Below are 57,023 nucleotides of genomic sequence, written 5' to 3' on the forward strand. Positions count from 1 at the left end.
GTGGGCGTGGGCGCGCGCGGCGGTCGGGGTCGGCATTCTCGGCCTGGTGGCGTGGCGGCTGGGCGCCGGTCCGTTCGTGGCCGCGGTGCGCGCCGTGGACGGGGTAGCGCTGGTCGCGGCCGTGAGCCTCGGCGCGGTCACGACCGTGTGCTGCGCGTGGCGGTGGCGGGCCATCGCCGCCGGCCTCGGCGTGACGTTGCCGTGGGCCGGCGCGGTCGCCGCGTACTACCGGTCGCAGTTCCTCAACGCGACGCTGCCCGGCGGGGTGGTCGGCGACGTGCACCGGGCGGTGCGCCACGGCCGCGACATCGGCGACGTGCGCCTCGGTGTGCGGGCTGTGGTGCTGGAACGGCTCGCCGCCCAGCCGGTGCACGTGGCCGTCGGCGTGGTCGTGCTGACCACGTTCCCGTCGCCGGTGCGCGGGTATATGCCGTGGGTGGCCGGCGGCGTCGTGGTCGCCGCGGCGGTCGCCGTCGCGTGGGGGTGGCGGCGCCCGACCCGGATCCCACGGTCGGCCTGGGCGCGGGCGCTGGCGGCGTCCACCGTGGTCGTGCTCGGGCACCTCGCCACCTTCGTCATCGCCGCCCGCGCGGTCGGGGCCACGGCACCGTTGACCCAGTTGCTGCCGCTCACGCTGCTGGCACTGCTCGCGATGGGCGTGCCGCTCAACATCGCCGGGTGGGGGCCCCGCGAGGGTGTGGCCGCGTGGGCGTTCGGGGCCGCCGGGCTCACCGCCGCGCAGGGCGTGGCGACGTCCGTGACGTACGGGGTCCTGACGCTGGTGGCGAGCCTGCCCGGGGCCGTCGTGCTGGCGGCGTGGTCGGTCAGGCGGGGAGGTGCGCGTGGGTGAACGTCCGTACGTGCTGCTCAGCTGCGGCATGTCCATCGACGGCTATCTGGACGACGCGTCCGAGCGGCGGCTGCTGCTGTCCAACGAGGCCGACTTCGACCGCGTGGACGGGGTGCGCGCCGGCTGCGACGCGATCCTCGTCGGCGCCACCACGATCCGCCGGGACAACCCGCGCCTGCTGGTGCGCTCGGCCGCCCGCCGCCGCGAGCGCACCGCGCGCGGCCTGCCCCCGTCGCCGATCAAGGTGACCGTGACCGGCCGGGCGTGCCTGGACCCCTGCGCGGCGTTCTTCGCCACGGGCGACGCCGAGAAGATCGTCTACTGCGCGTCCGGCGCGCTCCCGCTCGCCCGCGACCGGCTCGGCGAGGTGGCGACGGTGCTCGACGGCGGTCAGCCCGTCGACCTGCGCCGCCTGACCGAGGACCTGCACAAACGCGGCGTCGACCGGCTCATGGTCGAGGGCGGCGGGATGGTGCACACCCAGTTCCTGGCCGAGGACCTGGCCGACGAGCTGCACCTGGTGGTGGCGCCGCTGTTCGTGGGCGACTCCCGGGCCTGCCGCTTCGTCGGCGACGGCGCCTTCCCGTGGAACGCGGACCGGCGCGCGACGCTGGCCGACGTACGCCAGATCGGCGACGTGGTCCTGCTGCGGTACGCGCTGTCCGAGCGTTTCGGTGCCCAGTGAGAAGAGGAGCCCCGATGGATGACGCCACGGTCCGCAGCCAGGTCCGGATCCCGCTACGGCTGCCCGACGGGTACGCGACGACGGCCGACGTGTTCTCCTTCGCCGGCCTGGCCGACGCGGGCGAGCACGTCGCGTTCGGGCTCGGCGACTGGGCGGGCGCGCGGGCCCGCGCCGCCGCCGGCGGCCCGGCCCCGCTCGTGCGCCCGCACAGCGAGTGCCTCACCGGGGACGCGTTCGGCAGCCAGCGCTGCGACTGCGGCCCGCAGCTGCGCGAGGCGCTCGAGCGGATCGGGGCGACCGGCGGCTTCGTGCTGTACCTGCGCCAGGAGGGCCGGGGCATCGGCCTGTACGCCAAGCTGGAGGCGTACGCGTTGCAGGACGCGGGCCTGGACACCTACGAGGCGAACGTGGCGCTCGGTCACGGCGAGGACGAGCGCGACTACACGGTCGCGGCGCAGATGCTCCGTGCGCTCGGCGCCGACCGGGTGGCCCTGCTGACCAACAACCCCGACAAGGCCTCCCAGCTGGCCCGGCTCGGCGTGACGGTGGTGGAGAGCGTGCCGACCGGCGTGCACCTGTCCCCGGCCAACGGCCGTTATCTCGCCGCGAAGGTCCGCCGCTTCGCCCACACCCTGCACATCCCGGCGGCCCGCTGACGTGGCCCGCCGGCTAGTCCTGGACCAGGTCGTGGGCGACCCGCGTGCCGTGACGGCGGGCCGTGGCGAAGGCCCTGGACCATGCCCTGGGCGTGGTGCCGTAGATGTACTGACTGAACCATCCGCATTCGCACCGGGCCTGGAGGTACGGCCGTGGCTGGCGGTCGCCCGCAGGCGGATCGAACCGCCACACCTCAACAAGATCGTTGTTGTCGTGCACGATCGGCTGACTGGCACGGTGCTCCCACCAGGACACCGGCACAATGCTGAGGAACCCGAGAACCGCGAGGCCATCCGGCGTCTTGATCAGTCCTTGGGGCGCGCATGATCGAGACACTCGAACCCGCTGTCGTGGCCCGCCGGCTAGTCCTGGAACAGCTCCGGCACGACGTGCGAGCCGTGGCGGTGGGCGATCGCGAAGGCCTTCGACCGCGCGCCGGGCGTTGTCTCGTAGATGTGCTGGCCGCTCCATCCGCACTCGCACCGCGCCTCGAAATACGGCTTTCGCCGGCGGTCGCCCGCCGACGGCTCGACCCGCCACACCTCGACAAGATCGTCGGGGTCGTGCGTGATCGGCCGGTTGGCGCGGTGCTGCCACCAGAACAGCGCCACGATGCCGACGATGAAGAGGCCGGCGATGACCGTGAGGTAGGTCACGACGCCGACCTCTACGGCGGATGTCAGCTCGCCACGGCCCGGCTCGTACCCGCGCCGGCTGTGCGTGGCGATCAGCGCGAAGAAAACGGCGACGAGCCAGCCGATGACCATCCACGTCCGAACGGACGCCTGCTGTCGGCTCCCGCTGCGCCGTTGAGCGGCCATCGTGCCGAGCCAGGCGGCGGTGCACAGTGCCGCAATCGCGCCAGCAAACACCGGCTTCGTGTCCGTCGTTTCGACCGCCCGGCGCAGGCGCACGACATCGACGGCGATAATCCAGCTGATTGCGGCGACCGCACACCCGAGCAGGAGAACGAGGCGCCAAGGGAACGTGCGCTCCGAAGCGCCGCGGCTGCCCATCCGCCCGACCTCCCGTCGTCAGGACGTCACACGCTACCAGCGAAAACTCCATGATCGGATGCCTTGATCAGGTCTTGAGGCGCACATGATCGAGACACTCGGCCCCGGCGGCGCGCCGCCGACCGCCCGACCAACTGGGCGCGCGCGGACGGTGGTCGTGTCGGCTATCGCTGGAGTGATCGCGTTCGCGGCGCTCGTCGCGCCGCCGGACCTGCGCGACCTGTCGCCGCTGGTGTTGCTGCGGATTCCGGCGGAGGGCCTCGTCGGCGCCGGCCTGATCCTGGTGAGCGGGACGGCCGCGCGGCGCGGGCTCGCGGGCGCGTGCGGGACGCTGCTCGGCGCGCTGTTCGTGGTGCGGGTCCTGAACACCGGGTTCCTCGCGGCGTTCGGCCGGCCGTTCGACCCGCTCGGGGACTGGTCGTTCCTCGGGCCGGCGGTGGAGTTCCTGGCCCGGTCGGTGGGTCGGCCCGCCGCTGTCGCGGTCGCGATCGTCGCCGGCCTGCTCGCCCTGGCCCTGCCGGTGCTGCTCGCGTGGGCGGCGACGCGCCTGGCCCGCCACGCGACGGCGTACCGTGGGCGCGTCGGCCGGGCGCTCGCGGTGCTGGCGGTGTTGTGGCTGGCGTGCGCCGCGTTCGGGGTGCGGGTCGGGCCCGACCTGCCTGTCGCGTCGACCGAGGTCGCAGGCCTGGTCGGCGACCAGGCCGCGCGCGTGCGGGCGGGCCTGGCCGACCGGGCGGCGTTCGCCGCCGAGTCCAGGGTGGACGCCTACCGCGACGTGCCGGGCGCCGATCTGCTGACCGCGCTGCGGGGCAAGGACGTGATCGTGGCGTTCGTGGAGAGCTACGGCCGGGTGGCGCTCGACGACCCGGCGGTCACGAACGCGCTGGACGCGGGGACGGCGCGGCTGCGCGCGGCCGGGTTCGGGGCGCGCAGCGGGTACGTCACGTCGCCGACGTCCGGGGGCGGCAGCTGGCTGGCCCACGCGACCCTGCAATCGGGGCTGTGGGTCAACAACCAGCGCCGGTACGCCGACCTGATGGACACCGACCGGCTGACCCTGTCCGGCGCGTTCCGCCGCGCCGGCTGGCGCACGGTCGCCGTCGCGCCGGCCAACGGCGACTGGCCGGAGTCGGGGTTCTACGGCTTCGACCGGGTCTACAACAGCGGCGACCTGGGTTACGCGGGGCCCCGGTTCGCCTTCGACTCGATTCCGGACCAGTTCACGCTCGCGGCGTTCCACCGCGCCGAACGGGCGGCGACCGGTCGTCGACCGGTGATGGCCGAACTCGACCTGATCTCCAGCCACGCCCCGTGGTCGCCGGTGCCGCCGGTGCTGGACTGGGCGGCGCTCGGGGACGGTGCGGCGTACGCGGCGGCGGACGGGTCGCACGACATCCCGGAGTCGGTGCTGAGCCGCGACGGCGCCCGGGTGCGCGCCGACTACGCGCGCTCCGTCGCGTACTCGATGAATTGTCTGGTCGACTACGCGGCGCGGTACGGCGGACAGGACCTCGTCATGGTGTTGCTCGGCGACCATCAGCCGGCGCCGGTCGTGGCCGGCGACGGCGCCTCCCGCGACGCGCCGATCACCATCGTGGCCCGCGACCCCGCCGTGCTCGACCGGATCGCCCGCTGGGGCTGGGACGACGGCCTGCGACCCGGCCCGGGCGCGCCGGTGTGGCGCATGGACACGGTGCGCGACCGCGTCCTCGCGACCTTCCAATAGGGTGGGAAAATGCTCCCGTCCTACGAGATAACGCCAGGTAGCGGCGTCGCTCAGGCACAATTCGGCGAGGCGCACCGCGCGAGGCTGGGCGAGCCGGTCTCGTTCGAGCGGGTTCCGGGCTCGGGCCTCATCGACGCCTACGGTGACGTCACCCTGATGCTCTCCTACGGCGACGACGACCGCCTCACGGAGATCGAACCGGGCGGTGCGGACGCCGTCCTGAACGGAGTGCAGCTGCTGGACCGGCCACTCGGTGAGGTCCTCGACGACCTGCGGTCGGCGGGCCTCGCGCCCGAGTTCGTCGGTGACTGTGCTTTCGAGATCCGGGGTCTCGGGCTCTACCTGATCAGCCCGGCCCCGGAGGAAACGGACGTGCCCACGGAGAGCGGGTCGATCCGGCCGCTGACCGCAGCGTGACGGAGCAGGCCGCCCGCGCATTCAAGATCTCTGTTTCGTGTACCTGGGCTGCGGTTCTGTACACGAAACCGAGATCTTAGCGATGAAGGACTGCACGTTGGTGCGGAAGATAGCGATCTTGCTGCCGGCTAGCGGATCAGGCGGGCGTAGATGTCGCCGGAGCGGCCCAGGGGGCGGAAGTGCTCGTCGAGCAGGCGGGCCAGGGCTTCGGCGTCGAGCCACGAATCGCTCGCCAGCCGCATGGTCTCGACGGGGGAGTAGTTGTACTCGTACTCGCCGAGGCTGTTGACCAGGCTCAGCGCGGTGAGCGCCGCATCGTGGGCGGGGGGCAGGTACTCGAAGGACAGCGCGCGTAGCGGTCGGGTCAGGCCGCGCAGCACGTCCACCTCGAAACCCTCCACATCGATCTTGCAGAAGGCCGGCTCGCCGTGCGCCGCGATCAGGTCGTCGAGCGTCACCACCTCGACTTCGACCGCACTGTCCCAGCGCACGCGGGCGAAGCTCTTCTCGGTGGTCACCGATGCGATCCACGCCGGGGACATCGACGACACCGTCGGCGTCGCGGACGACAGCGCGAGCTGGGCGCGGCCGGGTTGGGCGCCCACGGCGACGGGTAGGAGGCGCACGCCCGCGTCGCGGCCGTGCAGCAGGCGCAGGACGCGCAGGCAGTCCGGCTGCGGCTCGACCGCGATCACCGTCGCGCCGAGCGACCGCCAGACGCGCACCCGGCTGCCGACGTGCGCGCCGATGTCGAAGCCCACGTCGCCCGGCTTGAGGAACCGACCGTAGAACCGGCGCAGCCGCCGGTGCCGGCCGGGGATGCCGCGGTACATCACGAGCGAACGCGCGATGCCCCACACCCGCCGTAGCATGTGGACGACCCTACCGCGTGGCCGCGGCGATCTGATCCATTTGGACTACGGGGGCCGCGTAGCGGCCCCGGATAGCCTATCTATCCAGTCGGAATTAGGAGGCGCGCGATGTTGACCCGTACGCGTGTGGCGCTGGCCACGGCGATCACCCTCGGCGCCCCATGGATCCAGACGGGGACGCGCCACGCGACGAACGGCCCCGCCGCGACTGCGGTGGGGCCGTTCGGCAGGGGTGCGGGCTACTCCGCGACGCGGAAGCCGCTCACCAGTGTGCGCAGGTCCGTCGCCATGGTGGCGAGAACGGTGGCCGAGCGCTCGGTGGCCGTCGCGCCGTCGGTGGTGGCCCGGGCGGCCTCGGTGAGGTCGTTGGCCGCGCCCGCGATGTCGGCCGCGCCGTTGGCGGCGCGGGTGCCGTTCTGACCCATCGAGCCGCTCGTCTCCAGCTGCTTCTCCACCGCCTGGGCGATGGTGAACTGGGCGTCGTTGACCTCGCCGATCACCGAGGTGATCTTGCCGATGGCCTCGACGACCTCGGCCGCCGAGCCCTGGATGGCGTCGATCTTCGTGCCGATCTCCTCGGTGGCGCTGGCGGTCGCCTTGGCGAGGTCCTTGACCTCGGCGGCCACCACGGCGAAGCCCTTGCCGGCGTCGCCCGCGCGGCTCGCCTCGATCGTCGCGTTGAGCGCCAGCAGGTTCGTCTGCTCGGCGATCGAGTTGATCAGGTTGACGACCTGCGTGATCTCGGCCGACGCCTGGTTGAGGCGGTCGATCGTGTCGCCCGTCGCGGCGGCGGTCTCCCGGCCGCTCTCGGCGATGCGCAGCGCGTGCGCCGTGTTCGAGGAGATGTCCTGGATCGACGCGGCCATCTCCTCGGTGCCGCCGGCGACCTGCTGCACCCGGTCGGCGACCTGGTCGATGCTGGTCGCGACCCGCTCGGCCTGCGTCGCGGCGTACTCGGCGTTGGTGTTCATGTCGCGGCTCACGGTGGACAGGTCCTCGGCGGCGGACGCGAGGTTCGAGGCGTTCTCGCCGATGGCCGAGACGAGGCCGCCGACGTGGCTGATGGCCGCGTTGTAGGCGGTGCCCATCTGGGCGATCTCGTCCTTGCCGGTGACCGCGACGCGCGAGGTCAGGTCACCGTCCGCGACGCGGGCCAGCGCGCCGCCGATCTGCGCCAGCCGGCGGGTGAACAGGCGGCTGATGTAGAGGGCGAAGCACACGCCGGCGACGAGCGCCACGATGGTGAGGCCGATGACCAGCTCGTCGAGGCCGTGGACGTCGTTGTAGCTCTCGGCCGCGGCCGCCTTCTGCAGGTCGATCAGCTTGCCCATGGCGGCGACCGACGCGGCGCCGAACGGCGTGGTGGTCTTGGCCCGCCAGTCGGCCGCCTCTTCCAGCTTGCCGGCGCCGTACAGCTCGAACCACTTCGGGCGGGCGCCACGGTAGTCGGTGAACGCCTTGTTCCACTCCTCGATGGCGGCCCGCTCCGCGGCCGTACGGTTGCCTGCGGCGTACTCGGCGATGGCGTTGTCGATCTTCTGGTACAGGCCCGGCTCGGCCTCGACGATGGCCTGGCGCTTCTCCGGCACGGCCATGAACTGCGGGAAGCCGTAGCGCAGCTCCCACAGTGCGGACTGCGCGGCGCCCAGGGTCACCGCGGCCTGGACGTTGTCGTGGTAGATGTCGCTGGCCTTGTCCTCCATGGTCGACGACGACAACCACCCGGTCGCCCCTACGCCGAGCAGGAGGGCGAGGACCACCCCGAACGCCCCGAGCAGCTTCATCCGGAGAGACATCGCGCCGACCACCTTCATCTGAGAACAACCTGTGTCGCTCTCCACATCGACGGCGCGTTACCAGCACGTAGCTTCTTTTCTGCTTGTGATCTGGATCACAGGCGCTTGTCAGTTCGCCTGTTGGTCCAGATGCTCGATCGCCCGGGCCACCTGGTCCTTGAGCGATTCCAGGGCCGCGCGCAGGTCGCCGGTGTCCTCCACCGACGAGACCTCCGAGAACGCCGCCGAGATCTCCGCCCGCCACGGTCTGTCGCCGCGCAGGATCGCCTGGTGCAGGGCCTGCGTCCGCGGCCCGGGCTCCACGCCCAGCTCCTCCACCAGCCGCTCGCGCAGCGCGCTGTAGCAGTCCAGCGCCTCCCAGCTGCGCCCGGCGAAGTGCAGCGCGCCCATGAGCGCCGCGGTCAGTGGCTCCACCGTGGCGTACTCGGCGACCAGCGGCCGCAGCGTGCTGATCACCTCCTCGTGCCGGCCCAGCCGCAGCTCCACCTGTGACCAGGCCACCGCCGCGTCCACGTGCTGGCGGCGCAGGCTCTCCCGCAGGCGGCCGACCCACTCGCCGGACAGCCCGGTCAGCGGGTCGCCGCGCCACAGCCGCATCGCCTCGCGCAGCAGCCGGGCGCGCTCCTCGTCGGCCAGCGCGATCGCCCGCGACCGGTCGACGAGCCGGTGGAAGCGGTGCATGTCGACCCGGTCCGGGTCGGCCCGGATGGCGTACCCGCCGGAGCGGCGCTCCAGCACGACCGGCACCCGGTCGGCGTCGGTGGCGTCGGCGAGGACCCGACGGATGCGGCTCACGTGCGCGTACACCACGTTGCGCGCCTCCGCCGGCGCGTGACCGTCCCAGACCCGGTCGATGATGGTCTCCGCCGAGACGGGCGTACCCAGGTTGACCGCGAGCGCCGCGAGCACCGCGCGCCGCTTCGCCGCGCCCAGATCGATGGAGCGTCCCTGCGACCACACCTCGACCGGTCCCAGAACCCGTACCTCGGTCATACGCCTCTTTCCGTCAGCCAGCTACGACGCCGTGACCTGGCGTAATCCAATGCGGTGGCAAGGATTGCGCAAGATTTTCAGCACATGGCATCGCCATCCTCCTATGAGGAACTTGCCGGTAACAAGCGGCAATACCGTCCGTAAACCCCAACTCACGGAGGGATCAACGAGTGCGGAAGCGAAGTCATCGGAGGGTCGTGCGGTGAGGCGTCGGACACTCCTCGTGGGGTCGGCCGTCGGCGCGACCGCGGTGGCCCTCGGCGCGGGCGCGGTCATCACCGCGGGCGCCGCGTCGGCGGACGAGACGACCGTCGAGCCCGCGTACGGCGCGGGTCTTTTCGACGTGGACCCCGACCAGGGGTCGATCAGTCAGGACCCGGGCGTCGCCGTCACCGGCATCGACGCCATGAGCGAAGACTGGGGGTTCTGACATGGGTACGGCGGCAGGGATGGTCGCGGCGATGCGCGCGCTGCTCGGCACCAGGGAGAGCCCGCCCGGCTCGAACCACAACTTCATCACCACCTGGTACGGCTTTGACGGCGCGTGGTGCGACATGACGGTCAGCTACGCCGCGAACCAGTCGGGCAACCTGGCGGCCTGCATGGGCAAGTTCGCCTGGACCGTCGCGCACGCGCAGGCGTTCAAGAACGCCGGCCGCTGGCACTACGGCCTCGGCGGCATCCGCTCCGGCGACATCGTCTTCTTCGACTGGTCCGGCGGCGGCTCCATCAGCGGCATCGACCACGTCGGCGTCGTGGAGGCCGTGAACAGCGACGGCTCCATCACCACCATCGAGGGCAACACCTCCGACATGTGCCTGCGCCGCCGGCGCAAGGCCTGCGTCGTCGGCTACGGCCGGCCCGCCTACAACGGCGCCGCGCCGCTGCCCTCCTCCGACGGCATGCTGCGCCGCGGCTCCACCGGCACCGCGGTGAGGACCCTGCAGACGAACCTCAACAAGGTGATGAAGTCGGGCCTCACGGTCGACGGCCAGTTCGGCCCGGCCACCGAGACGGCGCTCAAGGCGTTCCAGACGAGGTACAAGCTCGAGGTCGACGGCATCTACGGCCCGAAGACGGCCGCCATGATGAAGGCGGCCCTCGCCGGCGGGAGTGCCCCCATCCCGCCGCGGCCCCGCCCACCGACGGGCACCCTCAAGGTCGACGGCCAGTTCGGCCCGCTGACGTGCGCGGCCCTGCAGCGGTCCCTCAACAGCCACGGTGCCTCCCTCGCCGTGGACGGGGCCATGGGCCCCAACACCCGCAGAGCCCTGCAGAAGTACCTCGGGGTCTCGCAGGACGGCATCATCGGCCCGAACACCATCAGGGCGCTACAGCGCAAGGTGGGCGCGACGGCCGACGGCATCTGGGGCTCGGGCACCACGACCAAGCTCCAGCAGAAGCTCAACGCCGGCACGTTCTGACGCGGGCGACCGGATGGGTCGGCGTCCCCCCGCCGGCCCATCCGGGCTCACGCCCCGGTCAGCTCCGGCGACGCTGCGTGCCGGTGGCGGAAGTCGAGCGGCTCGGCGTCGCCGGCGTAGCCCCGGGGATCGTCGAAGCTGTGGGGCCGGCGGGCGTAGGTTTCCGGTTCGGTACGCCCACGTGGACTGCACTAGGGTGTGCCCGTGACTGCAGTGGCGGGGGAGACGCCCGGGTATGTGGGCCGGCGGCGCGGTCGCAGCGGCCTGCTGATGTCGTTCGTGGACGCCGGGGCCGTCGTGGCCGGCGCCGCGCGGCTGTGGTGGCGACACTGGCCCGTCCTGTTCGGCATCTACCTGCTCGGCCAGGCGGCCTCGGCGTGGCTGGTGCACCTCGCCGTGATCACGGCCCGCTGGAACGGCACCGCCGGCTACCTGGTCTATCTGTTGTCGCCGGTCGTTTTCATGATCAGTCTGGCGCTCATGCTGCTGGCGGTGCGGCGGTCACTGCCGCGGCTGGCCACGACCGGCCGGGCCACGGCACGCGACCTGGTGGGACACCTGACGAGCGTGCTCGTGCCGTTCCTGGCGATCTACACGAGTCTCGGCATGGCGCGCGACGAGTCGACCAACTACTACTACAAGGTGTTCGAGGACGAGGTCCTCGCCAACCCGGCCAGCATCACCGACCCCGGGTCGGTCGACATCATGCGCCACCTGCCGTTCACCGTCCGGTCCACGCTGGTGGCGGCGGTGCTCATCGTGTTCGTCCTGCGTTGGCTGCTGCCGAAGTGGCAGCTGTTCCGCGGCTGGATCCTCTTCAGCCTGGTGATGGGCTATCTCGAACTGCTCTGGCTCAGCCAGCTCTCCCAGGAGTGGGGCCCGGACAACGCGTGGTTGCACGAACGCGTGGCCGCCAAGTGGCTGGCGGACGCCTGGGCGGGCGCCGCGAACGGGCTGGGGCCGCTGCGCGACGTCGTCCTGTGGGTCGGCGACCAGCTCGGGAAGGCCGACGTGGTGCTGATCGCGCCGCTGGCCTGGCTCCTGCTGGGTGCCGTGGTCTACCGCCGGGAGGTGAACGTCTCGCTGGAGGTGGACGACAACAAGCCGCCGCCGCTGTGGCTGGACGAACTGCCCCGCCCGATGCGCTGGCTGGGCACGGGTATCCACCTCGACCTGCGCAACAGGTTCGGCCCGCTGGTCAACGGCGTGCGGATCATGGGACGCATCGGCCTGGTCACCACGCTGTTCTTCTGCCTGCTGTTCACCGCCGCGATGGCGTTGTCACAGGTGGCGTGGGAGGTGGAGCGCCTCATCATCGGGCCGAACGATGTCGGCACGCGGTGGATGCCGCTGTCCTACCCGCTCAGCACGATCAACAGCGCGATCTCGACGGTCGCCGTGATCTGCCTGATCGCGGCCGCCATCGACCGCATCCTGCTCATCGGCAACCGCGGCATCGTGGCCGAACCCGGCGCCCCGGCCGACCCCGGGCCGGTGGCGGCGGCGTCCGCGCCCGTCCCGGCGCCGACTCAGTCGGGTGCGGTCAGCCACAGGTAGCGGGGCAGTTCGGTGCCCACCGTCACCCGCAGGCCCTGCGGCAGCGCCGACGTGGCGAAGGTCGCGACGACCGTGAAGGGTCCGGTCTTCGGCGCGTCGAACGGGCGCAGGCAGCTCGCCCGGTCGACGTCGACCCCGTTGAGCTCCTGCGGGCTCGCCGAGAACACGCGGCCGCGGGCGTCCGCCACGGAGAAGTCGCATCCCTCCAGGTCGGCGTCCTCGGTCACGTCGACCTCGACCGTGGCCTGCCAGATCTGCATGGTGACAGGCGGCGTGTACGGCCGTCCCTCGTACGTTGTGAGTGCCGGGGCACGCTTCAGCGAGATGAGCCGGATGCGCCCACCGCCGAAGGACGCCCACTGTCCGCCGGCGACGTGGACCCGCTCGTTCGGCTTGGTGTTGTGCCACTTCCGGTACAACTCGGGCAGTTCGGGGCCGAGCGCCGTGACGAGGAGCGGCACGATGACGAGTAGGCCCCACCAGTTGCGCCGCCACCAGCCCGGCCCGGTGCTGGGCGGCGGCGCGGGCTGCCCCTGCGCCTGGGCAGCCAGGAAGCCGGGCGGCAGCACGAAGGCCGGCGGCGGGTCGGCGGGCGGCTGCCCGACGTGGGCCGGCGGAGCCGGGGCGTAGCCGGGCGGCGGCACGGTGTAGCCCGGGTAGCCGGGCGCACCGTGGGGGCCCGGCTGGGGCGGGTATCCCGGGTGGGTCGGGTAACCGGGCTGGGGATACCCGGGTGGCGGGGCGTGGCCGGGTCGGGGCGGATACGCGTACGGCTGCTGCGGGGCGGGATAGTCCGGTGGCGCCTGGTAGCCCGGCTGGCCGGGGTGCGGCTGCTGGGGCGCACTCATCCGAGCACCTTCGTCGGGGTCAGGGTGGCCTTCTTGTCGGCCGCCCAGCCGGTCACCGTCGCGGCGTCGACGGGGTCGAGCTTGAACGCGAGGATGTCCTCCATCCGGCGCTCGAACATGTTCTTCGCGAGCAGGACGGTCAGGCCGCCGCTCGGCGCGGCCCGGGGCACCTCGAAGGCGATCTCGCCCTCGACCCGGATGCCCGGCTGGAGGGTCCGACCTCCGCGAAGGTCCTGCTTCACCCGTTCGCTGGCCCAGTACACCCGCCCGGCCGCGTCGCGCAGTCCGGCGAAGCCGATGGCGACGGGCTCGTCCCGGCTGGCGGCGCGGACGGTCACGATGACCCAGACCCCGGTGCTGACGTGCGGGTTGCCGCCGCGCGGATCGATGATGGCGCCCGCGCCGCGCACCGACATCACGCCCGCGGTGAACGTGCGGGCGAGCGCCATGCTGCCCACCTCGGCACTGACCTCGTAGGGCCGCTCCCGGTCGCTCGCGGCGTTGTTGAACACCATGACGCGGTGGCCGACGTTGACCACCAGCAGCAGCGCGACGGCCCCCGCCAGCCACGACCCGACCCGCCCCAGCGTGCCTCTCATGTGTTGCGCCGGTCGAGGACGGGGACGGTGACGATGGCCCGGTCCTCCTCGTCGAGCCACTCCATGGACTCGTTGAAGGTGTTCATCCGGTAGGTCCTGCCGGTGACGAGCACGTCGACCTCGGTCGGCACGGCTGCCTTCGAGTCCTGCTCCCAACCGATGACGAGCTCCTCGGGCATGCCGGGGTGCGCCGCGTAGAAGACGGTCAGGTCGCTGCGGACCAGGACGCTGTCGGCGTCGTTGCGCAGCATGCCGTCCATGTCCGGGACGCCCGCCACGCCGCGCAGGTGGATCGCCGTGGCCGCGTCGTTGCGGCTCTCGTCGGCCGTGACCTCGACGGTGGCCAGGATGATGACCCACCGGTTGGCCTTGTTCGTCGCGTACAGCGGCGGTTGGTCCTTGAGCAGGCGCGCGCCGGTGATCGTGATTTTGTACGGACCGGCGTCGTACACCTGGTTCACCGCGAGGCGCTCGAGGCCGCGATCGGGGTGGACGTCGACGGCCTTCTTCATCCCTCCGAAGGGGACGGTCGCCAGGACGGCCAGCGCTCCCAGACCCGCGATCACCCGTTGCAGCGAGAACAGGTCGCGCAGCCCACCGTACGGCCCGACGCCGTAGACCGCGTCGTCGCCCTGCCCCCGGCCGATGCTGCTCGACACGAGCCGGGAGTCTACGAGACGCACCTGGAAGGTCGCCATCCGACCATCGCGTTCGGATAACGGCCGGCGTGGCGGTGATTACTGGAAAAGAGTGGAGATGTTAGGGTCCCGCGCGTGGAGGGGGTCGCCGAGGAGCTGGAGCGCCGCATCGACAAGCTGCGTGCGGCCGTTCGTCAGGCGATCATGGCGGGCGACCGGACCGCGGCGGCGGGCCTGCGGCGCGAGCTGCGCGAGGCCGAGCGGGCCTGGGACGAGGCGGTCGCCGGGCTCGCCCAGCAGGTCGTGCCGGCGCCGCGCGGTGCGGGCGCCCTGCTGCCCGTCCGCGAGCAGGTGCACCACGCGCTGACCCTGCTCTCCGTCCCGGCCGCGCCCCGGTTGATCGGCGAGGTGCACCGGGCGTTCTTCGCCGGCGACATCGTGGGCGCGCGCCTGACCAGCCTGCGTCGGGACGAGGAGCGCTCGTTCCGGCTCGCGCCGTACTCCCGTCCGTACTATCTGTGTGCCGTGCTCAGCGCCGACGTGCTCGCGCCGGCCCGCGGCCTGCTGGCGGTGTCGACCTGGCCGCTGGAGCGGCGGATCGTCGGGCCGCTCAGCCCCCGCGTCGACTTCCTGACCTGCGCCATCCGCGTGGCCGAGCACGTCGAGCGGCTGCCCGAGGCCGGCACGTCGGCGAGCCGGCTGCTGTGGCGCTTCGCCGCTAACATCCCGGGCCTGGGGATGGATCCCGGTGGCGCGGCGACGGCGGCGGCCGTCGCGGCGGCCCGCGCCGAGCTGGCGATCCACGCCGAGGCCGACCGCAGCCACCGCGCGGCGGGCGCCGCCCGCGCGACCGAACAGCTCGACGACGCCGGGAGGTTCTTCGGGACCCCACGGCAACGCGCCAACCTTCCCCGTACGGCGAGATCCGACCCCCGCGAAGGAGCATCATGAGCGACCTTGATGCCCGACTGGCGCGGTTGCGTGGCAGCGCGCAGCCGAAGCGGCACACCGCGCGCACCATCGCCGCGATGACCGCCAATCCCGGCTGCTCGCGCCGGGCCGTGCTGGACGCGGCCGGCGTGGACAAGGGGCGCCTCGCGACCCAGGTCGGCTTCCCGGCCCGGTTCGGCCAGTCGCGCTTCGCGATCACCCGCGGCAACGCGTTCGAGGCCCAGATCAAGGCCGACGGCTGCGCCGAGCTGCTCAGCCTGCTCCGCGAGAAGCTCGACCTGCCGCTGTCCGAGGTCGGCTACCAGGACCTGGAGAGCCTCGGGAACGAGAGCAACGCCGACCGGCACGCCCGCGCGCGGGAGGCCATCACCAACGCGGCCACCGAGGCCGGCACCCTGTTCGACCACCCGCTGCTGCGCATGGAGGTCGGCGGCCGGGCCGTCTACCTCGAGCCGGACCTCATCGCGTTCCGGCTGGCGGGCCGGTTCCACGTCGTCGAGATCAAGTCGTTCCCGGTGATCGACGGGCAGGCCGACCCCGCCAAGGTCGCCGCCGCCGCGATCCAGTCCGCCGTGTACGTGCTGGCCATGCGCACCATGCTGGAGGAGCAGGGCCTCGACCCGGCGACGGTGTCGCACGACATCGTGCTGGTGTGTCCGAAGGACTTCGCCAACTCGCCCGCCGTCACCCTCGTCGACGTGCGCAAACAGCTCACCGTCCTGCGCCGGCAGCTGTCCCGGATGGCGCGGATCGAAGAGCTGCTCGACCTGCTGCCGGACGACCTGACCGTCGACCCGCGCCCCGACGCCGACGGCGTGCCCACCGCGACGCCCGAGGAGCTGGGCGCGGCGCTGCACCGGGTGGACGCCCGCTACGCGCCCGAATGCCTGTCCCACTGCGAGATCGCGTACTTCTGCCGGCACGAGGCGCGCGGCGAGACGTCCGCCCTCGGCCGGGCCGTCCGCGAGGACCTGGGCGGGATCGAGTCGATCGACACGGCGCTCGCCCTGGCCCGGGAGACCCGGCGGCCGACGCCCGAACAGGAGGAGTCCGCCGCTCTGCTCCGCGCCGCCGCCCGCCTGCGCGCCGAGGTTTCAGCGTGACGACGCTGACTTCTCTGGCGCGGGCGATCGCGGCCGAGCGGGGGACGGCGCAGCGCATCACCACGGTGCGGCACGTGCACATCCACGAGCGGCCGCTGGTGCTCGTGCCGTTGACGCTCGCCGGCGAGGCGAACGCCCCGCTGGCCGCCATGGTCGGCACCGCGCGTGACGACGCGCGCCTGCTCGTCGTCGCCCAGCCGCGCAACCGCGACCAGCGGTTCGGCTTCGCCGCCGACCTGGCCGAGATCGTCCTCGACTACGTCGCCCTGTTCACCACGCAGGTCGAGCTGGTGGCGACCAACCGGGGCCGCGAGTCGCGCGCCCGGTACGCCGACGGGCCGCAGCTGATCGTGCCCAACCCGGCCGGGGCGGCGTTCGTGCGGATGTTCGGCCGGTCCACGCGGTTCCGCAAGACCGACGGGCAGTGGGCGGTGCCCATGACCGTACCCGTGCTCGGTCGGTGGTTGACCCACTTCGCCGAGCGTTACGACCATCCCGGGTCGGCCGCGCTGGTGGCGCTGACCAGCGCGCTGACCGCGCACTGGGCGACCGGGCAGTCCGCGCTCGAGGACGCGAACCTGGCCGCCCTCATGGGCTGGCTCGACCCGCCGGCGGGGATGACGGGCGCCGAGGCGGGCGAGGCGGCGGAGGACCCGCTGGCCTTCCCGCCGGCCGGTCCGGTGACCGACCCGACGTTCGACAACGAGGTGCTCGCCCCGCTCATCGACGCCTACACCGACAACCCGGGCGAGCCGGCGTTGGCCCGGCTGGTCGCGGCCGTGCGCGGGCAGATCGAGCCGACGTGGGACCTCGTCTGGCGGGGCGTCGAGCTGCTGCGCGCCCTGCCGCCGGGGGAGCGGGTGGCGGTGCGCTGGGGCGCGGACCGCGACGCGTACTCGTCGATGGTTCTGGGTCTGGCCGACGGGCGGCCGCCGCAGCCGAAGCGCGACGGCGCCGTCGCCGCCGCCGGGCGCCTCAACCGGATGGAGCGCGACCAGGCTACCTACGACGTGCAGCGGGCGTTCGACGACCCGCTGGTGCTCGCGGAGTACCGGCTGAGTGGGGAGGCGTTCGCCGGCGTGGTCACCGCCGCGCAGCCCGACCGGGTCGACACGAGCGGGCGGCGACGGGTGCTGCGCCCGCACGTCACGGTGCTCACCCAGGACCCGGTGCGGTTCACGCCGGGCATGGAGCTGACCTCGCCGGCCCGGCCGAGCCAGAAGGCCACCGTCGTGTCGGTGCACGCCGGCGCCGCGGACAAGGCCGAGGTGGTGCTGGAGCTGGCCGGCGGCATGGGCAGCTCGCTGCAGGCGCCGCCCGGCTCGGTGCCCGAGGTGGGCGAGCGGGTCTGCTACACGGCGTTCGGCGACGCGTACCAGCAGACGCCCGACTTCCCCGCGCGGGAGGACACGCCGTGGACGCACGGCGGCCCGCCGCGCGACTACGTGCCCACGGACGGCGACGCGGCGGAGGACTGGTCATGATCCTGGACGACGTGCTGGACGACCTCGGCTCCAACCGGGGCGTGGTGGTCGACTCGCCGCCCGGCGCCGGCAAGTCCACTCTGGTCACGGCCGCTGCCGGCCGGCTGGCGCGGGCCGGCGAGCGGGTCATGATCGTGGCGCAGACCAACGAGCAGGTCGACGATCTCATCGACCGGATCGCCGCGCACGCGCCGGCGGTGACGATCGGCCGGCTGTCGGCCGCCGGTTACGTGCCGAGCGCCCGGGTGCTGCACCCGACGGTCACCGTGGGGCAGAAGGTCGCCGAGCTGAACGGCCCCGTCGTCACGATCGCCACCGCCGCCAAGTGGGCCACGATCAAGGAGGGCTCCTGGCCGGTCGCGATCGTCGACGAGGCGTACCAGATGCGGTCGGACATGCTGCTGCGCGTCGCGCCCCGGTTCGAGCGCGCGCTGTTCGTCGGCGACCCCGGCCAGCTCGACCCGTTCTCGACTGTCGATATCGACAGGTGGACCGGATTGACGTGGGATCCGCTGCAGAGCGCCGTCGCTGTTCTCCTGCGGCACAACCCTGACCTGCCGGTTCACCGGCTGCCCGTGTCGTGGCGGCTGCCGACCACCGCCGCGCCGGTGGTCGCGGAGGCCTTCTATCCCTTCACGGGTTTCACGGCGGGTTCGTCGCCGACAGACCGGACTCTGGCTATCAATTCGGCACCTATCGACCAGCTGGACGACGTCCTGGCCATGGCCGCCAGCACCGGCTGGGCCCACTACGAGCTGCCGTCGCGGCACACGCTGCGCACCGACGCCGAGGCCGCCGCCGCGTGCGCCGCCCTCGCCACCCGCCTGCTGCGCCGCGGCGCGGTCGCGGTCTCCGAGCGCGAGCGCGACGGCGGCCCCGTCACGGCCGCCCGCACCGCGCGGGGCACCGCCCACCGCGACCAGGCCGCGGCGGTGCGTTCGTTCCTCGACCCCGCCGTCGGTGATGTCACCGTCGACACGGCCAACAGACTCCAGGGCCGCGAGTACGACCTGACGATCGTCCTGCACCCGCTCTCCGGCCGCCGCGACGCCACCGCGTTCCACCTGGAGTCCGGCCGGCTGTGCGTGCTCGCGTCCCGGCACCGCCAGGCGTGCGTCGTGGTGGGCCGGGCCGGCATCGCCGACCTGCTCGACGCGCACCCCTCCACCGAGCCCGTGCACCTCGACGTCCCGGTCCGGTTCCCGGACGGCTGGGAGGCCAACCAGGCCATCCTCGCCAAGCTCGCGGAGCACCGGATCGTGGCGGGCTAAAGCGGATCGTTCCGGCCGGCGATGTCTGTCACCATGGCGGCATGACGGTGGCGGGTACATCGGCCTACGCCGGGCGTACGGATCTCCCCGGGCGGGTGCGGGCGGCGCTGGACGCGGCGCTGGAAGCGGGATTCGACAACTCCTGCCTGCCCGAACAGGGCGCGCTGCTGAGGACCCTGGCCGCCGGCGTCGGCCCGGGCCTGATAGGGGAGACGGGCACGGGCGTCGGCGTCGGCCTCGCATGGCTCGCCAGCGGCGCGCATCCCGCCGCCCGACTCATCAGCATCGAGCGCGACCCGTCTTGGGCCGTCGCGGCCGCCGAGGTGTTCGCCGACGACCCGCGCGTCACGGTCCGCGCCGGTGAAGGCCGCAGCCTCGTCGAGTACGGGCCGTTCGACCTGCTTGTGCTCGACGGCGGCGGGCACGGCAAGGCGGGCGGTGAACCCGTGGAGCCGCGCCGGTGGCTGCGACCCGGGGGCCTGCTCGTGATCGACGACTTCACCCCGATGGCCGGCTGGCCGCCCACGCACCACGGCCGCCCCGACACCGAGCGCCTGTACTGGCTCGACCACCCCGACCTGCGCGCCGCCGAGATCCGCGTGACCCCCGCCTCGGCCACGATCGTCGCGACCTACGTCGGCACGCCCTGACGCTCGGCCGTTCCTTGTCGGACGCGGACCATCGCGGCGCCCACGAGCAGCCGTGCCACCGCCGGATCAGGCCATGGCGTCCGATGTGGACGGCGGTGGCGACGACCACGGCCCCGCCGAACAGCGTGGAGGTGTAGAACAGGACCCGCCACCACGGCTGGCCGGCGAACGCCTCCGTGCTGAGTGCCTCGACGCGCACGTCGCCCCGGTCGATTGCCGCATGCGTCACGATGTCCCACAGCCGGTGCGACACCGCGCCGAGCCAGGCGGACGCGACGGTCACCGACCAGCGATGATGGGCTGCGTCGAGCGCGCCGTAGTCGCGTAGCCGCAGCGCTCCTCCCGTCGGCAGGTGGACCGCGATCGCGGCCGCCGCGCGTCGGCACGACCGCGGCGGCGTGCGACGGAAAGGTCAACGGCATGCGGCGACGGTATCCAACGACAGGGGGCGAAGAATGGCAGCTCCGGGTCGCGGCACGCCGTGTTCGAACCGAGTACCTGTTCAGGCGGTCCGAGTCGGTGTGCAGATCGCTGCCTCCGGCACGGACGTGCCGTCAAGCGGGCGGCGGACACCGACCCAGGCCTTATGATTGCGGTGCTGAGCGGGAAACCGGGTTTCCGCCTAAAAGATCGCCATCTCGAGCCGAGAACCGTGGCCACGCTGCGGTTTCGCGCTCCGGATGCCGATCTTCCTGCCCGAACACCCGTCATGATCGCTGTCTGGAGGCGCGACACGTCTCAGGTGAGGCGGTAGAAGTCGGTGTAGTGGTTCGGGGAGAACCAGGTCGTGTCCGTTGAGGTGTTGACGACGATGCGGTACGCGTCGCGGGAGGCCCCCTCAGCGCGCGGATATACGTCGTACTCGTAGTAGGTGGCCCCGGCCGGCAGTTGGCCCTCGTAGTTGAAGAACTGGCCACCGGCGAAGTTGGACTGGCCGCCGCTCCACGGGTGCCAGCCACGGGTGGTCGGGTAGCCGTACCCGGCCCACTCGTCGTGCGCGGCGCGGGCGTCCGCGCAGCGCGGCATGTCGCAGGAGTCGTAGACGGTCGCGTACGCCGCGGTCTCGGCGACGGCCGGTCCCACGACGCCACCGAGCAATACCGCCAGGACCAGCGAGATCCTCATCAGAAATCGTGTCATTCCCGAAATATGACACACCCACTCACGACGTGCCGCAGGGGTGCCGCTTGCAGGTTTAGTCGCTACCTATAGGGCTCGTAGCGACTAAACCTGCAAGTCACGCGCCAATCCGTGATCCACTTCCGTGGGGCGCCGTGGACTCGTCGGGTGAAGGGGGATCGGCCCCGGGGGTTTTCGCGTTTGTCTGCGGGTGGCAAAACGGCTGCGGTAGAGTCCCGACGACCTTCCGGCCGCCACGTCCCTCGCGGCCACTCCCGACAGTGCTATGTGGAGCTGGACGTGACCGTTGTCCGTCGATGGTGCGCCGCGATCGGTGTGCTGGTGCTGCTCGCCGTCGCGGGTTGCGACAGCAGCGCGCCGAAGAGCAGCGAGCCGTTCGTCATCGGGTTCAGCGCGTGGCCGGGCTGGTTCCCGTGGCAGGTGGCCGCCGAGCAGAAGCTGTTCGACAAGCACGGTGTGACTGTCGAGATGCGGTACTACGACAACTACACCGACAGCCTCAAGGCGCTCGTCGACGGCGAGATCGACGCCAACAGCCAGACACTCAACGACACGCTGGTGTCGGTGGGTTCCGGGGCGCGTCAGACGATCGTGCTGGTCAACGACAACTCGACCGGCAACGACAAGATCATTGCCCGGTCCGGGATCGGCAGTGTCGCCGACCTCAAGGGCAAGCGGGTCGCGGTGGAGCAGGGCACAGTGGACCACTACCTGCTGCTGCTCGCGCTCGCCGAGGCGGGGCTGACGGCGAAGGACATCACGCTGATGCCGATGGCCACGGACAAGGCGGCCGAGGCGTTCGCCGCGGGGCAGGTCGACGCCGCCGGCGTGTTCGCGCCGTTCACGACGACCGCGCTGGCGCGGCGGGGCAGCCGCGCGATCGCCACGTCGGCCGAGTTCCCGGGCGCCATCCCCGACCACCTGGCCGTCCGGTCCGAGCTGGTCACGCGGCGGGCCGGCGACGTGCGGGCGATCGTGGACACGTGGTTCGAGACCCTGCGGTGGATGCGCGACAACGAGGCCGCCGCGGACACCATCCTGGCCCGGCGGGCCGGCGTCGACGTCGGGGCCTACCGGTCCTACGACGCCGGGACGACGTTGTTCACCCGTCAGCAGAACGTCGACGCCTTCACCCCGGGCACGACGCCGGCGCACCTCAACTACCAGGCGGCGCGCATCTGCGACTTCATGGTGGAGACCGGGCTCGTCGACGAGCGCCCCTCGTTGGACGGCCTGCTCGACGGCAGTTTCGTGGGCGCGGCATGACCAGGCGACGGCGCCGGTCCTCACGATCGTCCCGCGGTCAGGCTGAGTTCTGGTTTTCACGTCCGTAACAACGGCGGCCAGTCCGCGAAACACCCCACCCGTACTCGTTGACTGTTGCACGGCCCGGCGCGCGCCGATCATGACGCGCTCGGCCCTAATCGCGTAAGCGGAGGCGGCGTGACGGAGCCAACGGGCAGCGTGCGCACCGGCCGGCTGATGCTGGCCGTCGCGGCGCTCGCCGCACTGGTCCTGCCCATCGGGGTCGTGACCTCGGCGCACTGGTCGGCGACCGCCGCCGACGTGACCTTCGTGTCCGACGAACGCGACGCGGTCGCGTACGCCGGGCCGCTGACCACGCTGTTGGTCGCGCTGGTCGACGCGCGGCAGGCCGCGACGTTCGGCCGCACCCCCGACGCGGAGGCCGTGCGGTCCGCGGTGGCCGCGGTCGACGACATCAACAACCAGGTGGGTACGGACGTGGGCGCGCGGCAACGGTGGGCGGACCTGCCGGCCCAGATCGACACGGCGCTGGCGAGCCGGACGACCGGCGCCGCCGCGATGACCGCCTACGCCGGGCCGATCGGGCTGACCCGGGCGTTGCTCGGCGCCATCGCGGACGGGGCCCGGGTGGTGCGCGACCCCACGGTCGACGCCTACCACCTCGTGCACACCGCCCTGCTCGGCCTGCCCGACGCCCTCGTCAGCGGCGGCGAGCTGGCCGGCCTGGCCCGCGCGGTCCGCCCCGCGCCGCGGACCGACGCCGACGGGCAGCCGGACGCGGACGGGCAGTCGGACGCCGATGGACAGGAGGCCGCGGGCCCGGCCGTGACCGGCCTCGACGACCGGTACCCGGTGGCGGCCGACCGGCTCACCCAGGCCGGCGCCGCGATCCGCGACGGGCTGCGCTCGGGCACCGGCACGACGACCGGCGACACCATCGGCCTGGGCGTGCTCACCCCGCTCGACGCCTTTGTCGCGGCGGTGGACGCGCTGACCCGGACGGCCACCGCGCACGCGGCCACGGGCACGGGCGCCGCGGCGGTCGACAACGCGGCCCGGGCCCTGGTGCGCGCCGCGGCCGCGCTGGAGACGGCCGTGCTGTCCACCCTCGACGCCATGCTGGCCGACCGGGCCGGTGACCTGCAGCGCCAGCAGCAGATCCTGCTCGGGGCGGTGGCGCTCGCGGCCGTCGCGCTGGTGGGCGTACTCCTGCTGGGGTGGGTCGGGATGCGACGGCCCGCACCGGGCCCACGGAGCGACCACCCGGGCGGCCATGCCGACCCGCCCACGCCGCGCGGGCCCGCGGCGCCCGTGCGCGGCGGCGATCTCGTGGCGGCCGGGGTCACGCGGCCGTTCCCGGCGCCGGAGCCGGGCGGACCGCTGCCGCGCAGAGCGGGCGAGCGGCCGTGATCATCAACCGGCTGCGCGTGCGCGGCAAGCTGAACCTGCTCCTGCTGCTGCCCGTGGTCGCCGTGGTCCTCATCGCGGTGCCGTTCGTGTCGAGCCAGATCGGCAACGCCGCCTCGGCGGTCACCACCGCCGACGCGGCCAACAACGCGCGCCAGCTCGGCGCGCTCGTCTGGGACCTGCAGCGCGAGCGGCTGATCACCGCCGGCTACCTGGCCGCGCCCGGGGCCGACCCGGTCCGGCTGCGGCTGGCCCAGCAGACGACCAGCGACACGGTCGTGCGGCTGCGCGACGGTCTCGGCGCCACCGCCTCCGACGAGATGGTCGAGGCGCTCGCCCGGGTCGGGTCGCTCAACGAGATCCGGCAGGGCGCGCTGATGCGCGGCGCCTCGGTGGACAGCGTCGCGCGCACCTACCACGCGGTCATCGAGGCGATCATCGACGCGCTGCGCCTCGTGCCGCAGCGCACCAGCGACGCGGAGGGCACCCGGCAGCTCACCGCGCTCGACGCGCTGCTGCAGGCCAACGAGGAGAACGAACTGCGCGGCATGGCGCTCATCGCCGCCGCGGTCAGTCCCGGCACCGGTGTCGCGTTGCTGGACAACGCCACCGAACAGGCCGCCATGTTCACCGAGCGGTTCGTCGAACAGGCCGACGCGGAGCAGGCCGGCCTCGTCGTCCTCGTCGACCAGGGCGAGACCGCGCGGCAGGTCGACGACCTCGCCGAGCACCTGCCGGCCGCGACCGACCGACCGGCCGTGGGCCGGTTCGTGGCGGCGGCCCTGTCGTCCGTCAGCGCGCAGTCCGACCTACGGCGCATGGTGCAGGACCGGGTGACCCGGCAGATCGCCGACACGGCGGCCGCCCGCGCCGACGCCGCGACCGGGCTCGCCTGGGCGGTCGGGCTCGGCACCGCCGCCCTCGTCGCGGTCGCCGTCGGCCTGCTCGTCGCCGAGACCCGGTCGATCGCCACGCCGCTGCGCCGCCTGACCACCGCCGCCGCCACGGTCGCCGACCTCGCGCAGGCCGAACTCGTCCGGGTCAACGACGCCGAGGAGGCGGACGAGCAACCCCCGGCGGCCATCCCGATCGACGTCACGTCCGGCGACGAGCTGGGCGACCTGGCCACCGCGTTCAACCGGGTCCAGGCCGCCGCCGCGCAGCTCGTGGAGCGGCAGATCGTCACCCGGCGCAACGTCAGCGCGATGTTCACCAACGTCGCGCAACGCACGCGCAACCTCGTCGGCCAGCAGCTCGACGTCGTCGACCAGCTGGAACGCAACGAACAGGACCCCAAACTGCTCGGCCGGCTCTACCGGCTCGACCACCTGTCGACCCGGTTGCGGCGCAACGCCGAGAACCTCCTGGTCGTGGCCGGCACCAGCACCGACGCCCGGGTCATGGGCCCGACGCCGCTGGCCACCCTGCTCCGCGTGGCGCTCGCCGAGATCGAGGAGTTCCAGCGGGTCCGGTTCACCGAGCTCGACGACGTGACCGTCGCCGCCGGCCCCGCCTCCGACCTGGTGCTCGTCTTCGCCGAGCTGCTGGAGAACGCGGCCGTGTTCTCCCCGCCGGAGTCCGTCGTGGAGGTTTCCGCCCGGTTGGTCACTGACGGGCGCTGCCAGGTGAGCATCGCCGACCGCGGCATCGGCATGACGGCCGCCCGGATGGCGCAGGAGAACCGCCGCCTCGTCGAGCGCGAGCGCCTCGACATCGCCCCGACCAGCGTGCTCGGCCTGTTCGTGGTCGGCCGGCTCGCCAAGCGGCACGGGCTGGCCGTCACGCTGACCGCCACCGAGGGCGGCGGCACGACCGCGCACGTCACCCTGCCCCCGGCACTGTTCCAGGTCGGCCCCGGCGTCGGCGTGGAGCGCAGCGCGCCCCGTGCGATGTCCGCCATGGCGGCGGTGCCCGTCGCGCGGGGCGGTGCCCGGGACTTCCCGGCCGTCACCAGGAAAGCGGGCGGCGACCGGACATTCGTGGTCTCCGTTCCGGTCGGGGCGGGCGGGTTCGCCTGGTTCGGGCCGCCGAGCCGCGTCACCGGCGGGGGCACCGTGCGGGCCAGCGCGGTCGCGGACACGCCAGGTGCCCCGGTCAACGGCACGTCCCGCCCGGGCCTGAGCCGGCGGGTGCCCGGCGCTCAACTCCCCGGCGCGGCGGGCCGGTCGCGCGGCACCGCTGCCGCCATCCCACCGCAGGCCCCACCCGTGCACGACGCGGCCGCCGTCCGCGACCAGCTGGACGCGTTCCAGTCAACGTCGCCACCCGCGCCCCCGCAGACCGGCCCTGGTCCGACCGGAACCGGGTCACGGCGGTTGGCCCGTCGGGTGCCGGGCGCGAATCTGGCGCCCGGCCTGCGCGCCGGCACGGCCGGCGCCCCGGCCCCGGCAGTCGGGCGCCCACCGGTCGCCGGGCCCCGGCTGCGCGACCCCGACGCCGTCCGCGACGCGTTCGACTCCTACTCCGCCGGCGTGGCCCTGGGACAGGGTCACGCCGCCACCGAGCCCCCCAGTACCGACAGCGAGTCCCACCTCTGGAGGGAGAACCACGCATGACAACGCCGGCTACGGGCATCAGCGTCGATGCACAGAACTTCAACTGGTTGGTCAACCGGTTCGCCAACGACACGTCCGGGGTGCACGCGGCGATCGCGGTCTCCTCCGACGGGTTGCTCATCGCGATGTCCGCCGGACTGGACCGGGAGAACGCCGACCGGCTCGGCGCGATCAGCTCGGCGATGCTGAGCCTCGCGATCGGGGTGTCGGAGAGCTACCCGCTCGGCGACCCGGACCGGGTGGTGATCGAGCTGACGCAGGGCTACCTGCTCGTCACCACGATCAGCGCCGGGTGCGCGCTCGGCGCGCTGGCGTCGAAGCAGGCCAGCCTCGGCGCCGTCGCGTACGAGATGGCGGTGTTCGCGAACCGGGCCACCGAGGTGCTGACGCCGCGGCTCATCGAGGAGCTGCGGTACACCGTCGGCCAGTAACGGGGTGCGCGATGGGCGAGGACATGGTGCGGCCCTACCTGCGCGACGGGCCCATGGTGCCGGCGCTGCCGGCGGACGCGGCGTCGTTGCTGCGCCCCTACCTGCAAACGTCGGGGCGGGTCGAAGCCGCCGACGACGAGCTGGAGATCGAGGCACAGGTCGTCACATCGGCGTACGGCCTGAACTCGTTCGGACGCCTGGCGTTCGAGCACCGCGACATCGTCGCCCTGTGCGCCACCACGATGTCGGTGGCGGAGGTGGCCGCCCGCCTGGCGCTGCACATCGGTGTGGCGAAGGTGCTGGTCGCCGACCTCGCGGCGCTCGGCTGCCTCGTGGTGGAGCGTCCGGACCCTGAACCGGCTGACGACCTGGACATGATCGAAAGGGTGATCCGTGGGCTCGAAGGCATCCGCTGAGCCGGCGCGCCGTCCGCCCCGGCCGGTGAAGATCGTTATCGCCGGCGGTTTCGGGGTGGGCAAGACCACTACGGTGGGCGCGATCTCGGAGATCCGGCCGCTCACCACCGAGGCGGCGATGACCAGCGTCGCGGCGGCCATGGATGACGCCGCGGACGTGCCCGCCAAGACCCGCACCACCGTGGCGCTGGACTTCGGCTGCATCACGATCGACGAGACGCTCAAGCTCTACCTGTTCGGCACCCCCGGGCAGGACCGGTTCGACTTCATGTGGCACGACATCTCCCGCGGCGCCCTGGGCGCGCTGGTCATCGTGGACGCGCGCCGGGTCGACGCCTGCTATCCGGCGGTCGACTACTTCGAACGCATCGGGCTGCCGTTCGTGGTCGGCGTCAACCTGTTCAACGGCCACCTGGACGTCGACCTCACCGAGCTGCGCTGGGCCCTCGCCGTCGGCGACGAGGTGCCGCTGATCACGTTCGACGCCCGGGAGAAGCTCTCGGTCCGCGACGCGCTGCTCGCGGTCCTGCGGCGGACCCGGGAGCGGGCGCGGGCGCGCGCGGCCGAACACGCGACCGGATAGCCGACTGCCGCGCGGCCCGCGTGTCGGCCAGAGTGTCCATCATGGATGAACTGCTCGACCGGGTGGGCGAGCGGCTGACCCCGCTGTTCGACCGGTACGACGCGCTGATCGACCAGGCGCGCCGGCGGCTCGACGAGACCGCCGGCGGCCCGCTGAAGAGCTGGCTGCGACCGATCCTCGTGGCGCTCGCCGTGACGATCGGCCTCGTGCTGGCCCTGCGGTTGATCCTCACCGCGCTCACGGCGGGCGGGTCGGCGGGGCGCTGGGCGGGTGCCGTGCTCGCCTCCGTGCTCGCGCTGATCCTGCTCGTGGTCGTGATCCGCAACGTGGTCATCTCACTGATCGAGCCCGACGAGCGGCGCCTGCTGCTGCTCGCCCTGCTCACCTCGGTCGCGGCCGTACTCATCGGGGTGGAGGCCTTCGCCACGCTGACGGTGGCCCTCGCCGACCAGGGCGGGGCATTGTGGACGGTCGAGCGGTTCTACCTCTGGCACCTGGTCGACTCGGTGCCCCTGCTGGAGATCCCGCAACGGCTCGGCTGGGTCGAGCCGGCCGTGCTGCCGGGGCTGCCGGGCCGGCTGCTGGAGCTCGGCTTCACCCTGCTGGTCATCCCGCCGTTGGTCCGGGTGGGCGTCGCGGCGTACGGGTTCGTGGAGGGTCAGGCCCAGCAGCGCCGCTACACCCGGGCCGTGGCGGGCAAGCTGCGCGGCACCGGCTCGTTCACCTCCGACCCGGACGTGCCGGAGCTGCTGGTCGTGGGCGCCGGCGCGGGTGCCGCCTGGGTGGCCGGCTCGCTCTACCTGGACGGCACGCTGCGGGTGTGGTCGCTGGCCACCGTGGCGGTCCTGGTGACGGTCGCGGCGCTCCTCGTGGTCGCGGCGACCGCCGGCATCGTGGTCGGCGAACTGGCCGAGCAGGCCGGGCTCGTCACGTTCGGGCTGGCGGCGGCGCTGGTGTGGTTGGACAGCCCGGCGCGCGACGCGCTGCTGCCGGCCGCCGACACCTGGGGCGTGTGGGGCCGGATCTGGGCCACCCTGGGCGTCTGGGTCGTCGTACTGCTGGTCGTCCTCGTGCTGGCCTGGGCGACGCCCGAGTTCACGGACGCGGTCATCGCGGCGGCGCTGGTGCTCGGCTTCCTCGGCGCTGACGCGCCGGCCGCGACGTGGCTGCGCGCGCACCTGACGTGGCAGCCGTGGGGCGTGCCGCTGAGCCGCGTGGTGGTGGCGGCGTGCGCCTGCTTCGCCGTGGCGTACCTGCTGCGGACGCTGTGGTGGGCCGCGCGCCGCCCGCCCGTGCTGGGCCATCTCGACCTGCACGACACCGCCAGCGGCCTGCGTCAGGACCTGCGCGGGTACGCCCTGGTAGCCGTCCAGATCGTGGTCGCGGCCGGCGCTGCCCTGACGCTGCTGCGCGCAGCGTCGGTCGCCGGGCTCGACGGCCCTGCCGGCGGGTCGTGGACCGCCGCGTCACTGGGGCTGCACGCCGCCGCGTGGCATGTCGTCGACTCGCTGCCCGGGCCCGACGTGGCGGAGATCCTCGGCTGGCGGCTCACCGCCGACGTGACCGGCCCGTGGGCGGGCCTGGTCCTGGTGGTCGCCGTGGCGGCGGTGGTCATCTTCTCGGGCCTGCCGATCCTGCGCACCATCGTGCTGTGGGCGCGGCTGACCGCGAGCCGCCCGCGCACCGGCCAGGCGCTCGCCGCCATGCCCGACGAGGTGGTGGCCAACCTGCGTGCCGTCGTCGACTTCCTCGCCGTCGAGGCCACCGGTCAACCCTCGCGGTACGTACCGCCGCGCCGCCGCGCCTGGCCCTACCGTCAGGATCAGGCCGTCGTCACGTCGCCGTCGGTGGAGGCGGAGCGCCGCCTCGTCGACGCCGAGCTGCAACGGCCGCGCCTGCTCGACCTCTACGGCAGTCCGTCGCAGTGGTACGACCTGGCCGACGCCGCCCTGCGGCGTACCGCCGAGGCGTACCGCTCCTGGGTGCGGGTGCCCCGCCCGTTCAGCTTCACGTCCGGCGTGATCATGCAGCGCTCGGTGAACTCCGAGCTCGGTGACAAGGTGGCGGCGGCGCGGGAGGCGGTCGACGAGTTCGCCGACGCGGTCGCCCGTTGGCACGCGGCCTGGCGCGACAGCCCCGGCGACGAGCCCCGGTCGGGGTGAGCAGGGCACGGCGTGTCCGTGCGGGTCCGCCAGGCCGGCGCGGTAAGACTGGTCCGGGAACCCCTCCTACGACGTAGCGAGGAGTGTTCATGCGGGTCACCTTCCGACGAGTGCTGGCGGCCGCGGTGGCGGTCGTGCTGCTGCCCGTGCCGGCCCGGGCGACGCCACCGGTTCCCCGGGTGAACACGGCCGGCATGGCGGTGCTGGCCGGCTCGACGATCGTGCGGCCCGACGGCACGCGGATCCGGTTGACCCTGCCGCGCGGGATGGAGCCGAACGCGGCGGTTGAGGTGCCCGCCGGGTTCCTGGTGGCGGTCATCAACCTACGCGCGAGTACCTCCACGTTGTGGCTGTTCCCCCACTCGGGTACCCCGCACTCCGCGCCGATCGGTGATCCGACCCTGGGCCGGTGGGCGGTCACCCGTGACGGCGCCACGGTCATCGCCACCGCGTCCACGCCCGGTCACAACACCTTCGTCGCGTACGCGCTGCCGTCGTTGAGCGAGCGCGCGAGGACCCGCTTCGCCGGCCCGACCGACCCCGGGCCGATGGTCCTGGGGAACGTGGGCGAGCAGGTTGTCCTCACCCACGTCGACGAGGACGTCCGTCGCGGCACCACCGGCGTCTGGGACCTGCGCACGGGGCACCTGCGACGGTCGGCGCAGCCGCTGCGCGCCTGGGGCGTGGCGCGCGACGGCCGCCTGCTGTACCGACTGGAGCGCGGCGACGCCGGGGAGCCGCCCGTCTCGGCGTGCGTCGACACGGTCGTCATCGACGGGTCCGGCCAGATCCGGGCGACGCCCACCGGGGTGTGCGGACAGCAGGGCGGACGCCTGATCCAGGGCAGCATCTCCCCGGACGGCGCGTCGGCGCTCATCCTGCACTGGCGGACGCCGACGATTGAGAGCGTCCGCTCCGCCACCGTGACCACCGCCGACCTGCACGCGGGCCGGTGGCGGCCGGTGCGACTGCCGGGCAACCTGATGTATCCGCTGTTCTGGGACACCGACCGGACCTTCATCACGATGGTGGTTGAGCCGTTCGGCTACGCGCGGTGTGGCGTCACCGGCCGGTGCGCCCGGCTGGTCATGCCCCGCGTCCCGTCGGTGGACCCGACGACCATCAAGCCCATCCAGCGCGTAGGCGTGCGACCCGCGGCCGGATAGTCGCGCTGATCGCCGACGCGCTGCGCTGACCGGCCCGGCGTGTCCGGGCCCGGACGTCACCCGTACGGGTGACACTAGGCGTGTCGCCCCTCACCCGACGTGTTGAGGAGCGATTGTGCGCGTAACCCGCTGGGCGGCCATGGGGACGGCGGTGGCACTGCTGCTGCCGTTCTCGACCCCGGCCGCCGCGACCACGCCGGCGAACCCGGCCGGCATGGCGATCCTGGCCGGCTCGACGATCGTGCGGGCCGACGGCACCCACGTCCGGCTCGACCTGCCGCGCGGCACGGTCGCGGAGACTGCGGCGGCGACGCCGCACGGGTACCTCGTGGCGGCGTCGACCGGCGACACCTCACGGCTGTGGCTGTTCCCCAGCGCCGGCGCCCCGCGGAGCGTGCCGCTCGGCACCACGCTCGGCGTGGAACACTGGACGGTCACCCACGATGGCTCGATGGTCGTGGCGACCCTGCCGGGCCCGTCGGCCACCGTGGGCTCGCACGTCATGGTCGCGTACGCGCTGCCGTCGTTACGGGAACACGCCCGGGTGCGGTTCGCCGCGGCGTGGCGGGACGCGCTGTTGTCATCCATGGGTCCCCTGATAACCGGCACAGTGGACCGGCGGATCGTGGCCAACGATCTCGGCGGCCCGTCCATCAGCGGGATCATCGGCGTCTGGGACCCGCTTACCCGCAACCTCAGCAGGTCGACAGCCTTCGCGCACAGCTGGGGCGCGACGCGCGACGGGCGCGCGCTCTACCGCCTGGACCGCTACGGCCCGCGTGGCTGGCGATACCAGGACATCGCGTCGGCCTGCGTGGACCTGGCCCCGATCACGGCGGCCGGCCAGATCCCGTTCCGGCACACGGGCCTGTGCGGGGAGTTCGTCACGCGCCTGCTCATCGGCATCGTCTCGCCGGGCGGCTCACACGCGGTGGTGATGGAGCTGCGCAACCTGGTGGAGATCGTCTTTCGCACGGCGGTCGTCCGCACGGCCGACCTGCACGCGGGGCGCTGGCAGCCGGCCTGGATCAACGAGGAGTACGGGGATCCGGACTTCTGGGACACCGACTCGACATTCCTGGTCAAGGAGCGCAACACCGGGAAGTACCGACGCTGCGGTGGCGACGGCCGGTGCCTGGCGCTGAGGATGCCGCGGGTGCCGGGCGTCGAGGAGGGCGACATGAAGCCGATCGAGCGCGCAGGGTTCGGTGGCAGCTAGCCGGCGTGTCTGTGCCTCCCCGTCACCCGACCGGGTGACACTGGGGCGCGACACCCCTCCCGCGATGTGAGTGGGGTGTGCATGCGCACGACTCTTCGGCGGACGCTGGCCGCCTCCATGATCCTTCTACTCGTGCCGGCCGCGACTCCCGCGGTTGCCGCGCGGGCCGTCCCGGCGCCGACGCCGCGCGGCTACACGGCCGGCATGGCCGTCCTCGCCGGTTCGACCATCGTGCGGCCGGACGGCACGCGTATCCGGCTCGCCCTGCCGCGCGGGGCCGAGCCGATGAACGCGGTCGAGGTGCCCACCGGATTCCTCGTGAGCACCCTCGAGGGCCACGACCACAACCTGTGGCACTTCCCCCACCGGGGAACGCCGGGCCAGGTGCGGATCGGCAGCGACGTCGACGCCGGGATCTGGGACGTCACCGGGGACGGTGCCACGGTCGTGGCGACCACGGGGACCGTGAACGTCCTCGCCGCGTACGCGGTGCCGTCGCTGCGGCAGCGCAGCAGGATCCGGTTCGCCGGCCCGGCCGGCTCGGAGCCGACGATCCGGGGCATCACGGGGCAGCGCGTCGTGCTGGTCCACGCCGACGACCGGGGCGCCGGGACGGTCGCCATCTGGGACCTGCGACTACGCAGACTGACCCGGACCCCCGGTTCGATCTACAGCTGGGGTGTCTCGCGCGATGGCCGGATGCTGTACCGGCTGGACAGTCGCACCTCCGCCTGCGTCGACCTGGTCGCCATCGCGCGGTCCGGGCTGGTCCCGGTGACCCGAACCGGGCTGTGCGGCCGCACCGCCGAGCGGTTGATCCAGGGGGACCTCTCGCCGGACGGCGCGTCGGCGGTCGTCTTCTACTGGCTGGGCGACTGGGAGGAGACCCCGCCCTCGCTGGTGCGCACCGCCGATCTGCACGCCGGCCGCTGGCGGCCGACCCCGCTGCCCGACACGGTGCTCCCGCCGCTGTTCTGGGACACCGGCACCACGTTCATCACGGTGGGGGGATTCCCCGCCGGGTACCGGCGATGCCAGACGAACGGCCGGTGCGTCCGGCTGGTCCTGTCGCACGTGCCGAACGGCGAGGGGACCCTGGTCCGGCGGGTGGGCCTGTGAGGAATGCCGGGCGCGCCGGCCGCGGTGGCCCGGTCACCGGCCCGGCGCGCCCGGCGGTAGCTAGTCGGCCGCGACCGCTGCCAGCGGTTTGGCCACCGCCGGCACGGGCGTGTCCTCGACGGCCTCGCCCGTCGCCGGCAGGAACGTCGCAAGGACCGCCCCGGCCGCGAGGATGACGGCGCCGACCAGTTCGGCGGCGCGCATCCCGTCGGTGAACCGCTGACCGTCGGCGTAGCCGCCGACCGTGGAGAACACGACGCCGAGCACCGCGACGCCGAGCACCGTGCCGAGCTGGCGCAGCGTGTTGGACGTGCCGGACGCGACGCCCTCGTACCCGCGCGGCGCGAAGCCCAGCGTGACCCGGGCGATGGGGGCGAAGAACAGCCCCATGCCGAGCCCGGCCAGCACGAACGGCAGGACGAGCTCGCCGTAGGGCACGTCCGGCCGGGCGATCGCGCCGAGCGCGCCGATGCCGGCGGCCTGCAGCGCGAGCGACAGGGCGAGCACCCACCGGGCGCCGATGCGGTCGGCGAGGATGCCCGACACGGGCGCGGCCAGCGCCGGCACGGCCGTCCACGGCAGGGTGCGGACCCCGGCCTCCAATGGGGAGTAGCCCTGCACGGTCTGCAGGAACTGCGCCCCCACGAACACCGCGCCGAACATCCCGAACGCCATCACGAAGGCGACGCCGTTGGCGATCGCGAACCCGCGGCTCGCGACGCCCCGCCCACGGAAGAGGGTGAGCGGAACCATCGGGTGCGGCGCCCGCGCCTGCCACCACAGAAAAACCATCAGCAGTACGCCGCCGGCGACCAGCGAGGTCAGCACCGGCCCGCTCGTCCAGCCGTGCTCCCCACCGCGCACCAGGCCGAAGACCAGCCCGAACAGGGCCACCGTGGCCAGGCCGACGCCGAGCGGGTCGAGCCGGCCGGCGCCGCCGCGGCTCTCCCGCAGCAGGGCCACGAGCGGGAGCAGCACGAGCCCGACGGGCACGTTGATCCAGAAGATCCACTGCCAGGAGCCCTGGTCGACGACCGCGCCGCCGATGACCGGTCCGAGCCCGACGCCCAGGCCCGACATGGCGCCCCAGATGCCCAGCGCGGTGCCGCGCTTCTCCGGCGGCACCGCGTCCGCCAGGATCGTCAGCGTCAGCGGCATGACCATGGCGCCGCCGAGACCCTGCACCGCCCGGGCGGCGACGAGCGTGCCGATGTCGGGGGAGAGGGCGGCGGCCGCCGAGGCGAGGGTGAACACGGCCAGGCCGATGGCGAGCAGGCGCCGCCGGCCGAACCGGTCGCCCAGCGCGGCGGCGGTCAGCAGGAACACCGCGAACGTCAGCGTGTACGCGTTGACCGTCCACTCCAGCCCTTCGAGGCCGGTGTTGAGCTCCACGCGGATGACCGGCAGCGCGTTGGTCACCACGAGGTTGTCCATGGTGACCATGAAGACCGCGATCCCCGTGACGACGAAGGTCCACAGCCGTGCCATTACCACTCCTCGATCATTAGTGATTGGTCACTAACTTTGCTGGGCGCGCGTCGGCGGGCGCCGGATGGGCGGGATGTCAGGGGGTGGGGCGGGTATCGACGAGGCCCATGAGCGCCTCGCCCAGTTGTTCGGTGATGCGCGGCAGCTCCAGCGCGGCGAACACGTTGAGCAGCATGCCGCTCGCCATGAACTGCATGATCCGTTTCTCGTCGGTGCCGGACAGGCGGGCGATCTGCTGCCAGAGGCCGGCCAACCGGCGTCGGGCCAGCGCCCGGACCTCGTCGTCGTGGCAGGCGGCGGACCACATCTGCAACTGCATCTGCAGCACGGGCCGGTCCTCCAGCAGGCCGTTGTAGGACAGCCCCATCGCCGTGAGCGCGTCCTCACCGGTCAGCCCGTCGGCCGCCGCCTCGAACCGCAGCTCCAACCGGTCGAAGCAGTAGTCGATGGAGGCGAGGAAGATCGCCTTCTTCGACGGGAACAGCCGGAACAGGTACGGCTGGGAGACGCCGACCCGGCGCGCGATCGCCTCCGTGGTGGCGGCCGCGTAGCCGTGCTGACCGAACTCGACCCGGGCGGCGCGCAGCACTGCCTCGCGACGCTCGTCGGCACTCATCCGGACCGTGGGGCTCACGGCTCAAAGTTATTGGCCAATAACTAACCCGTCAAGCGCCGTGCGTTTATTCGGTTGTCCGGGGTCGGCCTGTTGCCTACCGTTGTGGGCACACCGGTCGATGTGAGGGAGGTTCCGATGGCACAGCAACTGCTCGCTGGTCTGAACGACCTCGCCCCCGACGGGTGGCGCGGATAGCTCCTCGCTGTCGCGACCGCCGCCCCGGGATCCCCGACGGGCGGTTTTTTGTTGGCCCACAACTCCATAGTGGATGTCACAGCAGGCGGACGTAGCGCAGTTGGTAGCGCATCACCTTGCCAAGGTGAGGGTCGCGGGTTCAAGTCCCGTCGTCCGCTCCAGCCACCAGTCAGTACGCCCGCCGCGGTCGCTACCACCGCCGCCGGCGCTGACCGCGCGGCCCGGCGGGTTGAGTGCAGGTCCCCGCCGGGCCGCCTCTCGCCCTCGTGGCCCAACTGGAAGAGGCACTAGCCTTAGGAGCTAGTCAGTGTGCGTTCGAATCGCACCGAGGGTACGTCGTATCTGGTTTGACCGAATCTGCCCCGGATCGGGGCGCGGGACGTGAAACTGGAGACCGTGGCGGGTACCGCGGTCAGTGACGCCGGCGTGCGCGCGCCGGCGGCGTTGAACCGGCGGCAGATGAACATCGTCTTCACGGCGATCACCCTCGGCATGCTGCTGGCCGCCCTGGACCAGACGATCGTGGCGACCGCGTTGCCGACGATCGTGGCCGACCTCGGCGGCAAGGGGCACGTGGCCTGGGTCGTCACGGCGTACCTGTTGGCCGAGACGGTGGCCACGGTGCTGACCGGCAAGTTCGGCGACATGTTCGGCCGCAAGTTCATCTTCCAGCTCAGCGCCGTCATCTTCGTCGTGGGCTCGGCGGTGTGCGGCGTCGCGCAGGACATGATCATGTTGATCGCGGCGCGCGCGGTCCAGGGGTTCGGTGCCGGCGGTCTGATGGTCACGGCGATGGCCCTGATCGCCGACGTCATCCCGCTGCGCGACCGGGGCCGCTACCAGGGCGCGCTCGGCGCGGTGTTCGGCGTGACCACGGTCATCGGGCCGACCCTGGGCGGCCTGTTCACCGACCATCTGACCTGGCGTTGGGCCTTCTACATCAACGTACCCATCGCCATCGTGATGATCGCCATCACCGCCGTGGCGATCCCGACGGTCCGGGCGGCGGTCCGACCGGTGATCGACTACGCCGGCATCGCGCTGGTCGCGCTCGGCTCGTCCGGCCTGATCCTGGGCCTGTCCTGGGGCGGCAACGAGTACGCGTGGGACTCGCCCGTCATCATCGGCCTGTTCGTCGGGTCGGTCGTGCTGCTGGCCGCTTTCGTGTTCGTGGAGCTGCGGGCGCCCGAGCCGATGCTGCCGATGCACCTGTTCGCCAACCCCGTGTTCACGATCTGCTCGGTGCTCAGCTTCATCGTCGGCTTCGCGCTGCTCGGCGCGATGACGTTCCTGCCTACGTACCTGCAGTTCGTGAACGGGGTGTCGGCCACGGCGTCGGGCCTGCGCACGCTGCCCCTGATCGCCGGCCTGTTTCTCACCTCGATCATGTCGGGCGTGCTGATCAGCCGCACGGGCCGGTACCGGATCTTCCCCATCGCGGGGTGCGCGGTGATGGCCGTCGGCCTCTACCTGATGTCGACGATGAGCGCCGCGACGAGCACCTGGGTCGAGTCGATCTACATGTTCGTGTTCGGTCTCGGCGTCGGGCTCTCCATGCAGACGCTCACCATCGCCGTGCAGAACACGGTGCACTACGCGGACCTGGGCACCGCCACCTCCGGGGTGACCTTCTTCCGCACGTTGGGCAGCGCGTTCGGTACCGCCGTCTTCGGCACCCTCTACAGCAATCAGCTCACGTCGGAACTGGCGGCGGTCTTCGCGCAGACGCCCCGTATCCCGGTCGAGGCGACGGAGAGCCCCGTGGCGCTCAAGGCGCTGCCCGACGCGCTGGCAGCGCCGATCATCGAGGCGTACGCGAACACCATCGGGCACGTCTTCCGCTGGGTCGTGCCCGTGGCCATCCTGGGGTTCGTTGTCGCGCTGTTCCTCAAGGAGGTGCCGCTGCGCGACGCGGCCCGCGAGGCGGCCACCGACATGGGCGACGGTTTCTCCGCCCCGATGTCCGACGACCGCGTCGACCAGCTGGAACTCGCGATCGGCGAGACCGTCCGCCGCAGCCGGGCCGACCCGCTGTTCCTCGACCGCATCCTGACCGACGCCGGCGGCGACATCACGCCGGCACCGGCCTGGGCGTTGAGCCAGATCCACCTGTACAACACGGTGCGCGGGCAGGCGCGGCTGTCCGACATCGCGCACCGGCACCACATGCCGCCCGACGTGCTGCGGCCCACGTTCGAGGACCTTCAGCGGACCGGCCACGTCCGGCTCGCGGGTGACGACATCCACCTCACGCCCGCCGGCCAGGCCCAGATCGACCGCCTGCAGACGGCGTGGCGGCACTGGCTCGACGAGCACATCGACGACTGGACCCTCGCCGACCCGACCGACCGGGCCCTGCTCGACCGGGCGCTCGACAACATCGCCACGCGCCTCGTCGACGAGGAGTCGCGGCGCCATCCCGTACTGATCTGAGTTAATCGCTTGTCGACGCGCGCGGCACCGCCTACCGTTGTCGACACCAGTCAGCCACAGGGTGGGAGACGCGAGATGACGCACTGTCAGACCGGAGCGCGGGACGTGCTGATCCGGGGCAGGTAGCGCTTCGCGTGCCCCCATCGCCGCCCCCGCAGTCCGGGAGGCGGCTTTTTTGATGCCTGCCAGGTCGCCCGACGGGACTCATCAACCCCGGCCGGCGCTGACCGGGCGGCCCGGCGGGTTGAGTGCAGGTCCCCGCCGGGCCGCCACTCACGACCGCATGCCCGAGAGGCCAGGGAACCGCCTGCAAAGCGGTGTACGCCGGTTCGAATCCGGCTGCGGTCTCCATGACACCAGAGCGTTACCGTTGACGGATGCCCTACCGGGTGCTGATGACGGCCGTGCTCGTGGCGCACTTCGCGTTCCTCGCGTACGTGGTGCTCGGTGGGTTCCTGACGTGGCGGTGGCCCCGCGCGATCTGGTTCCACCTCGCCGCGGTGGTCTGGGGCGTCCTCGTGGTCGCGGCGTCGCTGGAGTGCCCGCTCACCTGGGCCGAGGACTGGGCCCGCCGCCGCGCGGGCGAGGCGCCGCTCGCCGGTGGCTTCATCGACACCTACGTCGAGAACGTCATCTATCCGCCGCAGTACCTGCACGAGGTCCGGGCGCTGTGCGCCCTGGTGGTGCTCGCGTCCTGGGCCGGCGGCTACGCCGCGTGGCGCCGCCGCCGACAGGTCCGGCGCTGACTATCGGGGACTTTCGACCAACCGGTGGATGCTTGCTGGGCGCGCCGGCAGCCAGCATCAATTCATGATGACGAATGTCCTCGGCGCGCGGCGCCGGCGGGTCGGCGCGGTTGTGGCGGCAGCCGGGGTCCTCGGCGCGGTCGTGATGGTCGCCGCTCCGGCCGGCACGGGCACCACCCGGGCCGCGGCGGCCGGCGAGCGTGGCCGGTACTTCGGCACCGCGGTGCAGGCGGCCAAGCTCACCGACGCCGCGTACGTGGGCATCCTGGACCGTGAGTTCGGCATGGTGACGCCGGAGAACGAACTCAAGTGGGACGCCACCGAGCCGGCGCGGGGGACGTTCAACTTCACGCCCGCCGACCGCGTCGTGAACCACGCGCGGGCGGCTGGTCAGCGCGTTCGCGGCTACGGTCTGGTCGGCCCGGACGCGGCGCGCCTGTCGTGGTTGGCCAACATCACGTCGGCGACCGAGCTGGCGGCCGTGCTGCGTGACCACGTGACCGGCCTGGTGGCGCACTACCGGGGCAACGTGTACGCGTGGGACGTGGTGAGCGAGGCGTTCGCCGACACGGGCGGCGGGCTGCGCCCGTCCGTCTGGACAAAGTTGGGCAACGGCACCGGCTGGATCGAGGACGCGTTCCGCGCGGCGCGGGCCGCCGATCCGGACGCCCGGCTCTGCTACAACGACTACCGCATCGAGAGCCTGGCCTACGACAAGACGCAGGCGGTGCTCGCCATGGTGGCGGACTTCCGCGCCCGGGGCGTGCCGATCGACTGTGTCGGCCTGCAGTCGCACTTCGGCGCCTCGGCGCCGTTGCCCGCCGACTACCGCGAGACCATCGAGCGGTTCGTCGCCCTCGGCGTGGACGTGGAGATCACCCAGCTCGACTTCGAGGGCTCGGGCGCCACCCAGGCCGCCGCGTACGACACGGCGGTGCGGGCGTGCCTGGCCGTGGCGCGCTGCGCGGGCATCACGGTGTGGGGCGTACGCGACTCGGACTCGTGGCGGTCCGGCTCGACGCCGTTGCTGTTCGACGCGGCCGGCGCGCCGAAGGCGGCGTACACGGCGGTGTTGAACGCGCTCAACGACACGGGCGGCGCGACGACGGCCGCGCCGACGAGCGCCCGACCCACCACCGCCGGGCCGTCAACGACCGCGCCCCCGACGACCGCGCCCCCGACGACCGTGCCGCCGTCGCCCACCTGCCAGGCCACCATGTCGGTGTCGTCGTGGGGCGGCGGCTTCGCGGCGAGCGTCCGGGTGACCGCCGGGCCCGTTGCCGTGAACCGCTGGGTGGTGACCGTGGTCCTGCCGCCCGGCGCGACGATCACCAGCGTCTGGGGCGCGCGGCCCACCGGGCGCACCGGCACCGTCCGCTTCGCCGACGCCGGCTACAACGGGCGCGTTCCCGCTGGCGGGTCAGTGTCCTTCGGCTTCGTCGGCACGGGTCGGACCACTGGCGCCACCGTCCTGGCCTGCGCCGCCGGCTGAGTCGCGCGGCCGTTGGTCGCGGGGCGTTAGGGTGGCGCGTGCAGAAAGCGATGGCTGTCGCTGAGGCGTTCGGCCTCGGGCGTCCCGTGCGGGCCATGACGGCACACACCCACCGCTCCTCGCCGACGTGGGTGCTCGACACCGTCGACGGCCGCGTACTCGTCAAGCAGGTCGAGGTCGCCGGCCGGGAGGCCGAGGTGATCCGGGCCGCGCGCTTCGAGGCGCGGGTCGGCGCCGGTGGGGTCGACGTGCCGCGCCCCGTGCCACCGGCCGGCGAAGCCGTGGGATACGCGACGTATGTGGCCGGGTTCGGCTGGGCGCGGGCATACGAGTGGCTCGACGGTCGTGACCTTCGCGACGACGATGAGGTGGCCGGATGGCTCGGCGCGACCCTCGCCGCGGTCCACGCGGTCGAGCCGGTGGACGCGCCTGAACGGGTGGCCTACGGGATCCACCCGGCCGAGCGGTGGCACGCGTGGCTCGCGGCCGGCGAGCGGCTGGCCCGGCCCTGGGCGCCGACGCTGCGCGCTGGCCTGCCCGCGATCCTGGACATCTCGGCGTGGGTCGCCGCCGCGCTGGACCGCGCCGGCGACTATGTGCTGACCCACCGTGACGTCGAGCCGTGGAACGTGATGATCACCTCGTCCGGCCCGGTGCTCTTCGACTGGGACCCGGCCGGCCCGGACAGCGCCGGCCTGGAGGCGTGCCACGCGGCCTTCGCGTTCGCGACCCGCGCCGGCCACGACTGGGCCGCGCTGCGCGCAACGCTGACGGCGTACGCGGCGGCTGGCGGCGTCGTGCCCGCCGATCCCGACCTGCTGGCGCGGCGGGTCGGCATGCGGATCAACCGGCTCGCCTGGCGGCTGTCGATGTCGACCGGTGCGCAACCGCTCGGCCCGAACGACCTGGCGACCGTCGACGCGCGCGCCCGCGAGCAGGTCGAGCAGCTGCCCGGCTTCGCCGCTGACTTGCGGGCCGTCGGCACGGCGATCGCGGCGGAGGCGGGCCTCACCCGTCCGTGACGCGCTGCCCGCGCGCTGCCCGCGCCTGCCCGGCAAGAGTCGACCTCTGCATGTCACCGGCCGCGCGGTATCCACTAAAAAGTCGACTTTTGTGCGCCCGCAGGCGGCGCTTCGGCAGTGGAGCCACAGTGGCGACGCTTGACTTGGAAGTTCTGCTGCTATCGGGCGGGGTCGTAGCAGCAGAAGCCGCAGGTTGGCCGCAGCCTTTGCCGCAGTCGCGGCCAGCCCGAGCGGAAAACACTCACGTCCAGGCGCACGGCGTGACGCTGGGCGGCGGCACCGTCCGAGCCCGACACCGCGCTGGTCTGGTCCGACACCGTCTATTCGCCCTGATCGCCGCGCCAGCCCTCGCTGCTGGTCGTTAACCCGGTCAGTGGCGAGGGAGGGGACCATAGTGGAATTCAGCAGGCGCGCGGTGTTGCGGTCCGGACTGGCGGCGGGCGCGGGCCTGGCGCTGGGTTCGGCGGCGCAGCCGCGCACGGGTTCGGCGGCGCTGCCGCGCAGGGGTTCGGCGGCGCCGGGGTTTCTGCCGGACGGGCGGCCGTTGCTCACCCACGGCGTGCAGAGCGGCGACCCGACGGCGGACGGCGCGGTGGTGTGGACGCGGGCCGACCGGCCGGGCCGGATGGTCGTCGAGGTCAGCGACCGGCCCGACTTCCGCCGCGTCCGGCGGGTACGCGGGCCGGTGCTCACGCCCGACACCGACCATACCGGCAAGGTCATGCTGCGCGACCTGCCGGCCGGCACCGACATCCACTACCGGGTCCGGGTCGAGCACCTGGACGTGCACGGGCTGGTCAGCGAACCGGCGGCCGGCCGGCTGCGCACCGCGCCCGGCGGCACCCGTACCCGTCGCGGGATCCGGTTCCTGTGGACGGGCGACAACAACGGCCAGGGCTGGGGCATCAACTCCCGCGTCGGCGGCACCAGGATCTTCACCGCAATGCGCGCGCTGCGCCCGGACTTCTTCCTGTACAGCGGCGACATGGTCTACGCCGACGTGCCGATCGACGAGCAGGTCGGCCTGCCCGACGGCACCGTGTGGACCAATGTGGTCACGGAGGCGAAGAGCAAGGTCGCCGAGACCCTCGACGAGTACCGGGGGCAGTACGCCTACAACCTGCTCGACGAGCACCTGCGGGCCTTCCTCGCCCAGGTGCCCCAGGTCAACCAGTGGGACGACCATGAGGTGCGCAACAACTGGTACCCCGGGCAGGTGCTGCACGACGACCGGTACACCGTCAAGGACGTGGACGTGCTGGCCGCGCGGGGTCGGCGCGCGTTCGGCGAGTGGACCCCGAGCCGGCCCGGCCAGATCTACCGGCGGCTGGCCTTCGGCCCGCTGCTGGACATCTTCGTCGTCGACATGCGCGGCTACCGGGACCCGAACAGCCGCAACCGGGTCGGCGACGCCGACCACGGTGTGCTCGGCGCCCGCCAGCGCGCGTGGCTCGTCGACGGCCTGCGCCGGTCGCGGGCCATCTGGAAGGTCATCGCCGCCGACCAGTCGGTCGGGCTCGTCCTGAGCGCCGGATCCCGCCGCTTCGAGGGCGTGGCGCAGGGCGACCACGGGCCGCCGCTCGGCCGCGAGCTGGAGCTCGCCGCGATGCTGCGCGACACGCACCGGGCCGGCGTGACCGGCATGATCTTCCTGACGGCCGACGTGCACTACACGGCCGCGCACCACTTCGACCCGGCGCGGGGCTCGGTCGGCGACTTCACCCCGTTCTGGGAGTTCGTCTCCGGCCCGGCCAACGCGGGCGCGTTCCGGGCCAACCCCCTCGACGGCACGTTCGGGCCCTGGGTCGAGTACGTGCACGCGCCACAGGAGAAGACGGCGCCGTCGGTCGGCTACCAGCACTTCGGCGAGGTCGATATCGACGGCGAGTCCGGGGCCATGACCGTGCGGCTGCGCGATCAGACGGGCACGGCCCTGTGGTCGATCACCCTGCCCGCCCCACCGGTTTGACAGTCTTCGCCGTCCGGCCAGCACACCGACGCCCGTACGACAACTGCCGTCGATGGGATCGGCCTGACGATGAATCCTGATCAGGCGACGAGGAGCGATCATGGCGGAACTGGACCGGCGCATGCTGCTGCGTTCCGGGCTGGCGGCGGGAGCCGGCCTCGCGTTCGGCGGGTCGTTGCTGCCCCGGGCCGGCGCGGCCGCGCCGGCGTTCGTGCCGAGCGGGCGGCCGACCATCACCCACGGCGTGCAGAGCGGCGACCCGACGCGGCACAGCGCGGTCGTCTGGACCCGCGCCGACCGTCCGGGCCGGATGCTCGTCGAGGTCTGCAACCGACCCGACTTCCGCAACGCGCGCCGGGTGCGCGGCCCGTTGCTCACTCCCGACACCGACCTGACGGGCTCGGTCACGCTGCGCGAACTGCCCCACAACAGCGACATCCACTACCGGGTACGGATCGAGGACCCGGACACGCACGGCCTGCGCAGCGAGCCGGTCGTCGGCCGCCTGCGCACCGCGCCCGGCGGCGGCACCCGGAGGGCCGCCCGCGGCGTCCGGTTCGTGTGGACGGCGGACATCAACGGGCAGGGCTGGGGCATCAACCCCGACCGGGGCGGCATGCGGATCTTCGAGCAGATGCGGCTGCTGCGCCCCGACTTCTACCTGTGCAGCGGCGACACCGTCTACGCCGACGGCCCGATCACCGAGACCGTCAACCTGCCCGACGGCACGGTGTGGCGCAACCTGGTGACGGAGGCCAAGAGCAAGGTCGCGGAGACCCTCGACGAGTTCCGCGGACAGTACGCGTACAACCTGCTCGATGAGAACCTCAAGGCGTTCGCGGCCGAGGTCGCCCAGATCAACCAGTGGGACGACCACGAGGTGCGCAACAACTGGTACCCCGGCCAGGTCTTCGACGATCCCCGCTACACCGGGCGCAACGCGGACGTGCTCGCCGCCCGCGCCCGGCAGGCGTTCGGCGAGTGGGTCCCGTCGCGGAGCCGCGAGATCTTCCGCAAGCTCTCGTTCGGCCCGCTGCTGGACCTGTTCGTGCTGGACATGCGCACGTTCAAGGACCCCAACGACGACAACCGGTACGCCGACCCGACGCGCGGGCTGCTCGGCGCCCGGCAGCGGGCGTGGCTCATCGACGGGCTGCGCGCATCCCGCGCGACCTGGAAGGTCATCGCGATCGACCTGCCGCTCGGCCTGGTCGTCGGCGACGGCGCCAACCGGTACGAGGGCGTGGCGCAGGGCGCCGGCGGCGCTCCGATGGGCCGGGAGCTGGAGTTCGCGACGGTGCTGCGTGACGCGCACCGCAACGGCGTGACCGGTCTGGTCTTCCTCACGGCGGACGTGCACTACACGGCGGCCCACCACTACGACCCGGCCCGCGCGGCCGTCGGCGACTTCACCCCGTTCTGGGAGTTCGTCTCCGGCCCGGCCAACGCCGGGGCGTTCGGTCCTAATACGCTCGACCCGACCTTCGGGCCGCGGGCGGAGTTCGTGCACGCGCCGCCGGCGGCCAACACGTCGCCGGCCGGCGGGTTCCAGCACTTCGGCGAGGTCGACATCGACGGCGCCTCGGGCGCGTTCACGGTGCGCCTGCGCGACCTCACCGGCGCCGCCCTGTGGTCGGTGACCCTGCCGGCGCAGGCGCACTGAGGGTCCTGGGAGTGGTGAGGGCCGGGCCCGCCCGGCCCTCACCCGGGGATTGACGCCGACCGGGCGGGGTAACACGAGAGGGTGGGCGACCAACTCGCGCCCTACCGGCGTAAACGTGACTTCACCCGGACACCCGAGCCGGCCGGCGCCGCCGTGGCGCTCGCCGAACCGGGCGAGCGGCGGTTCGTGGTGCAGCGGCACCGGGCCCGGCGGCTGCACTACGACTTCCGGCTGGAGATCGACGGGGTCCTGGTGAGCTGGGCGGTCCCCAAGGGGCCCACGCTCGACGCCGGCGTGCGCCGCGCCGCGTTCCACGTCGAGGACCACCCCTTGGAGTACTACGACTTCGAGGGGGTCATCCCGGCCGGCGAGTACGGCGGGGGAGACGTCATCGTCTGGGACGCCGGCACGTGGTCATCGCCGAAGACCGACGATCCGGGCGGGGCGGTGCGCGGCGGCGAGCTGCACCTGGACCTGCACGGCGAGAAGCTGCGCGGCCGGTTCGTGCTCGTCCGGACCCGCGCCGACCAGTGGCTCATGCTCCACAAACACGACGAGTACGCCGTGGACGGGTGGGACGCCGAGGCGCACCCCAACTCCGTGCTGTCGGGGCGTACCAATGATGAGGTCAGAGCCGACCCGGACCGGATGTGGCGGTCGGACCTGCCGGCCGCGTCAGCGTCGGTGGCGCTCAAGACGGCGGCCGCCGGCGGCCCGGACCCCGACGAGCTCGGCGCGCTCGACGGCTTCAAGAAGTCGGGGACCTGGCACGTCTTCGGCCGGGAGCTGCGGGTGACGAACCTCGACAAGGTGCTCTTCCCCGGGCGTGGCGGTGGTGAGCCGGTGACGAAGCGGGACTTCCTGCGGTACGCGGCGGTGGTCGCGCCCGTGGTGCTGCCGTATCTGGCCCGGCGGGCGCTGAACATGCACCGGTACCCGGACGGCGCGGGCAGCAACGGGTTCTGGCACAAGGAGCTGCCTTCCCACGCGCCCGAGTGGCTGCCGCGCTGGGACAACCCGGAGGCCGACGCGGGGGAGACGTGCACCTACCTCGTCGTCGACGAGCCGGCCGCGCTGGTGTGGGCGGCCAACTTCGGCGCGCTGGAGTGGCACGCGTGGACGTCCACGGTCGAGCGGCCGCGCGAGCCGACGTTCGCCCTCATCGACCTCGATCCGGGGGACGCGACGAGGTGGGACGACCTGCTGGTGCTCGCCCGGCTGCACCGCACGGCGTTCGAGCATCTGGGCGTCGCGGCGTTTCCGAAGGTGACCGGGCGGCGGGGGATCCAGATCTGGGTGCCGGTCTCGCGTGGCTACACGTTCGAGCAGACCCGGGCGTGGGTGGAAGGGCTGTCGCGGTCGGTGGGCGCGGTCGTGCCGGAGCTGGTCTCCTGGAAGTGGCAGAAGGACGAGCGGGGCGGGCTGGCCCGGCTCGACTACACCCAGAACGCCATCAACAAGACCCTCGTGGCCCCCTACAGCCCACGCCCGGCCGCGGGCGCCCCGGTCTCGGCGCCGATCACCTGGGACGAACTGGACGACCCGTCCCTGCGCCCGGACACCTTCACGATCCGCACCATTCTGCCGCGCTTATCGGAGCGTGGCGACCTGTTCGCCGACGTCCTGCGCCATGCGCAGCGTCTCCCGCCGCTCCGCTGATCATCCAAAGTGGATTTGTGGGGGAGACGCCCTCCTGGGGCAAAGGTCCCGCGCGAACCCATGTTGGACGGACGTGCGAGGTGGTTGATGGCTACGGGCGGCGGGGGCCCGTGGATTCGCGGACCACCAGGCGGGCGGGTTGGCGGATGATGCCGGAGGCGCGGTCGCCGTCGATGGCGGCGAAGAGGTGGCGGGCCGCGGTGGCGCCGATCTGCTGCAGGTTGAGGTCGATGGTGGTCAGCGGCGGGCGGGCGTCCGCGGAGAAGACCTCCCAGTTGTCGTAGCCGACCAGGGCGATGTCGTCCGGGATCCGCTTGCCGGCCTCGTGCAGCGCGTCGGCCACGCCGACGGCGATCTGGTCGCTGCCGCAGAAGATGGCGTCGACCTCCGGCTGGGCGGCGAGCAGCATGCGGGCGGCCTGGCGGCCCCACCGCATGGTCCACTCGCCGAACATCGGGCCGCCGACGATAGGCAGGCCCGCCTCGGCGAGGGTCGCGGACAGCGCGTCGGCGCGCTCGCGGGCGGCGCGGTAGTCCTGCTCGCCGGTGACGTGGGCGATCGCCCGGCGGCCCTGCGCGAGCAGGTGCTCGGCGGCCAGGCGGGCGCCGCCCCGGTCGTCGGAGATGATCGACAGGTCCTCGGTGTCGTCGGACTCGCCGTACGCGTAGACGACCGGGACCGGGATGTCGGCCGTGACGGAGGGGCGGACGTCGTTGGTCGTGCCCAGCACGATGAGGCCGTCGACCTGGCGGGCGAGCAGGGTGCGGATGTAGTGCTGGCGGCGGATCGCGTCGCCGCGCGCGTCGCAGAGCAGGACGGACATCTGCTGGTCGCCCAGGGCGTTCTCGGCGCCGAGCAGGACCGGGATGGCGAACCGGCCGCCCAGCTCGTCGGTGAGCAGACCGACCGTGCGGGTGCGGCCCGAGATGAGGCCCCTGGCCAGCACGTTCGGCTCGAAGGCGAGGTCGGCGGCGGCCTGCAGGACCTTGCGGCGCGTTTCGGGGGCGACCTGGTCGCGCTTGTTGAGCGCCTTGGAGGCGGTGGCCACGGAGACGCCCGCGCGCTTGGCGACATCGGTCAGGGTCGCGGACCGCGCTGCTGGTTTGGCCACCGAAATCCTTTCACCCGTCGAGGTCTGGCGCCCTGGGACTTTACCTGGCGGGCGCACCACCGAACCCGGCGCGACACCTCCTTTCGGCCCAGCGGCCGAAAGGACGTCTGAACCGATGGGAGCGCGGTGGGCCGGGCGCAGGACGCCGACGGCTTCCAGTACGAGGTGCCGGACAAGCGGTGGGCGGACCTGCGTCAGGCCACGAGCCGTACCTGGAGCTGGCCCGGCGCTTCGTCGACGTGCGCGGCGATCGCGAGCTTCCAGTGGAACTGGCGGTTGCTCGTCCTCGCGCAGCGCTACGTCGTGGCGGGTGTGACGGCGGGTGCGGCGAAGGACTGAGACAAGACACCGCCCCGGCGACCACGGGGGAAGTCGTCGGGGCGGTGTGGCTCAGGACCTTACCTCGTCACCAGATAGATCAGCAAGAGTACGGCCACAACAGCCAGTACGACGGTGAGCGTGTGGTAGCCCGCGGTGCCGGGGGCCCGTCGGTAGTGACCTCGAACGTACGGCATGGCATCCCACCTCCGGCATCTCGTCCATTGATGCTCTTCTGCCTACCCGGTGGCGCTGGACGGGAAACGTCAACCCGGCGGGGTGACGTTCCAGACTCGGACGGAGCCGTCGTTGCCGCCCGTCACCGCGACGGCCCGGCCGTCCAGCTCCGCGATCTCCACCGCCCGCAGGATTCCGCTGCGAGCCGCGATCGGATCGCCGATCGGCCGCCGCGTGACCAGATCCCACACCCGCAGCGTTCCGTCGTAGCCGACCGACGTCGCGATCGTCCGGCCCTTGACCGTCGCCGCGGCGACGTCACCCACCCAGAGGTCGTGCCGTGCCATGGCGGGGCCGACCTGCTCACGGGCTTGCAGGTCCCACACCCGCAGCGCGCCGTCGTCGCGGTCGCCCCCGGTTATCGCGACCGGGCGGCCCGCCAGCGTTGTCAAGGTCAGTGCGGACAGGCCGGTTTCGCTGGTCACCGGCGTGCCGACCGGCTTGCCCGTGCGCAGGTCCCACACCTTCAGCGTTCTGTCGTCGCCGATGGTGACCGCCACGGCCCGTCCGTCGAGCGTGCCGGTCGCCAGATCGGTGACGTACCCGCGGTGCACCCGCAGCGGATCGCCGCGCGGCTTGCCCGTCCTCAGGTCCCACATCTGCAGCGTGCCGTTGGTCCCGGCCACGACGGCGACCGGCACTCCGGCCACCTCGGCAACGTCGATCGCGGTCGGCTGCGACACCCGGTCCGGCAACGTCCGGACCTGCCGACCCGTTGCGAGGGCCCACACGCGGTTGGGTTCCTTGTCGAGGAACGGGGAGCCGGTGCTGGCCGAAACGGCGACCGTGCGGCCGTCCACGACCCCGACCGCGACCTCCACGATGCCGCCGGTCGCGAAAAGACCACGGTGGACAGTCAGGTCGCCGCCCACCTGTCGGTGCGCGGCGAGGTCCCATACGGCGAGGGTCTCGTCGTCGGTCTCACCGCCGGACACCACGATCGGACGGCCGTCCAGGGTGCCCAGGGCGAGGCTCCACACCTGCTCCTGCGCCGCCATCGGCTTTCCGAGCTGGGCACCGAAAACGTCCGGATCCTTCCCGGGGTCTCCGCCCGGCCCGTCGCCCAGAAACCAGATCGGCAGCGCGAAGACGATGGCGAGCACCAGTGCGATGGCGCCCAATGCCACCAACAGGGGCCGGAGCCGGAACGGGAGGGTCGTGATCCTCAAGGGATCCTGCCGGGTCGCGGGCCCGACGTCCGCGCCCGGCGCGGCCCGGTCAGGCACCGTGGCCAGCGCCGCCGGCGCCGGCGTGTCGTGTTCGACCAGGGCGAGCATGACCTCACCGGCCACGGGCCGGGCCGCCGGCGACTTGGCCAGGCAGCGCAGAAGCAGCGGTCGCAGATCGGCGGGGACTCCGGTCAGGTCCGGTTCATGGTGCGCGATGCGGTTGAACACGGCCGGCATGGAGTCCTGGCCGAACGGCGGCCGGCCCGTCGCCGCAAAGGCGACCATGGCGGCCCAGCTGAAGACGTCCGACGGCGGGCCGACGGGGTCGCCCGCCACCTGCTCCGGGGACATGTACGCCGGCGTGCCGAGGAACGCGCCGGTCGTCGTGGTGACATCGAGCGCGCGGGCGATGCCGAAGTCCACGACGCGCGGCCCGTCCGGGCCGAGCAGCACGTTGCCGGGCTTCACGTCGCGGTGCACGATCCCGGCCCGGTGGATCGCGGCCAGCGCCCCGGCCGTCCCGATCGCGAGCCGGCGCAGTGCCCCCTCGTCCAGCGGCCCGCTGCCGGCCACGTGCTGCTGCAGCGAGACACCGTCGATGTACTCGCTGACCAGGTACGGCCGCTCGCCCTCGAGGCCGGCGTCGAGGACCCGCGCCGTGCAGAACCCGGCGACCCGCCGGGCCAGCGTCGCCTCCCGGAGGAACCGCCGCCGGGCGGCGGCGTCGGCGGCCGGACCGAGGTGCAGCACCTTCACCGCCACCGGCGTGCCGTCCGCGGCGTGTCCGAGGTACACCACGCCCTGCCCGCCGACGCCGATGCGCCCACTCAGCCGGTACCCGGCCACGGCGCGCGGATCGTCGGGCGTCAGCACCGACCACCTCCCCAGCGTCCTGGTCGTGGCGACACCACAGTGGACACCGAGCGGGGACCCCGACGCAACGCGACGAACGGGTCGTCGGTCGGGCTAACCGGGGTGGCCGCGGAGGGCGTCCATTACCGCGAGCGTGTCCGTCATCGTGCCGACCACGATGACGAGGTCGCCGTCGCGGCCATTGCCGGCGATCGCCGGGTCCGTGACGACGTGGCCGTCACGGACGACGGCGAGCACCGCCGCATCGCCCGACAGGTCGTCGCCCACGTTCGACAGGTTGTGCGGTGGGGCGTCCGGGCCGAGCAGGAGTTGCAGGGTGACGATGCCGGACGCGTGGTGGTCGAGGCGGGCGATGTGGCCGGCGACGCCGCCGACGCCGAGCAGTTCGCCGAGGCCCTCGGCCTCCTGCGGCGTGAGCAGCAGGCTGGTGCCGACCGTGTCCGGGTCGGCCCCGTACACGATGAGCTCGCGGCGGTCGCCGTGGTGGCGGATGACGCCGACGGCGCGGCCGGCGCGGGTGGTGAGCACGTGCAGCCGGCCGACGCCGGGTAGCACGGTGTGGTCGATGCGCATGGTGTGCCTCCTCAGAAGTAGCGCAGCCAGACGTAGCCCCACGCGATGACCACCGTGATCAGCGTGGTGACGGTGCCGTAGCGGGTGAACTGCCAGAACGAGATGGGATGGCCGTGGCGCGCGGCGATGCCGAGCACGACGACGTTGGCGCTGGCCGCCACCGCCGTGCCGTTGCCGCCGAGGTCCGCGCCCAGGGCGAACGCCCACCACAGCGCGCGGCCCGTGCCCGCATCCGGCGTCTGGGCCACGACGTCCTCCACGACGGGGGCCATCGTCGCCACGTACGGGATGTTGTCGAAGAACGCCCCGAGTACGGCGGAGCCGAACAGCAGCGCCGTCGCCGCGGCGAAGAAGTTGTCGCCCACCGCGTCGACCGCCCACGACCCGACCGCGTGGATGACGCCCGTCTCGACCAGCCCGCCGACCATGACGAACAGGCCCATGAAGAACACGAGCGTGGTCCACTCGACCTCGGCCAGGTAGTCGGCCGACTTCACGCCGGTGACCAGCACCATCGCGCCGGCACCCAGCAGGGCGACGATGGCCGGCTCCAGATGCATCACCGAGTGCAGGCTGAACGCCGCCACGACGACCGCGAGGATCGCCAGGCACTTGACGAGCAGCCGGCCGTCGGTGATCGACTTTCGTTCGTCCAGCGCCAGCACCTCGGCGACGCGCTCCGGATGGTACTCGAAGGATTTTCGGAAGAGCACCCGCGCGAGCAGCACGAAGAGCACGAACAGCACCACGACGACCGGGGCCATGTTGGCCAGGAAGTCGTTGAAGGTCAGCCCGGCCCGGCTGCCGATGATGATGTTCGGCGGGTCCCCGATGAGCGTCGCGGCGCCGCCGATGTTGGACGCCAGCGCCTCGGCGATGAGGTACGGCGCCGGCGAGATGCCGAGTTTGCCGCAGACGACGACGGTCACGGGCGCCACCAGCATGATCGTGGTGACGTTGTCGAGGAACGGCGAGGCGATCGCCGTGATCACCATGAGCAGGACCATGAGGCGGTACGGCCGCCCGCGCGACCGCTTGGCCGCCCAGATGCCGAGGTACTCGAAGACGCCGGTCTGTTTGATGATCCCGACGATGACCATCATGCCGAGCAGCAGGAAGATGACGTTCCAGTCGATGCCGGCGTGCTCGGAGAAGAACACGTCGTGGCCCGGCACGAAGCCGAGCAGGGCCATCAGCCCGGCGGCGGTGAGCACCACCGCCACGCGGTGCACCTTCTCGGTGGCGATCAGGATGAACGCCACCGTGAAGATCGCGAGTGCGAGACAGGCGCTCACGGCGTCACCTCCGCTGCGCTCCGGCGCCGCCATGAGTCCTGACTGAGCTGTCGATTCGCTCGCTGACGCTCGCTCATGGCGCACCGCCTGGCGGGCCGTGGTCGCGAAGGGTATGGGGTGTCCGCGGTGCGGGCGCGCTTGCCCGCACCGCCGGGTAGCGGTACATGGTTGAGGTCCTCCGGAAATGACGTGTCGCGCCGACGGTCGGGGACCGGCGGCGTCAGGACAGGGCTACGACCTCAGGCGGAGGCTGGTGGGCCGCGGCAACCGGCCGCGGGGAGGGCGCGCGTCGACAGGGGCGCGACGGTGTGCCGGGCGCGGGCGACGGCGAGGCCGCCGACGGCGAACGCGACCGCCACGGGCAGGATCGCGAGCAGGCTCCCGATGGGTGGGACGGTGTCCGGGTCGTCGGGCAGGGCGACCGCGACGGCCGCGCTGGCGGCGGCGCGGGGCGCGACCTGGAAGGTGTCGCCCGGCAGGGCGGTGTGCGCCGCGCTGAGCCCGATGAGGAGGGCGGTCAGCGCGAGGGCGGCGAGCAGCGCGACGGACCGGGGTGCGCGGGCGGGTCGGATCGCCATCGGGCCACCTCCCGTCGGGTCGCTGGTCAGGACAGTGTACCCAACGCCCCCGGTGACCTAGCGAGATAACCTACTTAACCGATGGACTTTCGAGCCATCGTGTGATCCCATGGGGGCATGCGAGCGAGCGTGATCCTCATCCGCCGCCGCCACGTGGACTTCGGCCTCCTGGCGGCGAGTGCCTGTCGCCGTTCGGCCCGCGCCTGACGCGCCGCCCGAACCCCTTCCGCACACCCCTCCGCCACGCCGACGTGGTCCCTCCGCGCCCGACGAACGGGAGCCAGCCATGACAGTCACGGTTCTGCGTACCCATACCCCCCGCAACACGCGGCCGCTCGGCCCGCCGACGCCCCGCACCATCGCCCGCCGGCGGGGGGCCGACCCGCCCGCCGAGGTCACCCTCACCGTCGGCGTCACGCTCGCCGGCGACCGGCCGCACCGCGACGCACTCGAGTTCATCGACGCCCTCAACCGCCTCGCCGAGCAGGTCGGCGCGACGTTGAGCATCACGTCGGGCCCGGAGTCGGACGCCGTCGCCGACGTCCGGCCGATCGGGCTGGTCGAGACCACGCCGACGGAGTTCGAGTTGGACCCGTGGACCCGTGTCGTGCGCCGCCACGGCACGCCGGTGCAGCTCACCAAGGTCGAGTACGACCTGCTGGAGTTCCTCGTCGACAACCCCCAGCAGGTGTTCACCCGCCGGCAGTTGCTCGGCCAGATCTGGCGCGACGACCGGTCCGGCCGGCGCACCGTCGACGTCCACGTCAGCCGGCTGCGCGCCAAGCTCGGCGCCGACATCGTCACCACCACCCGCGGCGTCGGCTACCGGCTCACCGACGGCGCGCCGATCACCGTCGTCCACCACCGCCCGAACGGAGACGTCCATGAGTAATGAGGAGCGCAAACGCCTGCACATCAGCGAGGACTGGGCCGCGACCGTCGTCGGTCTGCTCCTCATCGCGCTGATCCTCACCGGGGTCATCACGAAGGGGGTGCTGCAGTAATGGCCACGACGTTGCGGCTCCCGCGGCGACCACCGAGGAGCGACCCGCGAACAGCCCGGCCAGGATCGCGTGGATCGCCGGCGGCATCGTCGTCGTCCTCGCCCTGGCGTACCTGACCAAGCTGCTCGACAAGAACGTGCCCACCTGGCTGGCCGACACCGGCCTGCTGTCGGGTGGCATGCAGCAGCGGGCCGCGATCGCCCGGGCGCTCGCGCCGGGGGCCGCGCATCCTGCTGCTGGACGAGCCGTTCGCGGCGCTCGACGCGCTCACCCGCGAGCGCATGCAGGAGGAGCTGCGGTCGCTGTGGCAGGTCACCGGCACCACCGTGATTCTCGTGACGCACAGCCGGGACGAGGCCGCCTACCTGGGCACCCGCATCGTCGCGCTGTCGGCCCGACCGGGTCGGGTGGTCCTGGACCAGGTCTCCGGCCTGCCCAGGTCGGCGGAGCCGCGGCATGCGGTGGAGTTCGTATCCACCCGGGACAAGGTGCTGGACCTGGTCCGCTCGGTCGCCCGCTGATCGGGGCAGCGGCCGGCTGACCGGGCGTGCACAATGTCGCGATGTTCGGACGTCGATCACGCAAGGCACCGGTTTCCTCCGACGGCCTGCTCACCCAGACCATCGCCCGTCACTTTCCGAACGCCACCATTGACGGGCAGACGGTGCGGCTCGGGGTGGGCGACCTCGCGATCACCTGCCACGTGCCCGGGGTCGATCCGACCGGTGGGCTGCAGGCCGCCAGGTTGTACTTCGAGATCACCGGCGTGGTGGGGGACACGCCGATCTTCGCCTCGGTGAGCGGATACGGGGAATCGCGGGAGACCGCGATCGTCGAGGGTGCCTGCCAATGGGCGTGCGCGTTCGGGCCGGTCCTGCAGGCCGGGGTCACGGGCCAGCCGGTTCCCACGGCAGGCGCGTTTCCCGACGCCGAGGAGTTCGAGACCGTCCTGGGTGGACGGCGGTTCCGTGTGGTGGTGGCCGCGATGGACCGCTCGATGCTCTTCGCCCCCGGCCCGTCGCCCCAGGAGCGCATCGCGGCGGCGCGGGCGCGCTTCGCCGATCGTTGGCTCACGGCCGCAGTGCTGGATTCCGGGACGCTGCCCGTGCACGCGATGGCGAGCGGCGCCCTGCTGAGCGCGTTCGTCCTGGACATCCACGACCACCGTTCGGTGGAGGTGAAAATCAACGGCGCCGACTGGCCGGGGTGCACGGGCATGTTCGAGCACGTGGCGGCGGAGCCGTTCGGCGGTATGACGCTCCTGCGGGAGCTGGCCATGCTGGTTCCCGTGGACGTCGCAGCGCCGTCGTCCGGTGTGGACCTCACCCGGGACGAGTTGACCCGGACGCTCGCGGCGTTCGACCCGTCGACAGCCGGGCCGTCGCGTGCCGAAGGCTGGCCGGGGTGGCATCACCACAAAGGAGCGCTCGCCGTCCCGCTGACCGGGGAAGAACTGGCCGCCGTCGAGCGGAAGACAGGTCCGCTGCCGAACGACTACCGCGCTTTCCTCACTGAGGTCGCTGCCGTTGGCGCTGGTCCGGGTTACGGCCTCGAGTGGCCCCGTCGGATCGGCGACGCCGTGCTGCTCGCGCACGCGGGGTGCCACGTCGCGTGGGTGTTGCGGCTCGACGGGCCGGAGCGAGGCCAGGTCTGGGTCGACGCGGTCGGTTCCGACAAGACGTACGCCAAGGTCGCCGACTCGTTCACCGAGTGGTACCGGGCATGGTCGGATGCGGCGGTCCGTCAGGACGGGCCGTGGATCCAGTGGAACAACCTGTCCTGCGCCTCGGCGGACGTGCTGGGGCAGTTCGCGCAGAATATCGCGGACAGGTCGGACTGGGTTGGGCCCGTCAGCCTGACCGACGTGGTCCCGCCGGGGTGCCTGGCCATGGTCGGCGGCGGTGTCTACCTGCCGGACGGTTCGCCGCTTGATCCGTGCCACGGGTGCGTGGACCTGGCCGGCCGGTTCGGCCTGCCACCGGAGACATTCGCCCGAGGGCTGCCGTCCACTCCCGGGGCCGGGTAGCCGCCCGGGAATCAGCGCGCGGCGGCGCGCACCGCGAGGGCGGCGTGCACGGCGTCGGCCGCCGCCGCGTCGGACACCCCGAGCTGGCGGGCGAGCGCCGCGTACGTGTGGGCGGCCTCGTCCAGGCGCGAGCGGATCTCGGCCTCGGTCAGCCGGGCGGCCTGGTCGGCGACCGTGGTGCCGTGCCGGACCCGGCTCGTCACCAGGCCCTGCGACTCCAGCTCCCGGTAGGACCGGGCGACCGTGTTCGCGGCGATCCCCAGGTCGGCGGCGAGTTGCCGGATAGGGGGCAGCTGCGCGCCCACCGGCAGCGTCCCGGTGGAGATCATCGTGGCGAGTTGGGCGCGGATCTGCTCATACGGCGGGACCGCGCTGGCGGGGTCGACCTCGACGATCACCGGGCGACGGCCTCCGTCGTGACGGCGCCGGCGGGCGGGGCGGACCCGGGCCGGTCCGGCCCACGCAGGGTGGCCAGCACGTAGCCGAGAACAGGGACCACGAGGACGCCCAGGCCGTTGATGGCGGTGATCGCCTCGGCAGCCCGGCCGCTGGTCGGCAGGACGGCGAGCTGGGCCATGACGCAGTAGAGCACGAGCGTGCCGCCGGCGGCGCCGAGCGCGTGCAGCGACCGGGACCGGACGGCGTCGTCGGCGGCGATCACGTCCGGTGCGGCCGCCGGCTGGGGCCGCCGCAGCACGACCCGCCCCGCCAGTCCGACCAGGACCACGACGGTGGCGGCGAGCAGGAACAGCCAGAGGCCTTCGAGCCCGACGGGTCGGCCGCTCGCGGCGACGATAGCCGTCGCGAGCGCGACCAGCGCCGACAGCCCGGCGGCCACCGGCAGGTAGGCCCGCGCGACGGGGCCGACGTAGGTGGCCGGGCGGCGCACGGTCAGTGACGCGGCGCGCCGCTCGCCGTGCCGCAGGTGCGCCACGCGCGCCTCGGCCGCGAGCGCCCCGACGAACCAGCCGGCGAAGAGCGCGATCGACGAGATGGTGAAGCCGTGGTGCAGCGCGCTGATCGTGATCGAGGCGAGGTAGCCGACGACGATGCCGGCCGCGCGCCAGCGCCGGGTGGTGGCCAGATAACGGATCACCGTGCCGCCGTTGTCGGGGGTGATGGTCAGGTTCTGCCGGCGGGCGAAGCGGGCGACCCGGAAGCGGGTCACCGGCCCGTACGAATAGTGGATCGCGAGCAGGACGGGCGCCAACGCGATAAACCCGAGCAGCCCGAGCACGCCCAACCTCACCGACACGCCGGCCTCCTCTTGTCGCGGTCTTGCTCAATGTAGCAAGTCATTGCTACATTGAGCAAACGAACCGGGGAGGGTGACCATGTCGGCGCTGCTCAGCGACGAGGTGTGGGCGCGGTTGGATCCGCATGAGGGGCGCCTGACGCGCCGCACGGCGCTGCGCCTGTGGCTGACCATCGGCGCGGCCATGCTCGTCGCGTCGGCCGGCTTCGCCGCGTGGTGGGCCGGCCTGGTGACCCCGCGGGTCGCCTGGCCGGGTTCGAGCGCCTACGGCATGGACGTCGAGACCAGGGGCACGTTCCG

Annotated in this window: 53 protein-coding genes, 3 tRNA genes and 1 pseudogene (1 of these 57 running past the window's edge); 38 read left to right on the top strand and 19 right to left on the bottom strand. The window is 72.7% G+C overall.

From position 1 onward, the window contains the following. From ABD211_RS31040 to ABD211_RS31050, 3 genes are all read left to right on the top strand, one after another. The coding region (locus tag ABD211_RS31040; protein WP_344139570.1) for a lysylphosphatidylglycerol synthase transmembrane domain-containing protein at nt 1–850 on the top strand (850 nt) is incomplete at its 5' end. Then, nucleotides 843–1,535, top strand: coding sequence for a RibD family protein (locus ABD211_RS31045; RefSeq protein ID WP_344139574.1), 693 nt, complete (start codon nt 843–845; stop codon nt 1,533–1,535). The genes ABD211_RS31040 and ABD211_RS31045, both read left to right, overlap by 8 nt. Before the next feature lie 14 nt (nt 1,536–1,549). Continuing rightward, nucleotides 1,550–2,191: a GTP cyclohydrolase II gene (locus tag ABD211_RS31050; protein WP_344139577.1), complete on the top strand. Its 642-nt coding sequence runs from the start codon at nt 1,550–1,552 to the stop codon at nt 2,189–2,191. A 13-nt stretch (nt 2,192–2,204) separates the two neighbouring features. Here ABD211_RS31050 and ABD211_RS31055 read toward each other — a convergent pair whose 3' ends face one another. Next, on the bottom strand, nt 2,205–2,447 hold the full coding sequence (locus ABD211_RS31055) for a hypothetical protein (protein ID WP_344139580.1): 243 nt from the start codon (nt 2,445–2,447) through the stop codon (nt 2,205–2,207). A gap of 107 nt (nt 2,448–2,554) precedes the next feature. Then, the gene (locus ABD211_RS31060; RefSeq protein WP_344139583.1) at nt 2,555–3,208 is read right to left on the bottom strand and encodes a hypothetical protein; all 654 of its coding nucleotides are present in this window, start codon (nt 3,206–3,208) and stop codon (nt 2,555–2,557) included. Between the two features lie 85 nt (nt 3,209–3,293). Between ABD211_RS31060 and ABD211_RS31065 the strand changes: the two genes are divergently transcribed. Together ABD211_RS31065 and ABD211_RS31070 are read left to right on the top strand one after the other, a co-directional pair. After that, nucleotides 3,294–4,934: an alkaline phosphatase family protein gene (locus ABD211_RS31065; protein ID WP_344139586.1), complete on the top strand. Its 1,641-nt coding sequence runs from the start codon at nt 3,294–3,296 to the stop codon at nt 4,932–4,934. 9 nt (nt 4,935–4,943) lie between these two features. Beyond that, nucleotides 4,944–5,351: a hypothetical protein gene (locus ABD211_RS31070; RefSeq protein ID WP_344139589.1), complete on the top strand. Its 408-nt coding sequence runs from the start codon at nt 4,944–4,946 to the stop codon at nt 5,349–5,351. Nucleotides 5,352–5,479: 128 nt separating this feature from the next. Here the strand turns inward: ABD211_RS31070 and ABD211_RS31075 are convergent, their stop codons facing one another. The 3 genes from ABD211_RS31075 to ABD211_RS31085 form a co-directional block, all read right to left on the bottom strand. Beyond that, nucleotides 5,480–6,223 carry an FkbM family methyltransferase gene (locus ABD211_RS31075; RefSeq protein ID WP_344139592.1) on the bottom strand — a complete coding sequence of 248 codons (744 nt, stop codon included), beginning with the start codon at nt 6,221–6,223 and terminating at the stop codon, nt 5,480–5,482. A 239-nt stretch (nt 6,224–6,462) separates the two neighbouring features. Beyond that, on the bottom strand, nt 6,463–8,019 hold the full coding sequence (locus ABD211_RS31080; protein WP_344139595.1) for a methyl-accepting chemotaxis protein: 1,557 nt from the start codon (nt 8,017–8,019) through the stop codon (nt 6,463–6,465). A gap of 108 nt (nt 8,020–8,127) precedes the next feature. Beyond that, entirely contained in the window at nt 8,128–9,012 is an 885-nt protein-coding gene (locus ABD211_RS31085) for an AfsR/SARP family transcriptional regulator (RefSeq protein ID WP_344139598.1), read from the bottom strand. A 202-nt stretch (nt 9,013–9,214) separates the two neighbouring features. Between ABD211_RS31085 and ABD211_RS31090 the strand changes: the two genes are divergently transcribed. From ABD211_RS31090 to ABD211_RS31100, 3 genes are all read left to right on the top strand, one after another. Continuing rightward, nucleotides 9,215–9,442 carry a hypothetical protein gene (locus tag ABD211_RS31090; RefSeq protein WP_344139601.1) on the top strand — a complete coding sequence of 76 codons (228 nt, stop codon included), beginning with the start codon at nt 9,215–9,217 and terminating at the stop codon, nt 9,440–9,442. A gap of 1 nt (nt 9,443) precedes the next feature. After that, the gene (locus ABD211_RS31095) at nt 9,444–10,436 is read left to right on the top strand and encodes a peptidoglycan-binding protein (RefSeq protein ID WP_344139604.1); all 993 of its coding nucleotides are present in this window, start codon (nt 9,444–9,446) and stop codon (nt 10,434–10,436) included. Between the two features lie 204 nt (nt 10,437–10,640). Beyond that, nucleotides 10,641–11,993 (top strand): hypothetical protein, encoded by a 1,353-nt coding sequence (locus ABD211_RS31100; protein WP_344139607.1) that lies wholly within the window; start codon nt 10,641–10,643, stop codon nt 11,991–11,993. Here the strand turns inward: ABD211_RS31100 and ABD211_RS31105 are convergent. Genes ABD211_RS31105 through ABD211_RS31115 form a run of 3 tightly spaced genes read right to left on the bottom strand, consistent with a single transcriptional unit; the run spans nt 11,966 to nt 14,099 of the window. Further along, nucleotides 11,966–12,841 carry a hypothetical protein gene (locus ABD211_RS31105; protein ID WP_344139610.1) on the bottom strand — a complete coding sequence of 292 codons (876 nt, stop codon included), beginning with the start codon at nt 12,839–12,841 and terminating at the stop codon, nt 11,966–11,968. The two genes, ABD211_RS31100 and ABD211_RS31105, sit on opposite strands and share 28 nt — an antisense overlap. Continuing rightward, complete coding sequence (locus ABD211_RS31110) at nt 12,838–13,440, bottom strand: hypothetical protein (protein WP_344139613.1); 603 nt, start codon at nt 13,438–13,440, stop codon at nt 12,838–12,840. Before ABD211_RS31110 ends, ABD211_RS31105 begins: the two co-directional genes overlap by 4 nt. Continuing rightward, the gene (locus ABD211_RS31115; protein ID WP_344139617.1) at nt 13,437–14,099 is read right to left on the bottom strand and encodes a hypothetical protein; all 663 of its coding nucleotides are present in this window, start codon (nt 14,097–14,099) and stop codon (nt 13,437–13,439) included. The genes ABD211_RS31110 and ABD211_RS31115 overlap by 4 nt, the downstream gene beginning before the upstream one ends. A gap of 114 nt (nt 14,100–14,213) precedes the next feature. Between ABD211_RS31115 and ABD211_RS31120 the strand changes: the two genes are divergently transcribed. The 5 genes from ABD211_RS31120 to ABD211_RS31140 are packed head-to-tail and all read left to right on the top strand — an operon-like array spanning nt 14,214 to nt 19,537. Further along, the gene (locus ABD211_RS31120; RefSeq protein WP_344139620.1) at nt 14,214–15,029 is read left to right on the top strand and encodes a YfdX family protein; all 816 of its coding nucleotides are present in this window, start codon (nt 14,214–14,216) and stop codon (nt 15,027–15,029) included. Next, a complete protein-coding gene (locus ABD211_RS31125) occupies nt 15,026–16,132 on the top strand; it encodes a hypothetical protein (RefSeq protein ID WP_344139623.1) in 1,107 nt (368 codons plus the stop codon). The genes ABD211_RS31120 and ABD211_RS31125 overlap by 4 nt, the downstream gene beginning before the upstream one ends. Continuing rightward, nucleotides 16,129–17,616, top strand: a complete 1,488-nt coding sequence (locus ABD211_RS31130) for a hypothetical protein (RefSeq protein WP_344139626.1) — start codon at nt 16,129–16,131, stop codon at nt 17,614–17,616. Before ABD211_RS31125 ends, ABD211_RS31130 begins: the two co-directional genes overlap by 4 nt. Next, nucleotides 17,613–18,887 (top strand): AAA family ATPase, encoded by a 1,275-nt coding sequence (locus ABD211_RS31135; RefSeq protein WP_344139629.1) that lies wholly within the window; start codon nt 17,613–17,615, stop codon nt 18,885–18,887. Before ABD211_RS31130 ends, ABD211_RS31135 begins: the two co-directional genes overlap by 4 nt. A gap of 41 nt (nt 18,888–18,928) precedes the next feature. After that, entirely contained in the window at nt 18,929–19,537 is a 609-nt protein-coding gene (locus ABD211_RS31140; RefSeq protein ID WP_344139632.1) for an O-methyltransferase, read from the top strand. A gap of 85 nt (nt 19,538–19,622) precedes the next feature. On the opposite strand, the pseudogene ABD211_RS33995 reads toward ABD211_RS31140, so the two are convergent. Then, nucleotides 19,623–19,901: pseudogene (locus ABD211_RS33995) on the bottom strand (DUF4184 family protein); the annotation flags it as partial. Between the two features lie 374 nt (nt 19,902–20,275). Continuing rightward, nucleotides 20,276–20,662, bottom strand: coding sequence for a ribonuclease domain-containing protein (locus ABD211_RS31145; protein WP_344139635.1), 387 nt, complete (start codon nt 20,660–20,662; stop codon nt 20,276–20,278). 294 nt (nt 20,663–20,956) lie between these two features. Between ABD211_RS31145 and ABD211_RS31150 the strand changes: the two genes are divergently transcribed. From ABD211_RS31150 to ABD211_RS31195, 10 genes are all read left to right on the top strand, one after another. Beyond that, nucleotides 20,957–21,943, top strand: coding sequence for an ABC transporter substrate-binding protein (locus tag ABD211_RS31150; RefSeq protein WP_344139638.1), 987 nt, complete (start codon nt 20,957–20,959; stop codon nt 21,941–21,943). Between the two features lie 177 nt (nt 21,944–22,120). Continuing rightward, nucleotides 22,121–23,353: a hypothetical protein gene (locus ABD211_RS31155; protein ID WP_344139641.1), complete on the top strand. Its 1,233-nt coding sequence runs from the start codon at nt 22,121–22,123 to the stop codon at nt 23,351–23,353. Next, nucleotides 23,350–25,905, top strand: a complete 2,556-nt coding sequence (locus ABD211_RS31160) for a sensor histidine kinase (RefSeq protein WP_344139644.1) — start codon at nt 23,350–23,352, stop codon at nt 25,903–25,905. Before ABD211_RS31155 ends, ABD211_RS31160 begins: the two co-directional genes overlap by 4 nt. Further along, complete coding sequence (locus tag ABD211_RS31165) at nt 25,902–26,336, top strand: roadblock/LC7 domain-containing protein (protein WP_344139647.1); 435 nt, start codon at nt 25,902–25,904, stop codon at nt 26,334–26,336. Before ABD211_RS31160 ends, ABD211_RS31165 begins: the two co-directional genes overlap by 4 nt. An 11-nt stretch (nt 26,337–26,347) precedes the next feature. Beyond that, nucleotides 26,348–26,752, top strand: a complete 405-nt coding sequence (locus ABD211_RS31170) for a DUF742 domain-containing protein (protein ID WP_344139650.1) — start codon at nt 26,348–26,350, stop codon at nt 26,750–26,752. After that, complete coding sequence (locus tag ABD211_RS31175; protein ID WP_344139653.1) at nt 26,730–27,335, top strand: GTP-binding protein; 606 nt, start codon at nt 26,730–26,732, stop codon at nt 27,333–27,335. Before ABD211_RS31170 ends, ABD211_RS31175 begins: the two co-directional genes overlap by 23 nt. Nucleotides 27,336–27,376: 41 nt before the next feature. After that, nucleotides 27,377–29,497, top strand: a complete 2,121-nt coding sequence (locus tag ABD211_RS31180) for a hypothetical protein (RefSeq protein ID WP_344139656.1) — start codon at nt 27,377–27,379, stop codon at nt 29,495–29,497. 89 nt (nt 29,498–29,586) lie between these two features. Next, nucleotides 29,587–30,663, top strand: a complete 1,077-nt coding sequence (locus tag ABD211_RS31185) for a hypothetical protein (protein WP_344139660.1) — start codon at nt 29,587–29,589, stop codon at nt 30,661–30,663. Nucleotides 30,664–30,778: 115 nt separating this feature from the next. Further along, nucleotides 30,779–31,882, top strand: a complete 1,104-nt coding sequence (locus ABD211_RS31190) for a hypothetical protein (protein ID WP_344139663.1) — start codon at nt 30,779–30,781, stop codon at nt 31,880–31,882. An 81-nt stretch (nt 31,883–31,963) separates the two neighbouring features. Beyond that, nucleotides 31,964–33,001 carry a hypothetical protein gene (locus tag ABD211_RS31195; protein ID WP_344139666.1) on the top strand — a complete coding sequence of 346 codons (1,038 nt, stop codon included), beginning with the start codon at nt 31,964–31,966 and terminating at the stop codon, nt 32,999–33,001. Between the two features lie 60 nt (nt 33,002–33,061). Here the strand turns inward: ABD211_RS31195 and ABD211_RS31200 are convergent, their stop codons facing one another. Continuing rightward, entirely contained in the window at nt 33,062–34,489 is a 1,428-nt protein-coding gene (locus ABD211_RS31200) for an MFS transporter (RefSeq protein ID WP_344139669.1), read from the bottom strand. A gap of 76 nt (nt 34,490–34,565) precedes the next feature. Then, nucleotides 34,566–35,123, bottom strand: coding sequence for a TetR/AcrR family transcriptional regulator (locus tag ABD211_RS31205; protein ID WP_344139672.1), 558 nt, complete (start codon nt 35,121–35,123; stop codon nt 34,566–34,568). A gap of 262 nt (nt 35,124–35,385) precedes the next feature. Here ABD211_RS31205 and ABD211_RS31210 point away from each other — a divergent pair. From ABD211_RS31210 to ABD211_RS31255, 10 genes are all read left to right on the top strand, one after another. Next, nucleotides 35,386–35,461 (top strand) — tRNA-Gly (locus tag ABD211_RS31210). A gap of 99 nt (nt 35,462–35,560) precedes the next feature. Continuing rightward, a tRNA-Leu gene (locus ABD211_RS31215) sits at nt 35,561–35,634 on the top strand. Between the two features lie 47 nt (nt 35,635–35,681). Beyond that, nucleotides 35,682–37,733, top strand: a complete 2,052-nt coding sequence (locus tag ABD211_RS31220; protein WP_344139675.1) for an MDR family MFS transporter — start codon at nt 35,682–35,684, stop codon at nt 37,731–37,733. A 277-nt stretch (nt 37,734–38,010) separates the two neighbouring features. Continuing rightward, nucleotides 38,011–38,084 (top strand) — tRNA-Cys (locus ABD211_RS31225). A gap of 26 nt (nt 38,085–38,110) precedes the next feature. Then, the gene (locus tag ABD211_RS31230) at nt 38,111–38,479 is read left to right on the top strand and encodes a DUF2784 domain-containing protein (RefSeq protein WP_344139678.1); all 369 of its coding nucleotides are present in this window, start codon (nt 38,111–38,113) and stop codon (nt 38,477–38,479) included. A 64-nt stretch (nt 38,480–38,543) separates the two neighbouring features. Beyond that, a complete protein-coding gene (locus tag ABD211_RS31235) occupies nt 38,544–39,971 on the top strand; it encodes a glycoside hydrolase family 10 protein (RefSeq protein ID WP_344139681.1) in 1,428 nt (475 codons plus the stop codon). Nucleotides 39,972–40,021: 50 nt separating this feature from the next. Beyond that, nucleotides 40,022–40,993: an aminoglycoside phosphotransferase family protein gene (locus ABD211_RS31240; protein ID WP_344139684.1), complete on the top strand. Its 972-nt coding sequence runs from the start codon at nt 40,022–40,024 to the stop codon at nt 40,991–40,993. Nucleotides 40,994–41,384: 391 nt separating this feature from the next. Beyond that, on the top strand, nt 41,385–42,962 hold the full coding sequence (locus tag ABD211_RS31245; protein ID WP_344139774.1) for an alkaline phosphatase D family protein: 1,578 nt from the start codon (nt 41,385–41,387) through the stop codon (nt 42,960–42,962). 100 nt (nt 42,963–43,062) lie between these two features. Further along, on the top strand, nt 43,063–44,625 hold the full coding sequence (locus ABD211_RS31250) for an alkaline phosphatase D family protein (RefSeq protein WP_344139687.1): 1,563 nt from the start codon (nt 43,063–43,065) through the stop codon (nt 44,623–44,625). Nucleotides 44,626–44,706: 81 nt separating this feature from the next. Continuing rightward, on the top strand, nt 44,707–46,284 hold the full coding sequence (locus tag ABD211_RS31255) for a non-homologous end-joining DNA ligase LigD (RefSeq protein ID WP_344139691.1): 1,578 nt from the start codon (nt 44,707–44,709) through the stop codon (nt 46,282–46,284). 91 nt (nt 46,285–46,375) lie between these two features. Here the strand turns inward: ABD211_RS31255 and ABD211_RS31260 are convergent, their stop codons facing one another. Further along, nucleotides 46,376–47,395, bottom strand: a complete 1,020-nt coding sequence (locus ABD211_RS31260) for a LacI family DNA-binding transcriptional regulator (protein ID WP_344139694.1) — start codon at nt 47,393–47,395, stop codon at nt 46,376–46,378. A gap of 126 nt (nt 47,396–47,521) precedes the next feature. On the opposite strand from ABD211_RS31260, the gene ABD211_RS31265 reads away from it, so the two are divergent. Then, nucleotides 47,522–47,734 carry a hypothetical protein gene (locus ABD211_RS31265; RefSeq protein ID WP_344139697.1) on the top strand — a complete coding sequence of 71 codons (213 nt, stop codon included), beginning with the start codon at nt 47,522–47,524 and terminating at the stop codon, nt 47,732–47,734. A 245-nt stretch (nt 47,735–47,979) separates the two neighbouring features. Here ABD211_RS31265 and ABD211_RS31270 read toward each other — a convergent pair whose 3' ends face one another. The 4 genes from ABD211_RS31270 to ABD211_RS31285 all read right to left on the bottom strand — a co-directional run bounded on the left by ABD211_RS31270 (nt 47,980) and on the right by ABD211_RS31285 (nt 52,438). Further along, nucleotides 47,980–49,992, bottom strand: coding sequence for a WD40 repeat domain-containing serine/threonine protein kinase (locus ABD211_RS31270; RefSeq protein WP_344139700.1), 2,013 nt, complete (start codon nt 49,990–49,992; stop codon nt 47,980–47,982). Nucleotides 49,993–50,085: 93 nt separating this feature from the next. Continuing rightward, nucleotides 50,086–50,565 (bottom strand): cation:proton antiporter regulatory subunit, encoded by a 480-nt coding sequence (locus ABD211_RS31275; RefSeq protein ID WP_344139703.1) that lies wholly within the window; start codon nt 50,563–50,565, stop codon nt 50,086–50,088. Nucleotides 50,566–50,576: 11 nt separating this feature from the next. Continuing rightward, nucleotides 50,577–51,860 (bottom strand): ArsB/NhaD family transporter, encoded by a 1,284-nt coding sequence (locus tag ABD211_RS31280; RefSeq protein WP_344139706.1) that lies wholly within the window; start codon nt 51,858–51,860, stop codon nt 50,577–50,579. A 239-nt stretch (nt 51,861–52,099) separates the two neighbouring features. Then, nucleotides 52,100–52,438 carry a hypothetical protein gene (locus ABD211_RS31285; RefSeq protein ID WP_344139709.1) on the bottom strand — a complete coding sequence of 113 codons (339 nt, stop codon included), beginning with the start codon at nt 52,436–52,438 and terminating at the stop codon, nt 52,100–52,102. 286 nt (nt 52,439–52,724) lie between these two features. On the opposite strand from ABD211_RS31285, the gene ABD211_RS31290 reads away from it, so the two are divergent. From ABD211_RS31290 to ABD211_RS31300, 3 genes are all read left to right on the top strand, one after another. Then, entirely contained in the window at nt 52,725–53,330 is a 606-nt protein-coding gene (locus tag ABD211_RS31290; RefSeq protein WP_344139712.1) for a winged helix-turn-helix domain-containing protein, read from the top strand. Between the two features lie 285 nt (nt 53,331–53,615). Then, nucleotides 53,616–53,963, top strand: a complete 348-nt coding sequence (locus ABD211_RS31295) for a hypothetical protein (RefSeq protein ID WP_425560572.1) — start codon at nt 53,616–53,618, stop codon at nt 53,961–53,963. 41 nt (nt 53,964–54,004) lie between these two features. Further along, nucleotides 54,005–55,468 (top strand): SMI1/KNR4 family protein, encoded by a 1,464-nt coding sequence (locus ABD211_RS31300; protein WP_344139715.1) that lies wholly within the window; start codon nt 54,005–54,007, stop codon nt 55,466–55,468. A gap of 11 nt (nt 55,469–55,479) precedes the next feature. Here ABD211_RS31300 and ABD211_RS31305 read toward each other — a convergent pair whose 3' ends face one another. Both ABD211_RS31305 and ABD211_RS31310 read right to left on the bottom strand, forming a co-directional pair. Continuing rightward, nucleotides 55,480–55,866, bottom strand: a complete 387-nt coding sequence (locus ABD211_RS31305) for a GntR family transcriptional regulator (protein WP_344139718.1) — start codon at nt 55,864–55,866, stop codon at nt 55,480–55,482. Next, a complete protein-coding gene (locus ABD211_RS31310; RefSeq protein ID WP_344139722.1) occupies nt 55,863–56,723 on the bottom strand; it encodes a hypothetical protein in 861 nt (286 codons plus the stop codon). Before ABD211_RS31310 ends, ABD211_RS31305 begins: the two co-directional genes overlap by 4 nt. Before the next feature lie 79 nt (nt 56,724–56,802). Here ABD211_RS31310 and ABD211_RS31315 point away from each other — a divergent pair, with 79 nt between their 5' ends. Beyond that, a protein-coding gene (locus ABD211_RS31315) for a hypothetical protein (RefSeq protein WP_344139725.1) crosses the window boundary here: on the top strand, nt 56,803–57,023 show its 5' end (the start). Its footprint extends 364 nt past the window's final position; 221 of the gene's 585 nt are visible here — the first part of the coding sequence; its start codon is at nt 56,803–56,805; its stop codon lies off the right edge, out of view.

Source organism: Luedemannella flava (assembly GCF_039528515.1).
Lineage (GTDB): Bacteria > Actinomycetota > Actinomycetes > Mycobacteriales > Micromonosporaceae > Luedemannella > Luedemannella flava.

Excerpts from the sequence above, each read along its gene's own strand:
- ABD211_RS31065 (WP_344139586.1), top strand. The coding sequence starts at position 3,294 with ATGATCGAGACACTCGGCCCCGGCGGCGCGCCGCCGACCGCCCGACCA.
- ABD211_RS31050 (WP_344139577.1), top strand. The coding sequence starts at position 1,550 with ATGGATGACGCCACGGTCCGCAGCCAGGTCCGGATCCCGCTACGGCTG.
- ABD211_RS31105 (WP_344139610.1), bottom strand. The coding sequence starts at position 12,841 with ATGAGTGCGCCCCAGCAGCCGCACCCCGGCCAGCCGGGCTACCAGGCG.
- ABD211_RS31290 (WP_344139712.1), top strand. The coding sequence starts at position 52,725 with ATGACAGTCACGGTTCTGCGTACCCATACCCCCCGCAACACGCGGCCG.
- ABD211_RS31080 (WP_344139595.1), bottom strand. The coding sequence starts at position 8,019 with ATGTCTCTCCGGATGAAGCTGCTCGGGGCGTTCGGGGTGGTCCTCGCC.
- ABD211_RS31085 (WP_344139598.1), bottom strand. The coding sequence starts at position 9,012 with ATGACCGAGGTACGGGTTCTGGGACCGGTCGAGGTGTGGTCGCAGGGA.
- ABD211_RS31125 (WP_344139623.1), top strand. The coding sequence starts at position 15,026 with ATGAGCGACCTTGATGCCCGACTGGCGCGGTTGCGTGGCAGCGCGCAG.
- ABD211_RS31135 (WP_344139629.1), top strand. The coding sequence starts at position 17,613 with ATGATCCTGGACGACGTGCTGGACGACCTCGGCTCCAACCGGGGCGTG.
- ABD211_RS31110 (WP_344139613.1), bottom strand. The coding sequence starts at position 13,440 with ATGAGAGGCACGCTGGGGCGGGTCGGGTCGTGGCTGGCGGGGGCCGTC.
- ABD211_RS31180 (WP_344139656.1), top strand. The coding sequence starts at position 27,377 with ATGGATGAACTGCTCGACCGGGTGGGCGAGCGGCTGACCCCGCTGTTC.
- ABD211_RS31075 (WP_344139592.1), bottom strand. The coding sequence starts at position 6,223 with ATGCTACGGCGGGTGTGGGGCATCGCGCGTTCGCTCGTGATGTACCGC.
- ABD211_RS31140 (WP_344139632.1), top strand. The coding sequence starts at position 18,929 with ATGACGGTGGCGGGTACATCGGCCTACGCCGGGCGTACGGATCTCCCC.
- ABD211_RS31200 (WP_344139669.1), bottom strand. The coding sequence starts at position 34,489 with ATGGCACGGCTGTGGACCTTCGTCGTCACGGGGATCGCGGTCTTCATG.
- ABD211_RS31275 (WP_344139703.1), bottom strand. The coding sequence starts at position 50,565 with ATGCGCATCGACCACACCGTGCTACCCGGCGTCGGCCGGCTGCACGTG.
- ABD211_RS31240 (WP_344139684.1), top strand. The coding sequence starts at position 40,022 with ATGGCTGTCGCTGAGGCGTTCGGCCTCGGGCGTCCCGTGCGGGCCATG.
- ABD211_RS31250 (WP_344139687.1), top strand. The coding sequence starts at position 43,063 with ATGGCGGAACTGGACCGGCGCATGCTGCTGCGTTCCGGGCTGGCGGCG.
- ABD211_RS31070 (WP_344139589.1), top strand. The coding sequence starts at position 4,944 with ATGCTCCCGTCCTACGAGATAACGCCAGGTAGCGGCGTCGCTCAGGCA.
- ABD211_RS31170 (WP_344139650.1), top strand. The coding sequence starts at position 26,348 with ATGGGCGAGGACATGGTGCGGCCCTACCTGCGCGACGGGCCCATGGTG.
- ABD211_RS31230 (WP_344139678.1), top strand. The coding sequence starts at position 38,111 with ATGCCCTACCGGGTGCTGATGACGGCCGTGCTCGTGGCGCACTTCGCG.
- ABD211_RS31060 (WP_344139583.1), bottom strand. The coding sequence starts at position 3,208 with ATGGGCAGCCGCGGCGCTTCGGAGCGCACGTTCCCTTGGCGCCTCGTT.
- ABD211_RS31095 (WP_344139604.1), top strand. The coding sequence starts at position 9,444 with ATGGGTACGGCGGCAGGGATGGTCGCGGCGATGCGCGCGCTGCTCGGC.
- ABD211_RS31235 (WP_344139681.1), top strand. The coding sequence starts at position 38,544 with ATGATGACGAATGTCCTCGGCGCGCGGCGCCGGCGGGTCGGCGCGGTT.
- ABD211_RS31185 (WP_344139660.1), top strand. The coding sequence starts at position 29,587 with ATGCGGGTCACCTTCCGACGAGTGCTGGCGGCCGCGGTGGCGGTCGTG.
- ABD211_RS31165 (WP_344139647.1), top strand. The coding sequence starts at position 25,902 with ATGACAACGCCGGCTACGGGCATCAGCGTCGATGCACAGAACTTCAAC.
- ABD211_RS31285 (WP_344139709.1), bottom strand. The coding sequence starts at position 52,438 with ATGGCGATCCGACCCGCCCGCGCACCCCGGTCCGTCGCGCTGCTCGCC.
- ABD211_RS31195 (WP_344139666.1), top strand. The coding sequence starts at position 31,964 with ATGCGCACGACTCTTCGGCGGACGCTGGCCGCCTCCATGATCCTTCTA.
- ABD211_RS31300 (WP_344139715.1), top strand. The coding sequence starts at position 54,005 with ATGTTCGGACGTCGATCACGCAAGGCACCGGTTTCCTCCGACGGCCTG.
- ABD211_RS31145 (WP_344139635.1), bottom strand. The coding sequence starts at position 20,662 with ATGAGGATCTCGCTGGTCCTGGCGGTATTGCTCGGTGGCGTCGTGGGA.